The sequence below is a fragment of the Burkholderia sp. B10 genome, assembly GCF_004368385.1.
Taxonomy (GTDB): Bacteria; Pseudomonadota; Gammaproteobacteria; order Burkholderiales; family Burkholderiaceae; genus Burkholderia; species Burkholderia vietnamiensis.
In genome coordinates, this window is record NZ_PQMX01000023.1 from 1 (window position 1) to 56609 (window position 56609).

The 56609-nt window shown below is 66.9% G+C and carries 51 protein-coding genes (1 of these 51 running past the window's edge); 22 read left to right on the top strand and 29 right to left on the bottom strand.

Going from position 1 to position 56609, the window contains the following annotated elements:
* The 7 genes from C3Y15_RS14000 to C3Y15_RS14030 all read right to left on the bottom strand — a co-directional run.
* Window positions 1-885: protein-glutamate O-methyltransferase CheR (locus C3Y15_RS14000; protein ID WP_134206845.1), on the bottom strand; the 885-nt coding region annotated here is incomplete at its 3' end.
* Window positions 882-1394, bottom strand: a complete 513-nt coding sequence (locus C3Y15_RS14005) for a chemotaxis protein CheW (protein WP_059567464.1) — start codon at window positions 1392-1394, stop codon at window positions 882-884. The genes C3Y15_RS14000 and C3Y15_RS14005, both read right to left, overlap by 4 nt.
* Entirely contained in the window at window positions 1391-3067 is a 1677-nt protein-coding gene (locus tag C3Y15_RS14010; protein WP_045578201.1) for a methyl-accepting chemotaxis protein, read from the bottom strand. Before C3Y15_RS14010 ends, C3Y15_RS14005 begins: the two co-directional genes overlap by 4 nt.
* 116 nt (window positions 3068-3183) lie before the next feature.
* Complete coding sequence (locus tag C3Y15_RS14015; protein ID WP_011881504.1) at window positions 3184-4275, bottom strand: hybrid sensor histidine kinase/response regulator; 1092 nt, start codon at window positions 4273-4275, stop codon at window positions 3184-3186.
* Between the two features lie 583 nt (window positions 4276-4858).
* Window positions 4859-6442 (bottom strand): Na+/H+ antiporter, encoded by a 1584-nt coding sequence (locus C3Y15_RS14020; RefSeq protein ID WP_059558917.1) that lies wholly within the window; start codon window positions 6440-6442, stop codon window positions 4859-4861.
* Between the two features lie 308 nt (window positions 6443-6750).
* Window positions 6751-8184: an aldehyde dehydrogenase family protein gene (locus tag C3Y15_RS14025; protein ID WP_011881502.1), complete on the bottom strand. Its 1434-nt coding sequence runs from the start codon at window positions 8182-8184 to the stop codon at window positions 6751-6753.
* Window positions 8185-8212: 28 nt separating this feature from the next.
* Entirely contained in the window at window positions 8213-9853 is a 1641-nt protein-coding gene (locus C3Y15_RS14030) for an acetolactate synthase large subunit (protein WP_059463465.1), read from the bottom strand.
* Between the two features lie 377 nt (window positions 9854-10230).
* On the opposite strand from C3Y15_RS14030, the gene C3Y15_RS14040 reads away from it, so the two are divergent.
* Complete coding sequence (locus tag C3Y15_RS14040; protein WP_330995553.1) at window positions 10231-10548, top strand: type II toxin-antitoxin system RelE/ParE family toxin; 318 nt, start codon at window positions 10231-10233, stop codon at window positions 10546-10548.
* A gap of 3 nt (window positions 10549-10551) precedes the next feature.
* On the top strand, window positions 10552-10851 hold the full coding sequence (locus C3Y15_RS14045; protein WP_011881499.1) for an addiction module antidote protein: 300 nt from the start codon (window positions 10552-10554) through the stop codon (window positions 10849-10851).
* A 91-nt stretch (window positions 10852-10942) separates the two neighbouring features.
* On the opposite strand, the gene C3Y15_RS14050 is transcribed toward C3Y15_RS14045, so the two are convergent.
* The 5 genes from C3Y15_RS14050 to andAc all read right to left on the bottom strand — a co-directional run bounded on the left by C3Y15_RS14050 (window position 10943) and on the right by andAc (window position 15755).
* On the bottom strand, window positions 10943-12229 hold the full coding sequence (locus C3Y15_RS14050) for a DUF445 domain-containing protein (RefSeq protein WP_014724584.1): 1287 nt from the start codon (window positions 12227-12229) through the stop codon (window positions 10943-10945).
* 188 nt (window positions 12230-12417) lie between these two features.
* On the bottom strand, window positions 12418-13638 hold the full coding sequence (andAa, locus tag C3Y15_RS14055) for an anthranilate 1,2-dioxygenase system ferredoxin--NAD(+) reductase (RefSeq protein ID WP_059462396.1): 1221 nt from the start codon (window positions 13636-13638) through the stop codon (window positions 12418-12420).
* On the bottom strand, window positions 13628-13954 hold the full coding sequence (gene andAb / locus C3Y15_RS14060) for an anthranilate 1,2-dioxygenase ferredoxin subunit AndAb (RefSeq protein ID WP_011881496.1): 327 nt from the start codon (window positions 13952-13954) through the stop codon (window positions 13628-13630). Before andAb ends, andAa begins: the two co-directional genes overlap by 11 nt.
* A 26-nt stretch (window positions 13955-13980) precedes the next feature.
* Entirely contained in the window at window positions 13981-14466 is a 486-nt protein-coding gene (andAd, locus tag C3Y15_RS14065; protein ID WP_034194948.1) for an anthranilate 1,2-dioxygenase small subunit AndAd, read from the bottom strand.
* A 17-nt stretch (window positions 14467-14483) separates the two neighbouring features.
* Window positions 14484-15755: an anthranilate 1,2-dioxygenase large subunit AndAc gene (gene andAc / locus C3Y15_RS14070; protein ID WP_014724582.1), complete on the bottom strand. Its 1272-nt coding sequence runs from the start codon at window positions 15753-15755 to the stop codon at window positions 14484-14486.
* A gap of 210 nt (window positions 15756-15965) precedes the next feature.
* On the opposite strand from andAc, the gene andR reads away from it, so the two are divergent.
* The gene (gene andR, locus C3Y15_RS14075) at window positions 15966-16922 is read left to right on the top strand and encodes an anthranilate 1,2-dioxygenase regulatory protein AndR (RefSeq protein WP_034194947.1); all 957 of its coding nucleotides are present in this window, start codon (window positions 15966-15968) and stop codon (window positions 16920-16922) included.
* 254 nt (window positions 16923-17176) lie between these two features.
* On the opposite strand, the gene C3Y15_RS14080 is transcribed toward andR, so the two are convergent.
* A complete protein-coding gene (locus C3Y15_RS14080; protein ID WP_069246551.1) occupies window positions 17177-18067 on the bottom strand; it encodes a LysR family transcriptional regulator in 891 nt (296 codons plus the stop codon).
* Window positions 18068-18158: 91 nt separating this feature from the next.
* Here C3Y15_RS14080 and C3Y15_RS14085 point away from each other — a divergent pair, with 91 nt between their 5' ends.
* The 3 genes from C3Y15_RS14085 to catC are packed head-to-tail and all read left to right on the top strand — an operon-like array spanning window position 18159 to window position 20580.
* On the top strand, window positions 18159-19292 hold the full coding sequence (locus C3Y15_RS14085) for a muconate/chloromuconate family cycloisomerase (RefSeq protein ID WP_059462398.1): 1134 nt from the start codon (window positions 18159-18161) through the stop codon (window positions 19290-19292).
* 51 nt (window positions 19293-19343) lie between these two features.
* The gene (gene catA / locus C3Y15_RS14090; protein WP_034194945.1) at window positions 19344-20246 is read left to right on the top strand and encodes a catechol 1,2-dioxygenase; all 903 of its coding nucleotides are present in this window, start codon (window positions 19344-19346) and stop codon (window positions 20244-20246) included.
* A gap of 43 nt (window positions 20247-20289) precedes the next feature.
* Window positions 20290-20580 (top strand): muconolactone Delta-isomerase, encoded by a 291-nt coding sequence (catC, locus tag C3Y15_RS14095; protein ID WP_011881489.1) that lies wholly within the window; start codon window positions 20290-20292, stop codon window positions 20578-20580.
* 94 nt (window positions 20581-20674) lie between these two features.
* Here catC and C3Y15_RS14100 read toward each other — a convergent pair whose 3' ends face one another.
* Window positions 20675-21529, bottom strand: coding sequence for an NAD(P)H-dependent oxidoreductase (locus C3Y15_RS14100; RefSeq protein WP_069246552.1), 855 nt, complete (start codon window positions 21527-21529; stop codon window positions 20675-20677).
* 86 nt (window positions 21530-21615) lie between these two features.
* Here C3Y15_RS14100 and C3Y15_RS14105 point away from each other — a divergent pair, with 86 nt between their 5' ends.
* Window positions 21616-22509 carry a LysR family transcriptional regulator gene (locus C3Y15_RS14105; RefSeq protein WP_059462399.1) on the top strand — a complete coding sequence of 298 codons (894 nt, stop codon included), beginning with the start codon at window positions 21616-21618 and terminating at the stop codon, window positions 22507-22509.
* 127 nt (window positions 22510-22636) lie between these two features.
* Window positions 22637-23041 (top strand): DUF2471 family protein, encoded by a 405-nt coding sequence (locus C3Y15_RS14110; protein WP_059462400.1) that lies wholly within the window; start codon window positions 22637-22639, stop codon window positions 23039-23041.
* A gap of 309 nt (window positions 23042-23350) precedes the next feature.
* Here the strand turns inward: C3Y15_RS14110 and C3Y15_RS14115 are convergent, their stop codons facing one another.
* A complete protein-coding gene (locus C3Y15_RS14115; protein ID WP_059462401.1) occupies window positions 23351-25384 on the bottom strand; it encodes an NADPH-dependent 2,4-dienoyl-CoA reductase in 2034 nt (677 codons plus the stop codon).
* A 76-nt stretch (window positions 25385-25460) separates the two neighbouring features.
* On the opposite strand from C3Y15_RS14115, the gene C3Y15_RS14120 reads away from it, so the two are divergent.
* Entirely contained in the window at window positions 25461-26546 is a 1086-nt protein-coding gene (locus tag C3Y15_RS14120) for an AraC family transcriptional regulator (protein ID WP_069246553.1), read from the top strand.
* A gap of 356 nt (window positions 26547-26902) precedes the next feature.
* Here the strand turns inward: C3Y15_RS14120 and C3Y15_RS14130 are convergent, their stop codons facing one another.
* A complete protein-coding gene (locus C3Y15_RS14130) occupies window positions 26903-27331 on the bottom strand; it encodes a MarR family winged helix-turn-helix transcriptional regulator (RefSeq protein ID WP_011881483.1) in 429 nt (142 codons plus the stop codon).
* A 110-nt stretch (window positions 27332-27441) separates the two neighbouring features.
* Between C3Y15_RS14130 and C3Y15_RS14135 the strand changes: the two genes are divergently transcribed.
* The 5 genes from C3Y15_RS14135 to C3Y15_RS14155 all read left to right on the top strand — a co-directional run bounded on the left by C3Y15_RS14135 (window position 27442) and on the right by C3Y15_RS14155 (window position 33082).
* On the top strand, window positions 27442-28341 hold the full coding sequence (locus tag C3Y15_RS14135; protein WP_011881482.1) for a LysR family transcriptional regulator: 900 nt from the start codon (window positions 27442-27444) through the stop codon (window positions 28339-28341).
* 114 nt (window positions 28342-28455) lie between these two features.
* Window positions 28456-28887, top strand: a complete 432-nt coding sequence (locus C3Y15_RS14140) for a MarR family transcriptional regulator (RefSeq protein WP_041494082.1) — start codon at window positions 28456-28458, stop codon at window positions 28885-28887.
* 50 nt (window positions 28888-28937) lie between these two features.
* Window positions 28938-30029 carry an HlyD family secretion protein gene (locus C3Y15_RS14145; RefSeq protein ID WP_034194939.1) on the top strand — a complete coding sequence of 364 codons (1092 nt, stop codon included), beginning with the start codon at window positions 28938-28940 and terminating at the stop codon, window positions 30027-30029.
* 13 nt (window positions 30030-30042) lie between these two features.
* Entirely contained in the window at window positions 30043-31617 is a 1575-nt protein-coding gene (locus tag C3Y15_RS14150; protein WP_011881479.1) for a DHA2 family efflux MFS transporter permease subunit, read from the top strand.
* A 16-nt stretch (window positions 31618-31633) separates the two neighbouring features.
* Complete coding sequence (locus C3Y15_RS14155) at window positions 31634-33082, top strand: efflux transporter outer membrane subunit (RefSeq protein ID WP_034195053.1); 1449 nt, start codon at window positions 31634-31636, stop codon at window positions 33080-33082.
* Window positions 33083-33157: 75 nt separating this feature from the next.
* On the opposite strand, the gene C3Y15_RS14160 is transcribed toward C3Y15_RS14155, so the two are convergent.
* Together C3Y15_RS14160 and glmS are read right to left on the bottom strand one after the other, a co-directional pair.
* Window positions 33158-33559: a TIGR02594 family protein gene (locus C3Y15_RS14160; RefSeq protein WP_045578212.1), complete on the bottom strand. Its 402-nt coding sequence runs from the start codon at window positions 33557-33559 to the stop codon at window positions 33158-33160.
* A 239-nt stretch (window positions 33560-33798) separates the two neighbouring features.
* The gene (gene glmS, locus C3Y15_RS14165; protein WP_059462402.1) at window positions 33799-35616 is read right to left on the bottom strand and encodes a glutamine--fructose-6-phosphate transaminase (isomerizing); all 1818 of its coding nucleotides are present in this window, start codon (window positions 35614-35616) and stop codon (window positions 33799-33801) included.
* Window positions 35617-36631: 1015 nt separating this feature from the next.
* Here glmS and wecB point away from each other — a divergent pair.
* Complete coding sequence (wecB, locus tag C3Y15_RS14170; RefSeq protein ID WP_011881474.1) at window positions 36632-37849, top strand: UDP-N-acetylglucosamine 2-epimerase (non-hydrolyzing); 1218 nt, start codon at window positions 36632-36634, stop codon at window positions 37847-37849.
* 186 nt (window positions 37850-38035) lie between these two features.
* On the opposite strand, the gene C3Y15_RS14175 is transcribed toward wecB, so the two are convergent.
* From C3Y15_RS14175 to C3Y15_RS14185, 3 genes are read right to left on the bottom strand one after another with little or no spacing between them, the layout of a single operon-like run.
* The gene (locus tag C3Y15_RS14175) at window positions 38036-38716 is read right to left on the bottom strand and encodes an OmpA family protein (protein ID WP_011881473.1); all 681 of its coding nucleotides are present in this window, start codon (window positions 38714-38716) and stop codon (window positions 38036-38038) included.
* An 18-nt stretch (window positions 38717-38734) separates the two neighbouring features.
* Window positions 38735-39499: a flagellar motor protein gene (locus tag C3Y15_RS14180; RefSeq protein WP_124260094.1), complete on the bottom strand. Its 765-nt coding sequence runs from the start codon at window positions 39497-39499 to the stop codon at window positions 38735-38737.
* 22 nt (window positions 39500-39521) lie between these two features.
* Window positions 39522-40766: a cyclic nucleotide-binding domain-containing protein gene (locus C3Y15_RS14185; RefSeq protein ID WP_014724565.1), complete on the bottom strand. Its 1245-nt coding sequence runs from the start codon at window positions 40764-40766 to the stop codon at window positions 39522-39524.
* Window positions 40767-41323: 557 nt separating this feature from the next.
* Between C3Y15_RS14185 and C3Y15_RS14190 the strand changes: the two genes are divergently transcribed.
* Window positions 41324-42226, top strand: a complete 903-nt coding sequence (locus C3Y15_RS14190) for a hypothetical protein (RefSeq protein ID WP_226097742.1) — start codon at window positions 41324-41326, stop codon at window positions 42224-42226.
* A 39-nt stretch (window positions 42227-42265) separates the two neighbouring features.
* Here the strand turns inward: C3Y15_RS14190 and C3Y15_RS14195 are convergent, their stop codons facing one another.
* Together C3Y15_RS14195 and C3Y15_RS14200 are read right to left on the bottom strand one after the other, a co-directional pair.
* Window positions 42266-43960 carry a bacteriophage N4 adsorption protein A gene (locus C3Y15_RS14195; RefSeq protein WP_069263465.1) on the bottom strand — a complete coding sequence of 565 codons (1695 nt, stop codon included), beginning with the start codon at window positions 43958-43960 and terminating at the stop codon, window positions 42266-42268.
* Window positions 43957-45915 carry a glycosyl transferase family protein gene (locus C3Y15_RS14200; RefSeq protein ID WP_243860219.1) on the bottom strand — a complete coding sequence of 653 codons (1959 nt, stop codon included), beginning with the start codon at window positions 45913-45915 and terminating at the stop codon, window positions 43957-43959. The genes C3Y15_RS14195 and C3Y15_RS14200 overlap by 4 nt, the downstream gene beginning before the upstream one ends.
* A gap of 817 nt (window positions 45916-46732) precedes the next feature.
* Here C3Y15_RS14200 and C3Y15_RS14205 point away from each other — a divergent pair.
* The 3 genes from C3Y15_RS14205 to C3Y15_RS14215 all read left to right on the top strand — a co-directional run bounded on the left by C3Y15_RS14205 (window position 46733) and on the right by C3Y15_RS14215 (window position 49835).
* Complete coding sequence (locus C3Y15_RS14205) at window positions 46733-47116, top strand: hypothetical protein (protein ID WP_224056520.1); 384 nt, start codon at window positions 46733-46735, stop codon at window positions 47114-47116.
* Between the two features lie 12 nt (window positions 47117-47128).
* Window positions 47129-48772 (top strand): DUF2334 domain-containing protein, encoded by a 1644-nt coding sequence (locus tag C3Y15_RS14210; RefSeq protein WP_011881464.1) that lies wholly within the window; start codon window positions 47129-47131, stop codon window positions 48770-48772.
* 103 nt (window positions 48773-48875) lie between these two features.
* Entirely contained in the window at window positions 48876-49835 is a 960-nt protein-coding gene (locus tag C3Y15_RS14215) for a hypothetical protein (RefSeq protein WP_059462406.1), read from the top strand.
* Window positions 49836-50134: 299 nt separating this feature from the next.
* Here the strand turns inward: C3Y15_RS14215 and C3Y15_RS14220 are convergent, their stop codons facing one another.
* On the bottom strand, window positions 50135-50962 hold the full coding sequence (locus tag C3Y15_RS14220; protein ID WP_059463471.1) for a class I SAM-dependent methyltransferase: 828 nt from the start codon (window positions 50960-50962) through the stop codon (window positions 50135-50137).
* A gap of 396 nt (window positions 50963-51358) precedes the next feature.
* Here C3Y15_RS14220 and C3Y15_RS14225 point away from each other — a divergent pair, with 396 nt between their 5' ends.
* Window positions 51359-51592, top strand: a complete 234-nt coding sequence (locus tag C3Y15_RS14225; RefSeq protein ID WP_014724550.1) for a hypothetical protein — start codon at window positions 51359-51361, stop codon at window positions 51590-51592.
* Between the two features lie 31 nt (window positions 51593-51623).
* On the opposite strand, the gene C3Y15_RS14230 is transcribed toward C3Y15_RS14225, so the two are convergent.
* From C3Y15_RS14230 to C3Y15_RS31735, 4 genes are all read right to left on the bottom strand, one after another.
* The gene (locus C3Y15_RS14230) at window positions 51624-52424 is read right to left on the bottom strand and encodes a phosphodiesterase (protein WP_014724549.1); all 801 of its coding nucleotides are present in this window, start codon (window positions 52422-52424) and stop codon (window positions 51624-51626) included.
* Window positions 52425-52730: 306 nt separating this feature from the next.
* Window positions 52731-53069 (bottom strand): multidrug efflux SMR transporter, encoded by a 339-nt coding sequence (locus tag C3Y15_RS14235; RefSeq protein ID WP_059462408.1) that lies wholly within the window; start codon window positions 53067-53069, stop codon window positions 52731-52733.
* 271 nt (window positions 53070-53340) lie between these two features.
* Window positions 53341-53826, bottom strand: coding sequence for a DUF3761 domain-containing protein (locus tag C3Y15_RS14240; protein WP_059889577.1), 486 nt, complete (start codon window positions 53824-53826; stop codon window positions 53341-53343).
* A 61-nt stretch (window positions 53827-53887) separates the two neighbouring features.
* A complete protein-coding gene (locus C3Y15_RS31735; RefSeq protein WP_014724546.1) occupies window positions 53888-54025 on the bottom strand; it encodes an HHHH-motif protein in 138 nt (45 codons plus the stop codon).
* Between the two features lie 546 nt (window positions 54026-54571).
* Between C3Y15_RS31735 and hutC the strand changes: the two genes are divergently transcribed.
* Both hutC and C3Y15_RS14255 read left to right on the top strand, forming a co-directional pair.
* Entirely contained in the window at window positions 54572-55267 is a 696-nt protein-coding gene (gene hutC, locus C3Y15_RS14250; protein ID WP_011881456.1) for a histidine utilization repressor, read from the top strand.
* Between the two features lie 210 nt (window positions 55268-55477).
* Window positions 55478-55831 carry a hypothetical protein gene (locus tag C3Y15_RS14255; protein ID WP_011881455.1) on the top strand — a complete coding sequence of 118 codons (354 nt, stop codon included), beginning with the start codon at window positions 55478-55480 and terminating at the stop codon, window positions 55829-55831.
* Window positions 55832-55877: 46 nt separating this feature from the next.
* Here the strand turns inward: C3Y15_RS14255 and C3Y15_RS14260 are convergent, their stop codons facing one another.
* Window positions 55878-56609, bottom strand: partial view of an alpha/beta fold hydrolase gene (locus C3Y15_RS14260; RefSeq protein ID WP_014724543.1) — the 3' portion only. Its footprint extends 72 nt past the window's final position; only the last 732 of its 804 coding nucleotides appear in the window; its start codon lies beyond the right edge, outside the window; the stop codon is at window positions 55878-55880.

Consider the following 56609-nt stretch of genomic DNA (forward strand, 5'->3'; position numbering starts at 1 on the left):
ATCCCCACCCACATGCCCAGCCACGCACTCATCCGCCGCCGCCCCGTCATCGGCGCGCTGAAACGCGAACGCCAGCGGCACCCGCGCCGAACGCATCCCGCAGCGCATCGCGACGCCCGTCTCGGCCGGCCCGACGAACAGCATCCCGTCGTCCGCGAGCCGGCTCGCGAGCTGACGGATCGCGCGATCCTGCGCGTCGCGATCGAAATAGATCAGCACGTTGCGGCAGAACACGAAGTCGTAGCGCACGCCCGTGTCGGCGCACGCTTCCATCAAATTTGCCTGACGAAACTGCACGCGCGATCGCACCTGCTCGTCGAGCAGCCAGCCGTCGGCCGTCGGCGTGAAGAAACGCGTGCGAAACGCCGTCTGCGTGCCGCGAAACGCGTTCCTTCCATAACAGCCGGCCCGCGCGTGCTCGATCGCTCGCGCGCTGAGGTCGAGCGCGTCGATCGCGAAGCTCGCCGGGTCGAGTCCCGCGTCCAGCAGCGCCATCGCCGCCGAATACGGCTCCTCGCCGGTCGAACATGGCGCGCTCAGCACGCGGATCACGCGCCCGGGCGCGCAGGCTATGCGCTCGGCCGCGCGCCGCGCGAGCGCCGCGAACGCCGCGCCATCGCGGAAGAACCACGTCTCGGGCACGACGAACAGCTCGATCAGCGCGCGCCGCTCGTCAGCGCATGCGTGCAGGCGCGCCCAGTACGCGCGCAGCGCCTCCGTCGTCACGGGCGCCCGCGCGGCCGACGGCAATCGTTCACCGTCACTCTTCAGCGCATGCACGCGCTCGGTCAGCGCACGGCTCAGGAAATCATGGCCGAGCGAATCGGGATCGATGCCGGTCTCGCGGCGCAGCCAGTCGCGAAACAGCACGGCGAACGCATTCATCCGGGCGCCCCTTCGTGGGCCGGCTGGCCGTCGAACAGATACAGGTGCGCGACGTCGTCGACCAGGCCGGCAACCGACACCTGCTGCACGACGCCGTCCCGCGTGTTCGCGACGCGCCCGAGCCAGCGCGTGCGCTCGCTCGACACGCCGCTGATGCGAAATGCCGCGCGGTCGATCCGCAGCGTCCGCGTCGCGCGCTCGACGATCAGCCCGATCACGCGCTCGCGTCCGCTCCGGCCGCCGCGATAGCGCACCATCACGAGCCGCGTCGAACGCAGCGCCTGCGCCGGGCGTCCGAGCACGAGCATCGGCAGGTCGATCACCGGCACCGGCTGGGCGCCGCGCATCAGCAAGCCGGCGATCCACGCGGGCGCGCCGGCCACGGCCGTGGTGGCGGCGAGCGGCAACACCTCGTCGACGTCCGCCGCGTCGAGCGCATAACGCGCGCCGTCGAGCTCGAACATCAGGAACAGCGCGTGCGCGGCGCCGTGCGGCTCGGCGCGCATCATGCGTCGACCTTGAAGCGCGACACGCTGGTGCGCAACTGGTTCGCGACGAGCGTCAGGTCGTCGATCGCCTGCGACGACTGGCGCAACGATTCGGCCGTCTGCTGCGCGGCTTCCGACAGCTGCGACAGCGCCTGCGTGATCTGCTCGGCGCCGCTCGCCTGCGTCTGCATGCCTTCGTTGACCATCTGGAAGCGCGGCGCGAGCGTCTGCACCTCGGCGATGATCTGCGACAGCTGCGCGCCGACCTGCTGCACGTCGAGCATCCCGCGGCGCACTTCCTCGGAGAACTTGTCCATCCCCATCACGCCGGCGGACACGGCCGACTGGATCTCCTTGACCGTCTGCTCGATGTCGTAGGTCGCCACCGCGGTCTGGTCCGCGAGGCGGCGGATCTCGGTCGCGACGACCGCGAAGCCGCGCCCGTACTCGCCGGCCTTCTCGGCCTCGATCGCCGCGTTCAGCGACAGCAGGTTGGTCTGGTCGGCGACCTTGGTGATCGTCGCGACGACCTGGTTGATGTTCAGCGCCTTCTCGTTGAGGATCGCGAGCTTCGCGTTCACCGAGCCGGCCGCGTCCATCACGCTGCGCATCGTGTCGCCCATCCGCGTGAGGCCGCTCTGGCTGACGCCCGCGAGCGTCGCCGACTGCTCGGCCACGCCGGCCACCTCGTTCATCGTGCGCAGCAAATCGCGCGACGTCGCGAAGATCTCGCGCGACGTCGCGCCGATCTCGGTCGTCGTCGCCGCGGTCTCGTTCGCGGTCGCCTGCTGCTCGCGCGACGTCGCCGCGATCTCCGCGACCGACGTCGTCACCTGCATCGACGACTGCTGCGCACGCGACACCAGCTCGGTCAGCTCGTCGGCCATCCGGTTGAAGCCGGTCTCGAGCGTGCCGAACTCGTCGCGGCGGCGCAGGTCGAGCCGATGCGTGAGGTTGCCGGTGCGCATCGCGTCGTGCACGTCGACGAGCCGCGCCATCGGCACCGTGACCGAACGGTAGAGCCCATAGCCGAGCCCGAGCGCCGACAGCAACACGATCGCCAGCGCGATCGCGAGCACGACCTCGGTGTCCTGACCGGATTCGCGGATCAGCTTCGCCGACTGATCGGCGAACTTGCGATTCTCCTGCACCAGGATATTGGCACTGCGCACGACCTCGGCCCACGCCGGCTCGACCTTCGCGTAGGCGGCGACGGCCTCGTCGTGCGACGCGCGGCCCTTCTGCACCGCGTCGTTCAGCAACGGCAGGTAGCGGTCGTATGCGCTGCGGAACACCGCGAAGCGCTGACGGTCCTCGTCGCGGAACGTGGTGTTCTGATAGTCGATCGACAGCGATTCGATTTCCTTGAGCGCGTCGCCGAGCTTCGCGAAATCGCGCTCCACGAGCTCCGGGCTCGTATCGACGAAGGTCGCCTGTTGCAGCGTCGCGAACGATTCGTTGACCGCCCCGCGCAACGACGCCGCAAGATACACGCCGGGCAGCGAATCGCGCTCGATGCTGACGGCTTCGGCATTGATCGCGCGCAGCCGCTCGTACGACACGCCGGCCATCACGAGCATCAGCACGAACAGCACGCCGAAGCTCAGCAGGATGCGATTGCCGAGCGTGAGCCGGGCGGCGCCGAGGGTCGGATGCAAGCTTTCATGGTTCGCACGGGGCGTCAGGGTGGCCATGTTCGTTGTGGGCTTTCAAAACAGCGTTAAAAAACCGCGCCTGCGCGCGCCGGACGGCGTGGCGCGAGCGCATCGGGTGTTACCGGCGGCACGGCGCGGGCAAGCGGCGCGCGCCATCACCGCTCGCGTTGAGCCGGCAACCGCAGCGCGACCATGAAGCCGCGCGCCGTGTCGCGCATCAGGATCTGGCCGCGATGCCGCGCCGCCGTCGCACGCACGAACGCCAGCCCGAGACCGAAACCGCCGCGCATCGCACCATGCACGGATTCGAGCCGCACGAACGATTCGGTCGCGGCCGCGCGCTGTTCGGGCGCGATGCCGGAGCCGGCGTCCTCGACGCCGATCAGCCACGCGCCGCCGTCGTCGTTCAGCGTGCAATGGATGTCGGCGCCGGCCGGCCCGTATTTCAGCGCATTGTCGATCAGGTTCGCGACCGCGCGCGTGAGCATCATGCGATCGCCCATCGTCGCGCACTCGGCGTCGCACACGTGCGCGACGATGCGGCTGCCGAATCCGAGCGCCTTCTCCCACAGCTGGTCGACCGCGTCGAGCACGACCTCGTCGAGGCTCACGAGCTCGTGCGCGCGGCGCTCCGATTGCGCACGGGTCAGATGGATGAAGCCGTCGGCGAGCGCGAGCGCGCGGCGCGCGTGGCCCGCGATGCGCTCCAGCAGCGCGGGCATGTCGCCGTGTTCGTTCCGGTAGACCTCGAGCAGCGCGAGAATCGACGTCTGCGGCGAGCGCATGTCGTGCGACAGGAAATCCAGCGCCTCGTCGCGCTGCCGCGCCATCAGGTACGAACTCGAGTGGTAGCGGATGCGCGCCGTCAGTTCCATCGCGTCCGGCAACTTCACCAGATAGTCGTTCGCGCCGGCGATGAACGCCTCGCGCTTGACGACCGGCTCCTCCTTCGCAGACAGCACGATGATCGGCACGCGCGCCGTGTCCACGTGCGCGCGCCACGCGCGCACGAGGTCCAGGCCGTCGATGTCCGGCATCACGAGGTCCTGCAGGATGACGGTCGGCTTGACGTCGCGCGCGACGGCCAATGCCCGGTGGGGATCGGTGCACACATGCAGGTCGATGTCGGGCTCGCTGCGCAATGCGCGGCGTATCACTTCGCCGACGAACGGCTGATCGTCGACGAGCAGGATCGACAGCCCCGATTCGAGACAATCCGGCGCATTTTGATCGCGCGATTCTTTCATAAATACCGTTTCAAACGAAAATCACCACCCGATTCATTCTCGCAAGTTGATTATTCAACTCACTCGCCATCTCGATAATTCGACCACATTCTTCACGATGATGGCGTTGTCGCTCGTCAGCCTTTACACACGAGGATTGCAGCGCCGATTTTCCCAAGCAACACCGAATTACATTCGCACACATTCTCTCAATAAAGATTACTGAGCGATTCTAATTGAGATTGCAACAGATCATCTATCTCCTTCAGGTTCAGCTTTGCCAAATATGGTGAAATAACCTGATTTGGATAAATCGGATCATTTCCTTGCGCGAAGCATGAAAACGTTTGCGAGGCCGGCGGGAGACGGTTTACGGGTGCGTATGCGGCGGTCCGGGCCGCCGCGCGTTGGGGCCGGACCATGGACACACTGAGGAATTCGATGGGACGACGGCGGGAGCCCAGGCAAGCCACCGATGCTGCGGGATGACGCGCGATGCGACGAGATGGGCGACGGTGACGGCTGCGGCTCTGATGCCGCCGGCAACCCCCGCGCCATCGGCGTCCTAAACAACCGCGCTCACCACCCGCGCGCCTGCCGCCGCTCAACCGCGCGCATGCTGCGCCGACACTTCCTGCAGGTCAAGATCGCGCTCGACCATGTGCAGCATCTCGTCGTGAATGTGGCCGGATCGATGCAGCCGCAGCAGTTCGGCGCGCCCGGCCCGGATCGCGGCCAGCACGACGTCGTAATGCGCGGCGCGAACTTCCGGCGGATATTGCGGCGCATCCTTCGTGCGCTCGGTGAGCGCCGCGCGATACGTGTACTGCTCAAGCAGGCGCGGATGTATCACGTTGCCGCTTGCGTCGTGCACCAGCGGCTGGATCGCGGCGAGCTGCGCGGCCTCGATGTACGCCCACGTCTGCGGCTCGCTCAGGTGATGCGCGGCACGTTCGTCGCGTTGCGGCAGGCGCAGCAGCCGAATCAGCGGCCCGATCGTCGTACCCTGCAGCAGCACGGTCACGAGGATCACCGCGAACGACGCGACCAGGATCACGTCGCGGCCCGGCATCGCCTCCGGCAGCGACAGCGCGATCGCGAGCGTCACGACACCGCGCATGCCGGCCCAGCTCATGACCGTCGCGGCCTTCCAGTCGGGCGCCGCGCCGCGCCGCACGATACCGCGCACCGGCCACTTCAGCGCCTCGACCGCATAGACCCACACGAAGCGCGACACGATCACGGCCGCCAGTACCGCGAGCACCGCCGGCATCATCGTGCCGAGCACCTGCTCGAAGCCGCCGAGCCGGTGAATCGCCCCGCGCAGCGACAACCCGATCAACACGAACACCATCGCCTCGAGCAGGAACACGATGACCTGCCAGAACGCGGTGCCGCGCGTGCGCACGGCCGCGGAGAACACTTCGTGCTGATGCCAGCCGACGATCATGCCGGCCGTCACCGTCGCGATCACGCCGGACACCTCGACCATTTCGCCGGCGATGTAGGCGAGCCAGCCGGCGATCACCGCGACGGTGATCACCAGATAGTCGTCGTCGAGCAGCTTCAGGAACCACACGACGATGCGCCCCACCAGAAAGCCCACCACGACGCCGCCGATTCCCAGCTCCGCGAAACGCACGACCGCGTGCTCGAGGCTGAACGCGCCCGTCAGCGCGGCGGCGACCGCGAAGCGGAACAGCACGAGGCCGGCCGCATCGTTCAGCAGGCTCTCACCTTCAAGCAGCACCATCAGCCGGCGCGGCAGCGCGACGCGCTCGAGCACCGCCTTCGCGGCGACCGCGTCAGGCGGCGACACGATCGCGCCGAGCGCGAAGCACGCGGCCCACGGCAGCGACGGCGCGACCCAGTGCACGGCGTAGCCGACCGCGAACGTCGTGAACGCGACCGCGCCGATCGCGAGCAGCAGGATGCCGCCGACGTTGCGCTTGAATTCCTCCCAGACGGTGAAATATGCCCCGTCCATCAGCAGCGGCGGCAGGAACACCAGCAGCACGAGCTCCGGGTCGAGGTTGACGGGCGGCAGGCCGGGGATGAACGCGATGCCGATGCCGCCCATCAGCAGCGCGGCGGCAGGCGGCAGGCGCAATCGCTTCGCAATGCATTCGAGCGCGACGATCGCGACGAACGACAGCAGAATCAGCTTGAAAGCCGCGACGGGGGACATGAATCGACCTCGTGAAAATTGAACGCGCGGCCGCACGGTGTCGTACGGAGTGCGACCGTTTCGCGCGATTACATCACGATGCGATGCGTTCAGTCGAGCGCATCGAGCGCGCGCGGCGCGGCTGCGCCAGGGTCTCTTCACGCTAATGGCGGGCTTGCGCTGGCCCGCAGAAGAGCCGAGCGCAAGGACTGCGACGAAGCGAATACTCGACGTATTCGCGAAGAGCATGACGCGGCGCACGACCTTCTGGAGGCCAGCGCCACGAACGAACTTTCCAAACAGGTGCTCGTTGTTAGCGCGAACAGCCCCTATCGGCGCCGAACGACCATCAGACGCGGCTCGGTCATGTCCTCGATCGCGTAGCGGATCCCTTCGCGGCCGAGGCCGGAATCCTTCACGCCGCCGTACGGCATGTTGTCGACGCGGAACGACGGCACGTCGTTGATCACGACGCCCCCCACCTCGAGCTCGTCCCACGCGCGCTGCGCGTGCGTGAGCGAATCGGTGAACACGCCGGCCTGCAAGCCGAAGTCGCTGTCGTTCACGCGCGCGAGCGCGTCGTCGAAACGGTCGAACTTCTCGAGGATGGCGACCGGGCCGAACGCCTCCTTGCGGTACAGGTCCTGCTCGCGGCCGACGTCTTCGAGCAGCGTCGCCTCGAACATCGCGCCGTCGACCTTGCCGCCCGCGATGATCTTCGCACCCGCCGCGACGGCCGCATCCATCCAGCCGGACAGGCGGCGCGACTCCGATTCGGAGATCATCGGGCCGACGAACGTCGATGGATCCTTCGGATCGCCCATCTTCAGCGAGCGCGTCTTCGCGACCAGCTTGTCGCGCAACGTGTCGTACAGGCTCGCATGCACGAGGATCCGCTGCACGCCGATGCAGCTCTGGCCCGACTGGTAATACGCGCCGAACGCGAGCCGGTCGACCACGTAGTCGAGCTGCTCGAACTGGTCCGCATCGACGATCGCCGCCGCGTTGCCGCCGAGCTCCAGCACGACCTTCTTCTTGCCGGCCTTCTCCTTCAGCGCCCAGCCGACGGCCGGCGAGCCGGTGAACGACAGCAACCTGAAACGCTCGTCGGTGGTGAATAGGTCGGCGCCGTCGCGATGCGCGGGCAGCACCGAGAACGCGCCCTTCGGCAGATTGGTTTCCGCGAGCACCTCGGCGATGATCAGCGCGCCGACCGGCGTGCGGCTCGCCGGTTTGAGCACGAACGGGCAGCCCGCGGCGAGCGCGGGCGCGACCTTGTGCGCGGCGAGGTTCAGCGGGAAGTTGAACGGCGAGATGAACGAGCACGGGCCGATCGGCACGCGCCGCGTATAGCCGGTGTAGCCCTGCGCGCGCGCCGAGATCTCGAGGTTGAGCACTTCGCCGTCGATGCGCACCGCCTCCTCGGACGCGACGCGGAACGTATCGATCAGCCGCGTCACCTCGCCTCTCGAATCGTTGATCGGCTTGCCGGCCTCGATGCACAGCGCCTCGGCCAGCTCGTCGAAACGCTCGCGAAAGCGTGCGACGCAGTGATCGAGCACGGCCTGCCGCCGGTACGCCGGCAGCTCGCGCATCGGCTTGACGGCGTCGACTGCCGCGCCGATGGCCGCGTCGATCGCCTGCGCGTCGGCCAGCGCGACGCGCGTCGCGACCTTGCCGCTGAACTTGTCCGTCACTTCCAGATCGGTATTCGCATAGACGGCCTCGTTGGCCAGATAGTACGGATAGGTATCCTTCAGCATGGCACGCTCCTTCCGGTGAACTGCGGATTCAGAGTTGCGCCGACAGGCGCTTGATTTCGCGGTTGAGCACGCGCTCGTTGTCCGAATAGTCGATCGGCACGTCGATCACGTGCACACCCGGTGTCGCAAAGCATTCGCGCAGCAGCGGCTCGAGATCGTCGGCCGCCTCGACGCGGTGCCCGTGCGCGCCGTAGCTCTGCGCATACGCGACGAAATCGGGGTTCTTCAGCGTCATCGCGAAGTCGGGAAAATTCATGTTCTCCTGCTTCCAGCGGATCATCCCGAACGCATCGTCGCGCAGGATCATCACGACGAGGTCGAGCTTCAGCCGCACGGCCGTTTCGAGCTCCTGCGAATTCATCATGAAGCCGCCGTCGCCGCACACGGCGATCACCTTGCGCTGCGGATGCACGATCCTGGTCGCGATCGCCGACGGCAAGCCGGCGCCCATCGACGCGAGCGCGTTGTCGAGCAGCAGCGAGTTCGGCTCGTGCGCGCGCCAGTAACGCGCGAACCAGATCTTGTACATCCCGTTGTCGAGGCAGACGATCCCGTCGACCGGCAGCGCGTTGTACAGATCGTTGACGATCCGCACCGGATACATCGGGAAGCGCGGATCGTGCTGGCCCTTCTGCAGATGCGCTTCGAAATGCGCCTTGATCATCGTGAAGCGCTCGAAATCCCAGTGCGGCTGCGGCGCGATCGCTTCCTTCATCTGCCACACGGCGTTCGCGATGTCGCCGACCACCTCGATCTGCGGGAAATACACCGGGTCCACCTGCGCGCCGAGGAAGTTCACGTGGATCACGGTCTTGTCGTCCGCGCGCATGAAGAACGGCGGCTTTTCGATCACGTCGTGGCCGACGTTGATGATGCAGTCCGCGTGCTCGATCGCGCGATGCACGAAATCGCCGTCGGACAGCGTCGCGTTGCCGAGCCACAGCGGATGCGTCTCGTCGATCACGCCCTTGCCCATCTGCGTCGTGAAGAACGGGATGCCCGTCTCGTCGACGAACTCGAGCAGCATCTTGCAGGTCGTCTTGCGGTTGCCGCCCGCGCCGATCATCAGCAGCGGATGCCGCGCGGCCTGGATCGCATCGACCGCGTGCGCGACCGCCTTCTGCTCGGCGATCGGGCGGCGGCTGAAGCTGCGCGGAATCGGCTTGCCGTCGCCTTCCTCGTGCGCGATATCCTCCGGCAGCTCGAGATGCGCGGCGCCCGGACGCTCCTCCTCCGCGCGCCGGAACGCCTCGCGCACCGCCGACGGGATGTTGCCGATCGACACGATCTGCCGCGTGAACTTCGTGAGCGGCTGCATCATGCCGACGACGTCGACGATCTGGAAGTGGCCCTGCTTGCTCGACTTGATCGGCTTCTGGCCGGTGATCATCAGCATCGGCATGCCGCCGAGCTGCGCATACGCGGCGGCCGTCACGAAATTGGTGGCGCCCGGCCCGAGCGTCGCGAGACACACGCCGGTGCGGCCGGTGAGACGGCCGTAGGTTGCGGCCATGAAACCGGCCGCCTGCTCGTGGCGGGTCAACACGAGCTTGATCTTCGAGCGCCGCAGCGATTCGAGCAGATCGAGGTTTTCCTCACCGGGAATGCCGAACACGTATTCGACGCCTTCGGCTTCCAGCGCCTTCACAAACAGATCCGATGCTTTCATGGGGACTCTCCGTCGCTGCCGCGTGCCCGGTTTGCGGACGTGCGGCGTTCAGAACGCGCGCCGGCCTACGGCACGCGCACGCTTACCTACGGGATGCTGACCACGGTGCTGGCCGCCGCGCAACGCACGGCGGCGCCTCCCGATGCAGGAGGACGAACGGATCCGCCAGCGCGCAGGACGAACGCGCACGGGCGGCAGGGACGTTTTCGATTGTAGACGGATTCGCGGGATTCCTGCTTCGGCCGAACGGCCGATCCGGGCCCCGGCGCAGCATCGGCCTGACGGCCAACTTCGCGTCAAACGGCGCGCGCCGCTCTACTGTGACGGCATCGGAACCCCAGTTGAGCTTGTGAACCATGGTTGACATATCGAGTAACGTGCCTTACAGTGCTCCGACGTCCAGCATCAGAACGACCGAAGTCTTCGACACATGGTTCGCCGGTCTGCAGGATCGCGTCGCACGGCGGCGTATCCAGGCCCGCATCGACCGCCTGTCGATGGGCAATCCGGGCGACTGGAAGTCGGCCGGCTCCCCGGTCGTCGAGATGCGTATCGACCACGGCCCCGGCTATCGCGTCTACTACGTCAGGCGCGCGACGATCTGGGTGATCCTGCTCTGCGGCGGCGACAAGTCGACGCAACAGGCAGACATTCGCGCCGCGCACGCAATGCTCGGGCGGCTCGACCTGGAGTAAGCGATGGACAAGATCAGCACCCGGCCGTGGGATTCGGCCGCCCACCTCGAAACCGACGACGACATCGCCGACTATTTCGACGCATGTCTGCAGGAAGGCGGCGACGACCCGGCCTTCATCGCGCATGCGCTCGGCGTGATCGCGCGCGCGCGCGGCATGTCGCAGGTCGCCCGCGACGCCGGCCTGTCGCGCGAAGGGCTGTACAAGGCGCTGTCGCACGACGGCAATCCGAGCTTCGGCACCATCCTCAAAGTGATCAAGGCGCTCGGCCTGCAACTGCACGGCGCGAAAGCGCGCGCGTGACGCGCGGCGCGCGGCGGTGCGCGCCCGATGCGGCGGCGGTTGGCACGTGACTATCGCGTGACTATCGCGTGACTGTCGCGCGGCAACCGCGTCAATGCAGCCACGCGCCGGCCCAGCGCGGCACCAGCGATACGAGATACAGCCCGAGCCCGATCAGCCCGCCGACCAGCGTGCCATTGATGCGGATGTATTGCAGGTCCTTGCCGATGTTCAGCTCGATTTGCCGCGACATCTCGCGCGCATCCCAGTTGCGCACCGTGTCGCGGATGTGCCGCATCAGAAAATCGGCGAAATCCGGCGCCATCTCGTGCACGGCCTTTTCGACATGCTCGTTCAGCGACGCGCGCAACGCCGGGCTTTCCGCGAGCCGCGCACCGAGCCAGCGGCCGAGCGTCGCGGCCTGCCGCTGCAGCGTCGAGTCGGCGCGCGCCAGATCGGCCTTCAGCCACGCGCGCAACTGGTCCCACAGATCGCGCACATAGTCGTTGAACGCATCGCCGTCGCGAATGTAGCGCTTGATCTCGTCGCCCTTCGCGATGAACGCCGGGTCGTGCTTCAGCCGCTCGGTGAGCCGCACGACCGTGCCGTCGAAGCGCTGGCGCAACTCGTGCTCGGGGTCGGCCGCGACGCTCTCGAGCACGCGGCTCACCGCGCTCGCGAGCATGCGCGCGCCGTTCTCGCCGAACCACTGCGTCGGCATGATCTTCTCGACCTTCGGATATTGCGTCTTCAGCCATTCGACGATGAAGCCCGCGATCACCTCGCGGTTCTCCTCCTTGTCGAGGATGCCGACGATCTGCTCGATCGCATCGTCGAGCAGCGCCTGGTGACGGCCGTCCTTCGTCAGCGTGTCGAGGATCGCGCCGGCAGACTGCGACAGGTCGATCCGGTCGATCATCGCGCGCATCGCGTCGTGGACGAACGAGCGGATGCGCGCGTCGTCGGTCATGTCGAGCGCGAAGCTCATCAGCTTCGTCACGTAGGTGCCGAGCGCCTCGGTATTCGCCGGCTCGCCGAGCCATGCGCCGAGCCGCTGCGCGGGATCGTGCTGGCGAATCTGCGCGGCGAGCGCGTCGGGGCCGAGGAATTTCTCGCGCACGAACACCGCGAGATTGTCGGCGATCTTGTCCTTGTTCTTCGGGATGATTTCGGTGTGGCGCGACACGAACGGGATCGGCACGCGGCGAAACAGCGCGACCACCGCGAACCAATCGGCGAGCGCGCCGACCATCGCGGCCTCGGCCACCGCCTTGAAGCCGTCGACCCACGGGCCGCGCGGCAGCAGGATCGTCGTGACGAACACCGCGACGGCGGTCAGCAGCAGCCATAGCGCGCGGCGCTTGCTGCGTTTCAGTTCGAGGGCTTTGTCTGGCGTCATGGGCGATCGGTGAAACGGCAATGCCGCTAATATGCACCGATCGCCCGCCGGCGACAAACCCGCGCGCCACACGCGCGCGGAACCGCTTGCCCTCGGTCGGATGCGAGCCGCCTTGCCGCGTCGCGCGGCGCCGGCCCGGCGCGAGCGCGGTCATACGGAGCGCGTTCGCACCGAGCCCACGCAGCGCGTCACAGAAACGTCTTCAAGCCGACCGTCGGATCGGCGAGCTGCTGCGGGTCGGGCATCGCGCCGGCCGCGATCAGCCGGCGCGCGGCGCCGATGTCGCGCCCGAGATTGACCGCGGCCGCCGCGACGATCCTGCCGTCGTCGCCGAGCCCGAACACCGTGAACGGCCCGCGTGCCGGATCGCCGCGCACGACGGTCGTCTGCCCGGCGCCGAACAGCCCGAGCATCTGCAGGTTGCAGTCGTACTGATCGGACCACAGCCACGGCAGCTCCGCATACGCGTCGTCCGCGCCGAGCAGGTTCGCGGCCGCGACGGCCGGCTGGTTCTCCGCGACCTGCCACGACTCGATGCGCACGTGACGCCCGAGCAGCGGATTGAAGTGCATCGTCACCTCGCCCGCCGCGAAGATCGCGCGGTCGGCCGTGCGGCAGCCCGCATCGACGCGGATGCCGTTGTCGACGTCGAGCCCCGCCGCCTGCGCAAGCTCGACGTTGGGCAGCACACCGATGCCGACCACGACAACGTCGGCATGCACGTCGCCGCGATCGGTCTCGACGATCGCGCCGCCGCCCGCCGCGGCACGTATCGCGCGCGGCAGCGTCGCCATCTGAAAACCGACGCCGCGTTCGTCATGCAACCGGTGCGCGTAGGCGCCGACGACTTCCGGCAACGCGCGTTGCAGCAAGCGCGCGGCCGGATCGATCACCGTCACGTTGCAGCCGAGCTGGCGCGCCGCCGCAGCCACTTCGAGGCCGATGAAGCCGCCGCCGAGCACCGCGACGCGGCGGCCGCGCACGAGCTGCGCGCGCAACGCACGCGCGTCGGCGACGGTGCGCACGTAGTGCGCCACGACGCCCGCGTCGATCGGCCCGCCGAAGGTGCGCACGCGCGAGCCGGTCGCCAGCACGAGCTTGGCGTACGGCAGCGTCGTGCCGTCGTCGAGCCGCACGCGTTGCGCCTCGCGCTCGATCGCGTCGACGCGCGTGCCGAGCCGCAGCGCGATGCGCTGCGCGTCGTACCACGCGGCATCGCGAACGAACGCGCGCTGCTCGCCGCCGTCGTTCAGCAGCGCATCCTTCGACAGCGCGGGCCGGTCGTACGGCAGCTCGCGCTCGGCGCCGATCATCACGATCGGCGCGTCGGCGTCGCGCGCACGCAGCGCCTCGGCCGTGCGCCGCGCCGCGTGGCCGGCTCCGACGATCACGAACGGGTCAGCCGACATTGACTTCCACCTGTCCGTCGACGATCCGGATCGGATAGACGCGCACCGGCTCGGTGATCGGCGCGCATTTCGGCGCACCGGTGCGAATGTCGATCAGCCCCTGATGCAGCGGGCACTCGACGCACCCGTCCTCCACGTAGCCTTCGGACAGCCGCGCGTGGCCATGCGAACACAGGTCGTGCATCGCGAACAGTTCGTCGCCGATCCGGAATACCGCGATCGGCTTCTGGCCGGCGACGCGCGCCGCCGGTTCGTCTTCGGTGAATTCGTCGATGGCGCCCAGCGGATGCCATTCGGCGAGCGTTGCTTCGGTCATGTCGGCTCCTTGCTTCGTCGGGTCGGTCAGATCGGGGTCGCGAGCAGCGTCTGCACGCGCGACGTGTCGTAGATCACGCGCTTGGCCTTGTAGCGCAGGCCGTCGGGCGTGCGCACGACCGTGTCGTAATACTTGCCGGCCTGGTATACGTTCGATTCGCCGTTGCTGCGGGTCTGCACGACCACGTAGTTGCTCTCGGTGTCGATCTCGCCGTCGCGCTGCGCGACGATCGCGAGGCCCGAGGTCATGTGGCGGTACGTGTGCTCTTCATAGATGTTCGCGTGCCGCAGCGACACCACGCGATCGCGCAGCATCCGCTGGTTCGTGCAGTGGACGATGCCGACCGGCAGCCCGAGATCCGCGTTCTCCTTCGGCACGATCTCGTACGTGCAGTCCTCGGTGAACATTTCCGGCCAGCGTTCGAGCCGGTCGTTGTCGAGATGGCCGATGTAGCGGTTCTGCAGCATGTAAATCTCGAACCACGTCTTCATGTCTTCCGTCAGGTTTTCCATCTTTGCGCGCTCCCGCTTCAATAGCCCATCAGCTTCTGGTAGCCGACCCAGAACTTGCGGATCAGGCTTTCGGTGATCACCGTGTCCTGCTGCTCCGGATTGCCGCGCGACATCTCGATGACCGAGGTTGCGTCGGCGTCGCGCACCGTGCCGCGCTGCACGAGCTCGGTCGCCTCGGTGTCCTCCATCGAGATGTAGCCGGCCGGCCCGACCAGGTTCGCCTGCTTGATGCGCAGCGCGCGCAGCTCGGGCGTGTCGTCGGCGTAGCCGAAGAAGTGGAAGATCAGCTCGAAGTTGTCCGGCCCCTTCGGCAGGATCTGCCGCGCGACCAGCGTGTTGTGGATCTGCTGGATCACGAGCTGCGGGAAGATCGGCTGGATATGATTCGTGCAGTCCTCGTCGTATTCCGACACCAGATCGAGAATCGACTCGTCTTCCAGATGGAAGCCTTCGTCGAACGAACGGATGTTCTGCTGCTTGTACGCGGCCGACGTGTCGTCGCCCGTCTTCGTCACCGTGATGATGCTGTGCAGCCCGTGGTTCGCATCGGGGATCGAGCGCGCCTTCATCCCGACGCGGAAGATGTTGAAGGTCGTATGGAACAGATGCAGCATGCTCGCGTGATACGGATCCTTCACGTTCTCCATGTACAGCTTCCAGTTCGACTTCGAATACTGGCGCGTGCAGCCGAGATACTCGATCGGCTTGTGGAAGATCCGGTCGATCCACGGTCGCATCTGCGCGCCGAGATAATCGGGCAGCGGCGCGACGTCGTCGCTGAAGGTCGCGAACACGAGCCCGCGATAGCTGTCGACGCGCAGCTTGCGTAGCCCGTGCTGCTTCGGGTCGAAGTCGGCCGGCATCCCGGTCATCCCTTTCTGGCCGCGCCGGAACGGCACGCCGAGCAGGTTGCCCTCGTTGTCGAAGCTCCACTGGTGATACACGCACGTGTGCGAGCTGGCGTTGCCGCGCGACTTGCGGCACACCTGCGCGCCGCGGTGCGCGCAGCGGTTCACCCACGCGGACAGCGCGCCGTCCTCGGTGCGCGTGACGACGACCGGCGTGTCGCCGACGAAGGTGCTCTTGAAGTCGCCGGCGTTGGGGATTTCCGCTTCCAGCGCGACGAAGTTCCACGTCGGCCCGCGGAAGATGCGCTCCTGCTCGCGATCGTAGACGGCGCGCGAGCTGAACACCTTGTACGGGACGCGCGAGCCGTCGTCGTGGGGAAAGTGCACGTCGGACGCGTCGTCGCGCGCGGCAAATACGACGGGCGATGCTGTCTGCTCCATGTCGGACTCCTTGTGGTTCCGGTTCGTTGATGGCATGGAGCGGATTTTTGAAAAGCTAATATTCGGCGTCTATCCGGAAAGTGCGATTGCGGCGGCGCAATATCCACTTTCGGCGGATTTCTGCGCTAGCATGACGACACACGCGAGCCGCCGCCCGTTCGTGACCCATTCGTCGGAACGAAGCGCGCGTCGATACCAAGGCCGATGCCCATGTCCCCAACGTCGTTCGAGCCGCTCGCGCTGCGCGCGCACCGGCTGTTCGAATCCCGCGATCTCGACGAGACGCGCGAGCGCATCTCGCGCGTGATGCAGCCGCACGCGCTGCTGCCGAGCGGGCGCATGCAGGGCGCCGCGCACATGGACTTCGTGCGGCTCGGCGGGCTCGGGATCGGCACGATCGCGTTCGGCGACGCGATGCGCGTGCAGGTCGACGCGGTCGACGGCTATTACCTGCTGATGTTCTGTCTGTCCGGGCATGCGCAGGTCGCCGCGATGGGGCGCCGGCTCGGCGTCGACGGCCAGACGGGCGTGCTGTGCGCGCCCGGCGAGCGCTTCGATGCGGTGCTGTCGGCCGACTGCGAGCAGTTCGTGCTGCGCATCGACGCGGCGACCGTCGGCTCGCTGACCGGCAATCCGCGCGCGACGCTCGACCCGGTGCTGCACATCAGCGACGCCGCGCTCGCCGCGTGGCACCAGCAGCTGATGCTCGTCGCCCGCTCGCCGGCTTTGCTGGCGCGCGCCAACGCGAATCCGCGCGTCGCGGCGCAGCTCGAGCATCTGCTGATCGATCTGCTGATCGAAGGGCATCCGCCGGCGGCCGCGAGTATGCGTCACGATCCCGCGCCGGGCTTCCTGCTGCGCGCGCAGGAATTCGTGAACGCGCACTACGCGCAGCCGCTGCAGCTCGCCGATATCGTCGTGGCGGCCAACGTGCCGGAGCGGACGCTGCGCGACGCGTTCCTGCAGTTTCGCGGCATGAGCCCGATGCAGTACCTGCGCGCGACGCGGCTCGAGCATGCGCGCGAGTTGCTGCGCAGGTCGCAGCCGGAGCGGCGGATCGCCGATGTCGCGCTCGATTGCGGGTTCACGCATCTCGGGCGCTTCGCGATCGCCTATCGGGAGAAGTTCGGGGAATCGCCGTCGGAAACGGTGGGGGTTAGGCGGTAGGGGTTAGGCATCTGGCGGCAGGCATGCGCGGCCGGCCGCGTTGGCGGGTGGATCGCCGCGTGCGCGGGTGGTGCTGCGTCGGGCTGCATCTTCCGCATCTCTAGCGTCTCCCGCTTGGTCGCCTTGCCCGGTGCGTGCGGTGAGCCCGATGCGCCGCCCGTCGCCCCACGCCCCCTTCTCGACCGAATCGCCCCCGCGTCGCGCCACCCGCCCGAATTGGCCGTTAGTTGCGGCCGCTCCATAAACCGCCCGCGCTAAAGCGTCGGTCCGAACATCGCGCGCGCGATCGCGCAAAACGCGGTCGTCGCCGGGCTTTCGCCGTGCAGCCGGCGGCTCATGATGATCGGCGACGTCGCCGTCGGCTCCGGCAGCCGCCGGTACACGACGCCCTTCACGCGCACGCCTTCGACGCTCTCGGGCACCAGCGACACGCCGACCTGCGCGGCCACCAGCCCGAGCGCCGTCTGCAGTTCGCGCACCTCGTGAACGCCCGTCGGCACGAGCGCGCCGTCGCGCAGTGCCGACAGCTGCTGGTCCGCGAAGCTCGGCCGCGGCGTGCTCGGGTAGACGATCAGCGTCTCGTGCGCGATGTCGGCGAGCGTCAGCGGCCGCTCAGGGTCGGCCAGCGGATGCCCGACCGGCAGCGCCGCGATCAGCTTCTCCTCGATCAGCGCCTCGCGCACCAGCTGGTCGTCGTCGAAGCGCAGGCGGCCGAAGCCGACGTCGATGCGCCCGCCCTTCAGCGCGCCGAGCTGCTCGAGCGTGAACATTTCGATCAGCGACAGCTCGACGCCCGGCTGCGCGTCGCGAAACGCGCGGATCACGTCCGGCAGCGCGCCGTAGAGCGTCGACGGCACGAAGCCGATCACGATCCGCTCCGACAGTTGCGCGAGGCGGCGCGTGAGCGGCCCGAGCTCGTCGGCCTGCTCGAGGACGCGCTTCGCCTGCGCGTAGAACACGCGGCCCGCGTCGGTCAGCTTCAGCGGCCGCGCGCCGCGTTCGAACAACGGCAGCCCGATCTCTTCCTCGATCGTCTGCAGCTGGCGGCTCAGCGGCGGCTGCGTCATGTGCAGCCGCTCCGCCGCCCGCGTGATGTTCATTTCTTCCGCGACGGCGATGAAGTAGCGGAGCTGGCGCAATTCCATTTCATGCCTCAAAGGTATGGAAGTAGTCGGAAAGAGTGTTGGACGACGCGGGCCCGGAATTCCTACCATGTGCATCAACAGGAGGAATCGCATGATAGCAACTGCCGCCACCATCGAGCGCATCGACACGCTGCTCGTCGACGTGCCCACGATTCGGCCCCACAAGCTGTCGGTCGCCACGATGAATTGCCAGACACTCGTGCTCGTCCGAGTTCGATGCACGGACGGTATCGAAGGCGTCGGCGAGGCGACCACGATCGGCGGGCTCGCATACGGCGAAGAGAGCCCCGAGAGCATCAAGGTCAACATCGACACGTATTTCGCGCCGCTGCTGCAAGGGATGGACGCGACGCGCCCCGGCGCCGCGATGGCGCGTGCCCGCAAGCTGTTCCAGGGCAACCGCTTCGCGAAATGCGCGCTCGAGACCGCGCTGTTCGATGCGCAGGCGCGCCGCGTCGGCGTGCCGCTGTCGGAGCTGTTCGGCGGCCGCACGACCGATGCGGTCGAGGTCGCGTGGACGCTCGCGAGCGGCGACACGCAACGCGACATCGCCGAAGCCGAGGCGATGCTCGACGCGCGCCGCCATCGCGCGTTCAAGCTGAAGATCGGCTCGAACGCGGTCGACGACGACGTCGCGCACGTGATCGCGATCAAGCGCGCGCTCGGCGACCGCGGCGACGTACGCGTCGACGTGAACCAGGCGTGGAGCGAAACCGAAGCGATCCGCGCCGGCGCGCGGCTGGCGCATGCCGGCGTGAGCCTCGTCGAGCAGCCGATCGCCGCGACCAACCGGGCCGGGCTGAAGCGCCTCACCCAACTCGCGCACATTCCGATCATGGCCGACGAAGCGCTGCACGGCCCCGTCGATGCGTTCGCGCTCGCGCAGGAGCGCGCGGCCGACGTGTTCGCGGTGAAGATCGCGCAGTCGGGCGGCCTGCTCGGCGCGGCGAGCGTCGCGTCGATCGCATCGGCGGCCGGCATCGATCTGTACGGCGGCACGATGCTCGAGGGCGCGGCCGGCACGATGGCGTCGGCGCAACTGTTCAGCACGTTCGGCTCGCTCAGGTGGGGCACCGAGCTGTTCGGCCCGCTGCTGCTCACCGAGGAAATCCTCGTCGAGCCGCTGCGCTACCAGGATTTCAAGCTGCATCTGCCGGCCACGCCCGGCCTCGGCATCACCTTCGACTGGCCCCGCATCGAGCGGATGCGACGCGGCGCCCGCTGAATCCGCTCGCCCCGACGAACGACGACACGACAAACGAAACCGGAGACACAGATGAACAAGCAAGACATCGACGCACTGCTGAAGACCTTCGACGACGCCGCGGAGAAGCCCGGCAACCCGCGCGTGCGCGCGATCGTCAACCGGATCGTGAAGGATCTCTGCTACACGATCGAGGACTTCGACGTCCAGCCGAGCGAGTTCTGGACCGCGCTGAACTACCTGAACGAAGCCGGCCGCGAATTCGGATTGATCGCCGCGGGCCTCGGGCTCGAGCGCTTCCTCGACGTGCGGATGGACGAGGCCGAGCAGAAGGCCGGCATCACGGGCGGCACGCCGCGCACGATCGAAGGGCCGCTGTACGTCGCGGGCGCGCCGGAATCGGTCGGCCACGCGCGGCTGGACGACGGCACCGATCCCGGCCAGACGCTGATCATGCGCGGCCGCGTGCTCGGCCAGGACGGCGCGCCGCTCGCGAACGCGCTCGTCGAGGTGTGGCATGCGAATCATCTGGGTAACTACTCGTACTTCGACCAGTCGCAGCCGGCGTTCAACCTGCGCCGCTCGATCCGCACCGACGCCGACGGCCGCTACAGCTTCCGCAGCGTGCTGCCGGTCGGCTACAGCGTGCCGCCGGGCAGCAAGACCGAGCAGCTGCTCGACCAGCTGGGCCGCCACGGCCATCGCCCCGCGCACATCCACTTCTTCGTTTCGGCCGACGGCTATCGCAAGCTGACGACGCAGATCAACATCGAAGGCGATCCGCACATCTGGGACGACTTCGCGTTCGCGACGCGCGAAGGGCTGATCCCGAAGGTCAAGCAGGCCGAAGGCGCGGAAGGCAAGCCGTATGGCGTCGACGGTCAGTTCGCGCTGATCGACTTCGATTTCTCGCTCGTCAAGGAACGGCAGCACGTACCGGCGAGCGATGTCGAACGCGCACGCGCGCAGGCCTGAGCGGCCGTAACGTTCGACGAACCGACAATACAAGGAGCGCAGGATGCTGTTTCATGTGGAAATGACCGTCCGCCTGCCGGCGGACATGGACCCGGTCAAGGCGGCGACGCTGAAGGCCGACGAGAAGGCGATGTGCCAGCGGCTGATGAACGACGGCCTGTGGCGGCATCTGTGGCGCATCGCCGGGCAGTACGCGAACGTCAGCATCTTCGACGTGGACAGCGTGCAGCAGCTGCATGACCTGCTGAGCCAGCTGCCGCTGTTTCCGTACATGGAGATGGAAGTGCGCGCGCTGTGCCGGCATCCGTCGTCGGTGCGGGACGACGATCGCTGAGATCCGTGCAGCCCGTGAAGCCCGTGCTGCCCGTGCCGGCGCTTGTCCGGCGGCGCACGGGCCGCAGTCCGTTACGACCCGACGAACGCCTGCCTCACGCGGCGTTCGCCGCTGCGGACGCGGGATCGCGCGCGTTGTTGGGCGGCGCGTCGGGTGCATCGTGCGCCTCCTCGTGCGCGACGTGCACCGCGAACCCCACGCTGCCGGGCGCGATCTCCGCCTTCAACGTCAGCGCCGGAATCTCGTAATCGCCCGCGTTCTGCCGCCGAAACGGAATCGGCTGCGCGGTCCATAGCTCATCGAGACGCTTGCCGAGCGCCGCGCGTGTTTCGTCGAAGCGCACGTCGTTCATCTTTCCGGTACGGTGGATCGCGAACGGCGGCAGCACGTCGAACCCCGGGTAATACAGGACGCCGTGCTGGATCGGAAACAGCAGGTCGTCGAGCGGCCCGTTGATTCCGCGCGCGCTGTAGTGCGACGCCCAGCCGCCCGTCGTGACGATCACCATCGCACGCTTGCCGGCCATCATCCCTTCGCCGTATCGGTCGCCCCAGTGCGTATCGGAATGCTCGCCGACGCCGTACGCGAAGCCGTAGGCATACACGCGCTCGATCCATCCCTTCATGATCGCCGGCATCGAGAACCACCACAGCGGAAACTGCAGGATCAGCGCGTCGGCCCATTTCAGCTTTTGCTGCTCGCGCGCGATGTCGTCGCGCTGCGTGCCCGTCTCGTATGCGTGCTTCGAATCGCGCGAGGGATCGAAACGCGCGCCGGGCGCGCGCTCGGTCATGTCGTCGGCGTCGAGCGTGGGCTTCCAGTTCATCGCATACAGATCGGACACCTGCACCGCATGGCCGGCGGCCTCGAGATGCTGGACCGCGAAGTCGCGCAACGCACCGTTCAGCGAGCGCGGTTCGGGATGGGCATAGACGATCAGCACGTTCATGTTCGTGACTCCGTTGATTGAATGACTGCAGGATGCCGGCGCACTCGGTATATTGGAAATGAATTCCCGATATTCCTGGTATAGCCATGAACAATCTCAGACGCATCGACCTGAACCTGCTGGTCACGCTCGACGTGCTGCTCGCCGAGCACAACGTCACGCGCGCGGCCGCGCGGCTGAACATGTCGCAGCCGTCGGTGAGCGTGCAGTTGCAGAAGCTGCGCGACCTGTTCGGCGATCCGTTGCTGTTGCCGGGGCCGCGCGGCATGCGGCCGACCGCGCGCGCGCAAGCGTTGCGCGAGCCGCTGCGCGATGCGCTCGAAGCCGTCGAGCGCGCGGTGCTCACGGCCACGCCGTTCGATCCCGCGACCGCGACCAACATGTGGCGCGTGGCCGCGACCGACTACGGCGAATCGACGATCGTGCTGCCCGCCTTGAGCGCGCTGCGCGCGGCCGCGCCGGCGACGCGGCTCGCCGTCGTCGAGCTCGCGCCGCCGCGCATCGAGCAGGAAGCCGAACGAAACGGCATCGACCTCGCGCTCCACACGACCGAAGGCTCGCCCGACGGCATGCGGCGCCTGCCGCTGTTCGTCGAGCGATACGTGCTGGTAGGCCGCGCCGGTCATCCGAAGCTCAAGCGCCGCCCGACGCTCGCGCAGTTCGCTGCGCTGGAACACGTGATCGTGTCGCCCGACGGCGGCGGCTTCTTCGGCGTGACCGACGAAGCGCTCGCGAAAGCGGGCGCCGCGCGGCGGGTCGTGCTGTCGGTGCCGCATTTCCTGTTCGTGATCTCGGTCGTCGCCGCCACCGACCTCGTCGCGATGCTGCCCGAGCGACTGGTGCGCAATACGCCGGGGTTGCGCGTCGTCGACGCGCCCGTCGACGTGCCGGGCTACGAGATGTCGATGCTGTGGCACGAACGTGTACATCGCGACCCGGCGCATCGATGGCTGCGCGAGACGATCGCCGCGGCGGTGTGACACGGTCGTACCACTGCCCGCACGAAGGACTTGAAACCGGATCGAACACTGTATATATTCACAGTGTTTTTGCATCATTCGACCCGAATTCCGTCAACCATGGCGGACGGACTTTTGTGAGGCGACCATGTTTCAGTCATCCGCATTCGATCCCGAGCAACCCGGCTTCAATCCCGTCCAGTTCGAGCGTGCCGCGCAGCGGGCGGTCGGCGATCTGCAGCGTGTCGTCGGCGGCCCTGCGCAGCGCGCGCTCGGGCTGCGACGCCGCACCCACCCGGCCGCCGCCCGCACGATGAGCTGGCAGGCGCTGCTGAACGTCGAGGAGCTGGCATTCTCGAATCCCGGTTTCCTGAACCGCAACGATCCGGCCGTCGTCGACGCGTTCATCCGGCTGCGCGACAGCCGGCTGGTCGCCGCGGACGTCGAGGAGCCGGTCGACTGGAGTCGCGACGACGACGATCTCCCGGCCGTCTACCTGATCGTCAAGGCGATGCTCGAAGCGGAACGGGAAGAGCGGGCCGAAGCGGCGTAAGGCGGGTGGCGGGTCGGTCGGGCTGGCGGGAAGCCGGCGGGCAGAACGCGCCGAGAGTGGGTCGGTCGCGCTCGGCATCGCGGGCGTGGGCCGTGTCGGGCCGAGTTAGCCGAGTTGGGGCCGGGGCTGAGTTGGCCGAATTGCGCGTATTGCGTGCGCTGCTCCGTATCGCGCGGCGCCGCGACGGTGCCAATCCGCGCCACCGCCCTGCGCGGAGATCGCCGCTTCATCGAAACAAACGCGCGCCCATCGCCCAGCCAAACCGCCGCACCGCCGCGCGCGCCATCGAAACGTCGAACCGAGCGCCGATTACAGCCGCGCCGCCAACCGCGCCCCCTGATCGATCGCCCGCTTCGCGTCGAGCTCCGCAGCCAGTTCCGCGCCGCCGATCAGATGCACCGAGCGCCCGGCCGCCTGCAGCGGCGCGAGCAGCGCGCGCTGCGGCTCCTGGCCTGCGCACAGCACGATCGTATCGGCTTCGATCAGTTCATGATCGCTACGTTGCTCGCCGTACGACACGTGCAGCCCACGTGCATCGATCCTTTCGTAGTTCACGCCGCCGATCATCTTCACCTGCTTCATCTTCAGCGTCGCCCGGTGAATCCAGCCGGTCGTCTTGCCGAGCCCCTTCCCGAGCGGCGCCGGCTTGCGCTGCAGCAGCGTCACCTCGCGCGCCGGCGCGGCGACCCGTGCGCGCGTCACGCCGCCGCGCGTCACGGCCGGATCGGTCACGCCCCATTCGGCCTTCCATTCGTCCAGATCGAGCGTCGGAGACTGGCCGTCCTGCACCAGGTATTCGGCGACGTCGAAGCCGATTCCGCCCGCGCCGACCACCGCGACACGCCGGCCGACCGGTTGCCGGCCCGCCAGCACGTCGATGTAGCTGAGCACGTTCGGGCCGTCCTGCCCCGGAATCTTCGGATCGCGCGGCGTCACGCCGGTCGCGAGCACGATCTCGTCGTAGCCGCCATCGATCAACTCGCGCGCGTCGACGCGGCGGTTCAGATGCAGCGTCACACCGGTCACCTCGATCTGGCGGCCGAAGTAACGCAGCGCCTCGTCGAATTCTTCCTTGCCCGGAATGCGCCTCGCCATGTTGAACTGGCCGCCGATCTGCGCGGCGGCGTCGAACAGGTCGACGCGATGGCCGCGCTGCGCGAGCACCGTCGAGCACGCCAGCCCGGCCGGCCCGGCGCCGACCACCGCGATGCGCTTCGGCTGCCGCACCGGCGTATAGACGAGTTCCGTCTCGTGGCACGCGCGCGGGTTCAGCAGGCACGACGCGATCTTGTTCTTGAACGCGTGATCGAGGCAAGCCTGGTTGCAGCCGATGCAGGTGTTGATCTCGTCGGCGCGGCCCTGCGCGGCCTTGACGACGAACTCGGCATCGGCGAGCAGCGGGCGCGCCATCGACACCATGTCCGCGCAGCCGTCCGCCAGAATCTGCTCGGCCACCTCGGGCCGGTTGATGCGGTTCGTCGTCACCAGCGGGATGCCGACCTCGCCCTTCATCTTCTGCGTGACCCACGCGAACGCGCCGCGCGGCACCGACGTCGCGATCGTCGGCACGCGCGCCTCGTGCCAGCCGATCCCGGTGTTGATGATCGTCGCGCCCGCACGCTCGACGGCCTTCGCGAGCTGCACGGTCTCACTCCAGTCGCTGCCGTCCGGGATCAAGTCGAGCATCGACAGCCGGTAGATCAGGATGAAATCGCGTCCGACCGCTTCGCGCGTGCGCTCGACGATCTCGATCGGCAGCCGGATCCGGTTCTCGTACGCACCGCCCCACTGGTCGGTGCGCTTGTTCGTATGCATCGAGATGAACTGATTGATCAGATAGCCTTCGGAGCCCATGATCTCGACGCCGTCGTAGCCGGCCTCGCGTGCGAGCTGTGCGCAGCGGACGAACGCGCGGATCTGCCGCTCGACGCCGCGCGCGCTCAGTTCGTGCGGCGCGAACGGCGAGATCGGCGACTTGATCTTCGACGGCGCGACCGCGAACGGGTGATAGCCGTAGCGGCCCGTGTGCAGGATCTGCAGCGCGATCTTGCCGTCGTGCGCATGCACGGCGTCGGTAATCACGCGATGCCGCCGTGCGCCGGCCGACGTCATCAGCGTGCCGCCGAACGGCTTGGTCCAGCCGGCCACGTTCGGCGCGAAGCCGCCCGTCACGATCAGGCCGACGCCGCCGCGCGCGCGTTCGGCGAAATAGTCGGCGAGGCGCGGCAGCGTCTTGCGGCTGTCCTCGAGGCCGGTGTGCATCGAGCCCATCAGCACACGGTTCTTCAACGTGGTGAAGCCGAGATCGAGCGGCGCGAGCAGGTGCGGAAAAGCGGTCGTCATGATGGTTTTGCCGGGATGCGATGAGCGTCATCGTAGGCCGCCCGCCGCGTTGAACGTGAGGGGGTAAACAGCCATAATGCTTGTCATTTCCGGCCAACTTCACATGACGAATCCGCGCCGCAAGGACCTTCTCGGGCTACGCCGGCCGACCATCCCGGTCGCCTATCCGCGCCTGCTGCTGCAGGCGCTGGCCGCGCGCGGCGTCGATCCGGCTGCCGTGCGCGCCGGCACGGGCCTGCGCGACGCGGTGCTGGCCGAGCCCGACGCGCGCGTCGCGCCGTCGCAATGGGGGCGGCTGGTGCTGAACGCGATCGCGATCGGCGGCGATCCGGGCATCGGGCTCGCGTTCGGCCTGTTGCTGAAGCCGACCGTGCACGGCTTTCTCGGCTATGCGACGCTGACCGCGCGGGACATCCGCGACGCGCTGCGCGTCACGCAGCGCTACTTCCGGATGCGCAACCGCCAATACCGGCTCACCTACGCAGAGGACGCGCTCGGCGCGACGCTGGAATTGCACGGCGTGCAGGCCAGCCCGGTGCTGCAGCATCACGTGATGTTCGAGTTCGTGTTGACCGGGCTCGCGCAGAACATCTCGCAATGGTCGGCACGTTCAGCGCCGCCGATCGCGCTGCGCTTCACGTGGCCGGAGCCCGCCTACTTCGCGCTTTACCGCGAGCAGCTGCCGCCGGTCGAATTCGGCTGCGCGGCGAATGCGCTGTGGATTGCGCGCGATGCGCTCGACTGGCCGCTGCCGCTCGCCGACGACGTCGCGCACCGGCAGGCGCTCGTGCAGGTCGAGCGCGAATACGCGCAGGTGCGGCAGGAAGAAGGCGATCTGGTCGAGCGGGTGCGCGCCGAGCTCGCGAGCGCGGCCGGCGACTATCCGGACCCGGATGCGCTCGCCGACGCGCTGCTCGTGTCGACGCGCACGCTGCGGCGCCGGCTGGAGGAAGCGGGAGCCAGCTATCGGCAGTTGCTGGACGAAGCGCGGTTTCGCGACGCGAAGCAGTTGCTCGCCGCGTCGGATCTCGATCTGAAGACGATCGCCGAGCGCTTGCAGTTCACCGATCCGGCGAATTTCACGCGGGCCTTCCGGCGCTGGGCCGGGCAGACGCCGAGCGCGTTTCGGCAAGCGGCTGCGGGCGATACGACGCAGGATTGAGCCGGACTATGCGTGCCGGCACGCGGGCGCGTTCGAGTGGTTCGAGTGGTTCGAGTGGTTCGAGCGGTTCGAGCGGTTCGAGCGGTTCGAGCGGTTCGAGCGGTTCGAGCGGTTCGAGCGGTTCGAGCGGTTCGAGTGGTTCGAGTGGTTCGAGTGGTTCGAGCGACCTCATCGGCTTGACCGACTGGACCCACGTGCCCGACCCGACCAACGCAACAGCGACCGGCGCATCGCGCGCGCAACGTCATCGACCACGCGCGACATCGCATCGGCGCATCTGCGCGCCCGCGCGGTGCAGTCACGACATCGCACCGCGCGTGCGGCCCGGCGCCTTCGCAGCCCGCCGCACCCGCGCCCTATCGCTGCCCGATTACGCCGAACAACTCGCTGCGCAGCGCCTTCGCGCGCGCACGGCCGAACTGCGCCTCGAACTCGTCCTGCGCAGCCTGCCACGCGATTTTCGCGCGCGCGTAGGTACGCCGGCCGGCGGCCGTGAGGCTCAGTGCATGCGCACGCGCATCGTCCTCGGACGCGGCCGCGGCAACCAGCCCGTCGCGCTGCAACGGCTTGAGTGCGCGCAGCAGCGTCGTGCGGTCCATCACCAGCGTGTCCGCCAGCTCGCTCATCCGCTGCTCGGGACGGTGCGACAGATTGGCCATGATCGCGAATTGCGCGGCCGTGACTCCGACCGGCGCGAGATGCCGCTCATAGAGTTGCGTGACGAAGCGCGCGGCCTGCCGCAGCGCGAGACAGTTGCAGGCCTGCACAATCTGGGTGTCGTTCATGCACGGCAATTTATATGTGCATATGCATAAAGTCAATGTACACTGCGCCGTGACATGGCTGGGCCGGCCGCGTACGTCACGTGCCCCGCCATCGCTTCGAGGAAACGGGCATGGACTACATCGACAAGTTGCGGGTCTTCCGGACGGTGGTCGAAACGCGCAGTTTCACGCGAGCGGCCGATATCCATGGCCTGGCGCGGCCGGTGGTGTCGCGGGCCGTCGCCGATCTCGAGGCGCGCTTCGGTAGTCGCCTGCTGCACCGGACCACGCGTCAGGTATCGCTCACCGAAACCGCCGAGCGCATCTACGACCGCTGTGCGGCGGTTCTCGACGAACTCGACTCGCTCGAAGCACAGGCGCTGGCGCACACGCGCGAGCCGGAAGGGCTGCTGCGGCTCGTCGCGCACACGACGGCCGCGCTGAACCGGCTCGTGCCGCTGATCGCCGGTTTCAAGGCCGCGCATCCGAAAATCCGCCTCGATGTCACGCTGACCGAGCGCCCGGTCGATCTCGTCGGCGAAGGTTACGACATCGGCATCGTCGTCCCGTACATGCTGACGAGCGAAACGACGATCGTGCGGCTCGTGGAACGCATCCCGGTGGTGATCGTCGCGACGCCCGCGTATCTGCGCACGCATCCGCGGCCCGAGACTCCCGCCGCACTCGCCGGCCACGCGTTCGTGCCGATGTCGCCGTCGTTGCGCCGGCCCGCGCTGTCGTTCCGCGACGGCAACGACATGGTGACCGTGCCGCTGAGCTTCGACATTTCGTCGAACAGCCCCGTCTTCAACCGCGAAATGGTGATGCGCGACTTCGGCATCGGCGTGGTGCCGAGGACGCTGGTCGAGCCCGAACTCGCGTCCGGTGCGCTCGTGCAATTGCTCGAAGGCGCCGATCTCGTCGACGCGTTCGTCGAGATCAAGCTCGCCTATGCGAACCGCGCGCTGCTGCCCGCGAAGGTCAAGGCGTTCATCGACTACGCAGCCGCCTACGGCGACGGCGCACGCTGATGGGTGCCGGCGCGCACGCGCCGCGCATCGCGCGCCCGATTGGTACGGCCGCGACACCAATCTGATCCCGCGCGGCTGCTCGCTTCGCGGCGCGCCGCGCCCTAGCATGTGCACATGCACAACACCCCACTCAGCGACGACGATTGCTTCGCGGTCCGGCAAGCCGCGCGGCGGATCTCGCAGTTCTACGAGCGCTACCTGTCGCGGGCGAACGTCACGCCATCGCAGTACAGCATTCTCGCGCTGCTGCGCGAACACCCGGGCCTGTCGATGGCGACGCTGTCGGCCGTCCTGGTGATCGAGCGCACCGCACTGTTGCGCGCGCTGAAGCCGCTCGTCGGCGCGGCGCTCGTCAGCGGCCGCGTCGAGCCGCGGTGCCGCCGCCGAACGTTCTCGTTGACCGCAGAGGGCGAAGCGAAGATCGCCGCAGCACAGGTGCACTGGCGCGCCGCCCAGCACGCATTCGAGCAACGCTTCGGCACAGCACGCGCGGCACGCCTCAGAGACGAACTGTTCACGATCACGCACGACCTGGCGACGCGCTGATCGACGACCTCGCCGATCGCCCCGATACGTGCATATACATGGATGCATCGATGGAAACGACCCAAACCGCTGCGTCGCGCGACGCGGCTACAGCCGACCGGCCCGCGAAGCAGCAACGCCGCGTGCCGTGGATGCGGATCGCGGTCGCGGCGGTGGTCGTCGCGGTCGCGGCCGCGACGCTCGACTGGCTGTTCGTGCTGCGCTTCGAGGAAAGCACCGACGACGCCTATGTCGGCGGCGACGTGACGGTGCTCGCGCCGAAGGTCAACGGTTTCGTCGACAAGATCCTCGTGACCGACAACCAGCGCGTGAAAGCCGGCGACGTGCTCGTGCAGCTCGACGCGCGCGACTACGACGCGAAGCTGGCGCAGGCCAGCGCCGAAGTCGACGGCGCGCGCTCCGCGGTCGCCGAACTCGAAGCGAAGCAGCAGCTTCAGTACGCGGTGATCGGCCAGCATGCGGCGGACCGTCACGCGTCGGCGGCCGAGCTCGCGCGCGCCGCGTCGGATCGCGAGCGCTACCGCGAGCTCGTGAAGTCCGACGCGGTGTCGAACCAGATCGTCGAGCGCGCGGATGCCGACTATTCGAAGGCGGACGCCGCCGTCGCCCGCAGCGACGCCGCGCTGCTCGCCGCGCAGCGGCAGCTCGACGTGCTCGGCGCGCAGCTCGCCGACGCGCGGGCGCGCGTGAACACGGCACTGGCCGCCCAGCGGGTCGCGGCGCTGAACGTCGAATACACGACGATCCGCTCGCCGGTCGACGGCTACGTGGGCAACCGCACGGGCCGCGTCGGGATGCTCGCGAACGTCGGCGCGCCGTTGCTGACGATCGTGCCCGCGTCCGGCCTGTGGATCGACGCGAACTTTAAGGAAGACCAGTTGCGCAGGATGCGCGCGGGCGAGCGCGTCGACGTCGCGCTCGACGCGTCGAGCACGCGCCTGCATGGCCGCGTCGACAGCCTCGCGCCCGCGACCGGCGCGACGTTCAGCGTGCTGCCGCCCGAAAACGCGACGGGCAACTTCACGAAGATCGTCCAGCGCGTGCCGGTGCGCGTGCATCTCGACCCGCAGCCGGGGCTCGAACGCGTGCTGCGTCCCGGCCTCTCGGCGGTCGTGACCGTGCATCTCGACCGCGCGAACTGAGCCGGAGCCGACGATGACCACCGCGTTTTCCGGCAACCCCGCGTCGCAACCGACGAAGCAGCGCGTGTTCGCGTTCGCGCTGATGTGCGTCGGCTTCTTCATGGCGACGCTCGACATCCAGATCGTCGCGTCGTCGCTGCGCGACATCGGCGGCGGACTCTCCGCGAGCCAGGACGAGCTGTCGTGGGTGCAGACGGCCTACCTGATCGCCGAGATCATCGTGATCCCGATGTCGGGCTGGCTGTCGAAGGTGATGTCGACGCGCTGGCTGTTCGTCGCGTCGGCGGTCGGCTTCACGATCACGAGCATGCTGTGCGGGCTCGCCTGGGACATCAACTCGATGATCCTGTTCCGCGGGCTGCAGGGCGCGCTCGGCGCCGCGATGATCCCGACCGTGTTCACGACCGCGTTCGTGTTGTTTCCGGGCAAGCAGCGGCTGATCGCATCGACGACGATCGGCGCGCTCGCGTCGCTCGCACCGGCGATCGGGCCGGTGATCGGCGGCTGGATCACCGATCAATGGTCGTGGCACTGGCTGTTCTACCTGAACCTCGTACCGGGCATCGTCGTGGCCGCGCTGGTGCCGCGCTACGTGCACATCGACGAACCCGACCCGAGCCTCGTGAAGCGCGGCGACTATCGCGGCATCGCGCTGATGTCGGGCTTTCTCGGCTGCCTCGAATACGTGCTCGAAGAAGGCCCGCGCAAGAACTGGTTCAGCGACGACGCGATCGTCATCTGCGCGTGGATCTCGGCGATCTGCGGCTTCCTGTTCATCGTGCACGCGTTGACGGCAGACGATCCGATCGTCGACCTGCGTGCGCTCGCCGTACGCAACTTCGGGATCGGCAGCCTGCTGTCGTTCGTCACGGGGATCGGGATCTTCGTGACCGTATTCCTCACGCCGCTGTTTCTCGCGCAGGTGCGTGCGTTCAGTTCGCTGCAGATCGGCATCGCGCTGCTGTCGGTCGGCGCATTCCAGTTGCTCGCGCTGTGCGCGTATGCATTCGCCGCGCGCTACGTCAGCATGCGCGCGCTGCTCGTGTTCGGGCTCGTCTGCTTCGGCCTCGGCTGCTACCTGTACACGCCGATCACGCACGACTGGGGCTGGCGCGAGCTGCTGCTGCCGCAGGCGCTGCGCGGCATCGGCCAGCAGTTCAGCGTGCCGCCGATCGTGACGATGGCGCTCGGCTCGCTGCCGCAGTCGCGGCTGAAATCGGCGAGCGGCCTGTTCAACCTGATGCGCAACCTCGGCGGCGCCATCGGCATCGCGGTGAGCGCGACGATGCTCAACGACCGGCTGAACTTTCACTACCTGCGGCTGAACGAGCACGTGAGCGCCGGCGAGCCGCAAGTCGCATCGCTGCTCGATCGCCAGGCCGCGTACTGGAGCGCGGTCGCCGGCAACACGCTCGATACCGCGCAGGCCGGCCTCGCGACCCTGCACCGGCTGATCTATCGCGAAGCGCTGACGCTGACCTACGCCGATGCGTACTACGCGCTGTCGCTGTGCTTCGTCGTCGCGCTGGTTGCCGTCGCGTTTTCCCGTCCGATCACGCTGAATGCGCCGCCACCCGACGCACACTGAAGCCGAGACCCCGATGATGATAAAACTGCTCGTCGCGCTGGTCGTCAGCGCATTCGCCGCCGGGTGCGCGCTGCAGCCCGCGCAGCATGCCGCGCTTCCCGATGCCGTTGCGTCGGTCGCGCCCGCCGCTTGGGACGCCGACGTGCCGCGCACGGACGTCGACGCCGCCGCATGGTGGGCGCAGTTCGACGACCGCGTGCTCGATCGGCTGGTCGCAACCGTGCTCGACGCCAACCTCGATCTGCAGGCCGCCGCCGAACGCGTGAAGCAGGCGCAGGCGCTGACCGCACGCAAGCGCGCGGCGCTGCTGCCCGAGCTCGATGCGAGCGCGCACGCGGCCGACGCGCGCCAGAACACGCCGCCGCCGCTCGGCTACGTGCGGCAAGCCGGCGTCGGGCTCGCGCTGAGCTGGTCGCCGGACGTGTTCGGCGGCGAGCGGCTCGACCTGCTGGCCGCGCAAGCCGAACTGGTCGGGCAGAAGCATGCGGAAGACGCGATGCGGCTCGCGCTCGCGGCCGACGCGGCGTCCGCCTATGTCGACCTGCGCTGGGCCCAGCAGGAGCTGACCATCCTCGAGGACAACGCGGCGCTGCGCCGGCGCGCGCTCGAACTGACGCGCAAGCGCCAGGCATTCGGGTTATCGACGGAACTCGACGTCACGCGCGCGCAGAACCAGCTCGATGCGCTGGACGCGCGGATTCCGCCGACGCACGCGCAGATCGCTCATCAGCTCAACCTGATTGCCGTGTACGCCGGGAGAACGCCCGAGTCGGTGGACCGGCTCCTGCTCGCGCAGCGCGGCGAGGTGCCGGTGTCGCCGGCCGGCTCGCCCGCGACGCTGCCGTCGCAGGCGCTGCTGCGACGGCCCGACGTGCTCGCCGCCTATGCGCAGGTCGAACGGCGTGCGGCGCAGGTCGGCGTCGCGAAGGCCGAGCGGTATCCGAAGTTCTCGCTGAACCTGACCGACGGAATCCTGGCCGCGTCGTATCTCGGGCTGCCGACGCTCACCGACAACCTGTTCAGCGCGGCATTGAGCGCGACGAGCCCGATCTTCGACGCTGGACGCATCACCGCCGACATCGCGCAGAGCGAAAGCCGGATGCGCGAGTCGGAGCTTCGACTGCGGCAGACGATGCTGCAGGCGCTGCGGGAAGTCGAGGATGCGCGGGCGAATCTGGTCAGCAGCGACGCGGCAACGCAGCGGCTCGCGAGCGCGCTGTCGGCGTCCAATCACGCGCTCGGGCTCGCGAACCAGCTTTACAAGGGCGGCGCCACCGATTTTCTCGACGTGCTGTCGGCACAGGAGGTGTATTTGCGCGACGCCGAGGCGCTCAATCAGGCGCGGCGCGAGCATGCGCTCGCCGCGGTCGCGTTGTATCGGTCGCTCGGTGGCGGCTGGAGCCGCAACGATGCGGCGGGCGGGACGGAGCCGGAAGCCGTCGCGGCCACCGCTGCGGCCCGCTGACCGGTGCGCCGGCGACCTTCGCCGCATCGAAACGCTCCACGCCCGCCCGTCCGTCGACTCGGCGATGCCGCGCATTCAGCCGACGTCAGGCCACCGGTATCCGATCACCTCGCTCACCGGATACGCGAGCTCGCGCACCTCGTCGAGCTGATTGCCGCCGAACAGATGCACGTGCGTGTGGTCGTGACGCAGATAGAACCCGACGTGGCCCTTCCAGCTCGCCGGATCGTCGCGCGTGAGCACGGCGATGCAGCCCTGCTCCAGCGGCCGCCCCCAGTCGAGCCACGAACGCGCGAGCGCCGACCCGGTGCCGCGGATGCCCGCATGCGCGATGCACCAGTTGACGAACGACGAGCACCACGAAATCTTGTCGTCGTAGCCGACCAGATTCGTGTGGCCGTTGTATTCGACGATGCGCGGGTTGCTGCTGCCGGGCGGGAAACGGCGGATGCCGAGCTCGGCCAAAGCGATGTGCATCCACGGCGGGTGGCCGGTGTGTGCGTTGCGTTCGGGATTCGATCGGTTCACGGGGGCCTCGGGTTCGGTTCTCGGAACGGTCGGCCAATCTTCGCATGAATCGGGCGGCCGTCGCAGCGGCGTTTTGCGGCTCGCGGCCCCGGTAACGAAACATGCGAACGACTTCATCGCCTGCGCCCACGGCCGCAACACGCTTACCGCTCCGCTCTGAGGCGCCGCACACGCACCGCCCGTCCCCGTCACTCCACCGTCACCGATTTCGCGAGATTCCTCGGCTTGTCGATATCCGCGCCGCGCAGCCGCGCCGCGTGATAGGCGAGCAGCTGCAGCGGCACGACGTGCAGGATCGGCGACAGCAGTCCGTAGTAGTCGGGCATCCGCAACACCGACACGCCCTCGCCGTCGTCGATGCGCGTATCGGCATCGGCGAACACGTAGAGCTGGCCGCCGCGCGCGCGCACTTCCTGCATGTTCGACTTGAGCTTCTCGAGCAGCGCGTCGTTCGGCGCGATCGTCGCGACCGGCATCGCGTGGGTCACCAGCGCAAGCGGCCCGTGCTTGAGTTCGCCGGCCGGATAGGCCTCCGCATGGATGTACGAAATCTCCTTGAGCTTCAGCGCGCCTTCGAGCGCGATCGGGTAATGCAGGCCACGCCCGAGGAACAGCGCGTTCTCGTGCTGCGCGAATTCCGCGGCCCAGCGCTCGATCTGCGGCTCGAGCGCGAGCACGTCGTCGAGCGCGTTCGGCAAGCGCCGCAGCTGCGTCGCGTAGCGGGCGAGCTGCGCGTCGTCGACGCAGCCGCGCAGCCGGCCGAGCGTCACCGCCAGAATGAACAGCGCGACGAGTTGCGTCGTGAACGCCTTGGTCGACGCGACGCCGATTTCCGGGCCTGCGCGCGTGAGAAAGCGCAGGCTGGTCTGGCGCACCATCGCGCTGGTCGGCACGTTGCAGACGGCCAGCGTGTCGATGTGGCCGAGCGCCTGCGCATATTTGAGCGCGGCGAGCGTGTCGGCGGTCTCGCCCGATTGCGACACGCACGCGACCAGTGTGTTCGGCAGCGCGAGCGCATCGCTGTAGCGGTATTCGCTCGCGATCTCGACCTGCGCGGGCAGCCGCGCGATCGTCTCGAGCCAGCGACGCGCCGTCAGGCCCGCGTAGTAGCTCGTGCCGCACGCGACGATCAGCACGTTGTCGATCTGCTCGAACGCGCGCGTCGCGTCGGGCCCGAAGGCAGCCGGATCGAACAGCCCCGCGTCGGGAATCGTCGCGGCGACGGCCTGCGGTTGCTCGAAGATCTCCTTCTGCATGAAATGCCGGTACGCGCCGAGCTCGACCACGCCGTGGGCCGGCGCGACCGTCTGCACCGGGCGCTCGACGGGCGCGCCGTCGCGCGTCAGGATCCGCACGCCGGCAGGCGTCAGCTCGACGACGTCGCCTTCCTCGAGAAAGATGAAGCGATCGGTGATGCCGGCCAGCGCGAGCGCATCGGACGCGAGAAAGCACTCGCCGTCGTTCAGGCCGACCACCAGCGGCGAGCCGACGCGCGCACCGATCAGCCGCTGCGGCTCGTGCTTGCTGAACACGGCGATCGCATACGCGCCGTGCAGCTGTGACGTCGCATCGCGCACCGCGGCCAGCAGGTCGCCGCGATACTTGCTGTGGATCAGGTGCGCGACGACCTCGGTGTCCGTCTGTCCGTCGAATTCATAGTGCGCGTCCGACAGTTGCCTGCGCAACGTCTCGTGATTCTCGATGATGCCGTTGTGCACGAGCGCGATCTCGTCGCGCGAAAAGATCGGATGCGCGTTGCAGGTGGCCGGCGCGCCATGCGTCGCCCAGCGCGTGTGCGCGATGCCGGTGCTGCCGGCGAGGCCCGCGCTACGCACGTGCGCGTCCAGATCGGCGACGCGCGACACGCTGCGCGCGCGGCGCGCCTGGCCGTCGACGACCGTCGCGACCCCGCATGAATCGTAGCCGCGATATTCGAGGCGACGTAAACCCTCGATCAGAACCGGAACGATGTCCCGTTGCGCGACCGCGCCGACGATGCCACACATGACCCGTCTCCTTGCCCCTGTTCGTCCATCGGCCGTGCGCCGCGGTTTTTCGTCCACCGTGGTCGCACCCGCAGGTCCGTCGCAACTGCGCACATGCGCGTGCATCTCGTGCGTCGCGCCACATCCGAACGTAGGCACACCGAGCGCTGTTTCCGGCTCCGCCGTATCGGTATCGCCGAGCTGCGTCGGCCGCCGCACGCCTGCACCATCGAACAAGCAAGCGTCGAGCCATCGACCGACTTCGCCCACGCGGCAAGGGCCGGCGATGCGCCGACGCGCTCGCCGACGCGCCGCGCCGTCCGTTTTTGATTCATCGCCGCATCATCGCTCTCGACCGTCGGCGAGACGATCCACCGCGTCGCGTCGCGCATCGACGCAAGGCCTGCAAGCCGCGCGGGGTAAGGGCTGCGCAGGCGTCGGTCATCGCATCGCGACTGCGTCGCCGCGCCGTGCCGTCAGCATCCGCGATGTCGCGCCGGCTGCGAATGGACACCGCACATGTTTCAGATGCGCAACATTTCGCGATCTCGCGCGGCCGTCCGGTCGTTTCACGCGCGGGCCGTCATGCAACGCGATGCCGCACGCAACGAACGACGCCACGCGTCGTACGGGGCGACGCCACGGGTGCAACTCAGCGTCCCCGCCGCGCGCCGGCGCGCCGCGCTCGTAGCAATTGTGAAACGTTCGACGCGTTGCCGATGCGGCGCGGGCGTCGGGGCCGGGCCACGCGGCGGGTGGTTTGAATATTGCTGTATTGGCAACGGGGAGCGGTCGCGACGAACGGCACGGCAAAGAACGCTCATGACGTAACCGGAATCGCGACGACACCACGGTCGTCCGGCGATGGCGCGGCGCAGATCACGCGGGCCAACACGCGGCGCTCGCCGTTGCAACGCCGCCGCACCTCGTGCGGTGCGAACCGACGCAATCGCGACGTGCGTCGGCCGGTGGCGTGCGAGCAGGTCGATGTCGGGAGCCGGTTCCTTCCGCTCAGAAAAGCTATACGGGGATATCAATGAAGAAGATCTTGCTTGTATTCGGAACCCGGCCGGAAGCCATCAAGATGGCGCCGCTCGTTCGCGCGCTGAAGGCGCGCGCGGATGTCGACGCGAAGGTGTGCGTCACCGCACAACATCGGCAAATGCTGGATCAGGTGCTGTCGTTGTTCGACATCGAGCCCGACTACGATCTCGATCTGATGCGTCAGGGCCAGACGCTCAGCGACGTGACGACCGGCATCCTGCATGCGATCGGCGCGGTGTTCGACGACCTGCGCCCGGACATCGTCCTCGTGCATGGCGACACGACCACCACGCTGGCCGTGAGCCTCGCGGCGTTCTATCGCTACCTGCCGATCGGGCACGTGGAAGCGGGCCTGCGCAGCGGCGACATCTGGTCGCCGTGGCCGGAGGAGCTGAACCGTCGCGTGACGGATGCGGTGTCGTCATGGCACTTCGCGCCGACCGGCCAGGCGCGCGACAACCTGTTGAGCGAAGGCGTGCCGGTCGGCTCGGTGGTGATGACGGGCAACACGGTGATCGACGCGCTGCACGACGTCAAGCACATGCTCGAACGCGACGACGCGCTCAGCCGCGAGGTCGCCGCGCGCTTTCCGTTCCTCGACCCGACGGCCCGCATGGTGCTGATCACGGGCCATCGCCGCGAGAGCTTCGGTGAGCCGTTCCGGAATTTCTGCGAGGCGCTGCGCACGCTCGCGCACCGCTATCGCGACGCGCAGTTCGTCTACCCGCTGCACCTGAATCCGAACGTGCGGGAGCCGGCGCTCGCGCTGCTCGGCGGCGAGGCCAACATCTACCTGATCGAACCGCAGGAATATCTCGCGTTCGTGTATCTGATGTCGCGTTCGCACTTCATCATCACGGACTCGGGCGGCATCCAGGAGGAAGGGCCGGCGCTCGGCAAGCCCGTGCTCGTCACGCGCGATACGACCGAGCGCCCCGAAGCGATCCGGGCCGGCACCGCGCGGCTCGTCGGCACGGACCCGGAGCTCATCGTGCGGGAAGCGTCGCGGCTGTTCGACAGCGCGAGCGCCTACGACGAGATGGCGCGTGCGAGCAACCCGTACGGCGACGGACATGCGAGCGAGCGGATCGTCCATGCGCTGATGCATACGCCGGCGTCGAGCGCGAATACGACGAGCTTCTCGATGGGCGCGGCCGAACTGCCGCTCAACGCGCTCACGCTCGGATTGCAGGCGTTGCGCTCGCCCTGAGCGGGGCGGCGTCTGGGGGCTCGGTCTGCCGGTTCCGGGCAGCGCGGAAGGTCGCCGCTATTGAGCGTAGCGGCGCGTGCGCGTGCGTTCGACGGATCGGCAGGCACCGGCAGCAACGCGGCGTCGATCTCGGATGTGGAGCATCAGCACACGCAATGCAATCGCAGCCGCAGCCGCAGCCACCGTTCAGTACGCGACGAAGATCGTCACGCGCCGATTACGCGCGCGTGCGGCCGCGTCGTCACCGGTGACGAGCGGCTGCGTATCGGCGCGGCCGATCGCCGCGAGCCGGTGCGGTGCGACGCCGCGCTCCGCGAGATAGCGCACGACGCTGCCGGCCCGCGCGGACGACAGCTCCCAGTTCGATTCGTATTTCGCGTTCGCGATCGGCACGTTGTCGGTATGCCCTTCGACGAGGATGTCGCCGCTCGCATGCTCGCTCAATGCGCGCGCGATCTGGGTCAGCACCGGCGCCGCATCGGGCAACAGACGCGCGTCGCCGACGTTGAACAGCACCTTCGCGTCGATGCCGATCTCGATCCCGTGCGGCGCGCGCACGAGCGCGATGCGGCCGGCCGTCTTCAGTGCATCGAGCGACGCGAGCCACGCGGGCACGCGCTCGGGCAGCGTCACGGCCGCCGTGCCGCGCGCGGCGGCATCGTGCCGCGCGAGCGTCTGATAGCGCGCGTCGAGCGCGTTGTACTTCGCGAGCTGCAGCACGTACAGCGCGAGAAACAGCACCATCAGCGTCGTGATCAGATCCGCGTACGAGATCAGCCAGCGCCCAGTCTGCGCGTCGTCGCCTTCATCGTCGTCGCGACCGGTCGCCGTTGCGCCCGCGCGCGCGGCCTCAGTTCGTGCCGTCATGTCGAAGCTCCACGGGCGTCATGCGAGCGACTCGGCCGCACGGCCGCGCACGTCGCCGGTCAGGCGCGTTTCGATCGTGTGCGGCGATTCCTTGCGCGAAATCGCGAGCAGCCCGTCGAGGTACAGCTTGCGAAACCGCAGCTCGCTGTCGATCTGCGCACGCAGCTTGCCGTACAGCGGCAGAAACACGAGGTTCGCGAACGCGAGACCGTAGAGCGTCGCAATGAACGCGACGGCGATGCCCGGTCCGAGCTGCGCAGGCTCGAGGATGTGGCTCGTCACCTGCACCAGCCCGAGCACCGAGCCGAGAATCCCGAAGGTCGGCGCATAGCCGCCCGCCTGATGCCACACACGCGCCGCCGCGAGCCGGCTGCGCTCGTAGGCGTCGAGCTCGCGCTGCAGCGCATCCTCGAGCACGGCGCTCGACACGCCGTTCGCGAGCAGTTCCAGCCCGCGTCGCGCGAACGGATGAATGCCGGTCACGTCCATCGATTCGAACGCGAGCAATCCGTTGAGCTTCGCGCGGTCGCCCCATTCGAGCAGGTCGCTCAGATGCTTGCGGTCGACTTCCTGCGCGCGCACGAACGCGAGCCGCAACTGCTTGACCGCATCGAAAAAGCGCGCCCAGGTGTTCTGGATCATCACCGCGCCGAGCGTGCCGCCGAGCACGATCACGAGCGCCTCGAACTGGAACAGCATCGAGAAGTGGCCGCCTTCGAGCGCGAAGCCGAACACGATGGCCGTGCCACCGAGCAGCACGCCAGCCAGGGTCAACAGGTCCATGTCGTCTCCGTCGGGCCGCGCGTCACGCGTCGGACGACGCGAGCGGCGCCGGCGCAGCGCCGGCGGCCGGCGCCTTGGCCGCGCGAACGGCCTCCACCACGCGGCGCTCGATCTCGCCGACCTCGAGCGGATCGAGCTTCAGCTCGCGGCGCATCACCCACGACACCTCGTTGCGCCGCGCTTCGGTCATCACCGAGAACAGCTTGTCGGCGATCGCACGATCGTCGAGGCTCGCGATCAGCTTCGCGAGATCGTACGTATCGAAGCCGCTGATCACGTCGAACAGCGTGCGCTGGTCGACCCACACGACGTCCTCCAGCGACTGCACGTCGCCCGCGCGCGGGTGACGCCGCGAGAAATACGCGACGCCCTTCTGCTCGACGTAGCCGAGCACCTTCGACTTGCGGAACGCGAACAGCTCGTCGGCGATCTCGCCGTGCGACAGCTTGTTGAGCAGCAGCTTGCGGTCGACGCCGATCAGCGCCTCCAGATCGGCCAGCTCGATCAGCTCGAGCTCGCTGTTGATCGACAGGTCGAGGTCGTGATCGGCGACCTGCTGCGCGCGATCGACCACGCGGGCGGCGTCGAACGTGACGACCTGGCGCCCGTCCGTGGAAGATCCATAGTCGGCCATGCCGCCGGCATGCTCGGCCGACGCGGCCTCGATCGTGACGAGATTGAGCTTCTCCATGCGGCGCAGCATCGCGAGCACGTGCGGGCGCGAATGGCCGGCGATCGCGCGGCAGCGGCGAATCACGTCGGCGAGCGGCACCGAGGTCTCCGCGGCTTGCGTCTGCATCGGCCGGCGCGACCATGCGTCGTCCGAGCCGCGCGCGTCGGCGCCGGCCATCAGCGACAGCACATGCGCATACGACAGCACGCCCGGCATGAAGTCGGCGTGCGTATAGGTCGCGAGCTGGTCGTCCTTGCGCTTCACGCGACGGATCATCGTGCGCACGATGTGGCGCAGCAGCGCGGACACATGCTCGATTTCCTCGTCGAGCGTCGACGCCGGCACGACCGTGAGCTGGCAGAACGACAGCGCCTTCGCGGTGTGCGCGCGCGGCTCTGCCCCGAGCAGCGCCGCTTCGCCGAAAAAGTCGCCGCGCCCGAGCGTGCCGATGACGATGCGTTTGTCCTCGCACCGCGTCGACAGCTCGACCTTGCCGTCCGCGATCAGAAAGATGACGGGCTCGCCGGCGAAGCCCTCCGAGTAGATGATCTCGCCGGGCGCGGCCGTACGCGTCCAAGATTGCTGACGGTTCAAGTTGGTTCCCCTGCTGCGCTGATTGTTGCGGACTGCGCGTCGCACGTCGGAGGCATGCGATCGACAGTCTTCCCCGTTCCCGTTTAACGTCATCGCCACACGCATCCTTTAGCAATTTCCTGCGGTTTTCCGGCCAGGATCAATGTCAAACGTTTGCGTGCCACCTCGCGCACGGCCCGCTTCGTGCGATGCGTGCGCCGGCGCTCGACGACGCATGCGTGCGCGTCGGGCGAGCCGAACCGGTGGATCGTCGCGCGAGCGCGCACGCAGCGCATCTCGCGACGACACGCTCCACAGCGTGAACGTCGCTCGCGACCGTGCGGAAAACGCGTTTGCGAATTCGCCTGCGGATGCTTCGTTTATCTCGGCGCGCGTGCATCCGCGCATGACGACACAGCCCATTGAACCCCTTTACTTCCAATATCGTCGGATAATTAGCTTTTATTTTCGTCTAAAATCTCGCTTCCTCTAAACATAGGATGGAACGAGTTTTGATTAAGCTGACGAAAACTATCTCGCGTACGGCCATCGCCGCATGCGTGGCTTGTGCCGGTCTGATGCCGCTGTCCCAGTCGGCCCAGGCCCAGGTCGAGCCTTTGAAGAACCCCGTCTATGGGGTCACGCTGGACGACCTGACCAAACTCGATGCGATCGTCGCGTCGCTGCAGAACCTGCCGTACCGCCCGACGGTGCGCGTCGTGTTCGATCCGGGCACGTCGGCGGCCGACTACTACGCGCCGCTGCTGCGCCTGCACTCGGTCGCATACGTGATGGGCGAAATCTACGATTCGTACTATTTCCCGACGACGCTGTCGGCGTACCAGGCGCGCACGCAGGAACTGGTGTCGCAGCTGAAGAACACCGTCGACGTGTGGGAAATCGCGAACGAAATCAACGGCGAATGGCTGCGCAACGACCCGAACGGCACCAACACGGTGGTCAACTCGGAAGAGCAGCAGATCGGCCAGATGGTCGCCGCGGCCAATACGATCGTGAAATCGAACGGCGGCAAGACGGCCATCACGCTGTACTACAACGACGACAGCAAGGGCAACAACTGCTGGGCGAAGCCGCAGGATTACTGGAAGACCTGGCCGACGAATTTCCTGTCGTCCACGGTGCGCCAGCAGGCCGACTACGCGCTGTTCAGCTACTACCCGTATCAGGACTGCCCGGGCCTGAGCCCGTCGTGGAAGAACGACTTCGCGGCGCTGGAAAGCATCTTCCCGAACGCGAAGGTCGGCTTCGGCGAAATCGGCACGTCGGACATCGCCGCGCCGACGTCGGTGCAGCAGAACCTGATCACCACCTACTACCCGATGGTCAACAGCATGACCGATCCGCGCTTCATCGGCGGGTTCTTCTGGTGGAACTACGTCGAAGAGATGCTCCCGTATTCGAGGAGCGCTTACTTCAAGCTGCTGCGTCAAACGATCATCACGCTCAAATCGCCCAGCTGATCGCGTCGTAGCGATCCGTCCAGGCGTCAGCGCAGCCGCTCAGAACCACAATGTCGCGCGCACCACGAGACCACGTGCGCGGGCCGCTGACGTCAACGGAAACCGGTATTGCACCGTCACATCGACGTAGCTCGCCGGCGCCGTATAGCGCCCTTCGCGGAACCAGTACCGGAACTGGATGCCCGGCCCCACGCCGATCGCCGTCTCGTCCTTCTCGCGGTTGTCGTGATCGCCCGCCACCGCGACGTGCGGATAGACGGTCAGACGATTGCCGAGCATCGGCAGACGCCACGTGTGGCCATAGCGCAGCTCCGAATAAACGATGTAGCGCCCCGCGTGAATGAAATAGGCGCCTTCTACATAGGCCTGCCAGCTGCGCCAGCTCGGCTCGGTCACGCGCAGGTCGGTGCCCGCTTCCGACGAATATCCCAAACGCATCAGCCAGTCCGTCATCGACAGGCTGCCGATGTGGAACAGCCGCTCGGCGGTCATCACCACGTTCTGATCCGGTATCGGCTTGTAGCGCACGCCCACCGACCCCTGCACCGTCGGCATGCCGGTCACGTTGCCGTTGCCGTCGTACGCGGTGCCGTAACCGCGCACGAAGAACTGCAGGATGCGCCCGTTCTGGTAGCCGATCTTCGGCGGTTGCCAGTACGCCTCGACGCCCGGCTGCAGCACGCTGATCGTTCCTTGCGGGCCGAACGCGGCCGATTGATACGGCGCGCTCAGCACGAAACCCCACGTGCGCTGCAGTTGCTCGACTTCGCGCCGATAGCCGAACTTGCGCTGCGTGTCGAACGCGTGCTCGCTTTCGTCGGCATCGAGACTGTGCTCGAACATCTGCACCGATTCGTCGTTCAGGCCGATCCGCTTCGCCGCATAGCCGGCATCCGCATAGTTCATCGCGTTGCCGGCGCCGCCGGCGAAGCCCTGCTGGAACGCGTCGAGCGCATCGCGATCGCGGTGCTCGCGCAGCAGGTCGTACGCGTGTTGCAGATGCTGCATCGCCGAGTCGTCCGGCGGCGCCTGTGGCGGCCGATCGACCTGCCGCGCCTGCGCGGCGATCGCGGCGGCCATGTTGCGTTCGGTGTCCGTCGCCGCGTCGCTGGCGGCCAGTTCGGCCATCCGGATCGCCGTGTCGTGATCGCCGGCCTGCAGGCTCAATTGCGCGATGCGCACCTGGATCACCGCGGATTTTTCATCGGCGAGCGGCGCCAGCGCGATGCCCGCTTCATGCGGACGGTTCGCCGCGAGCGCGCTGTCCGACCATGCGAGCCGCAGGTTGCGCTGCTGCTCCGCGCTCCACTTGCCGCCCGCCACGGCGGCCGAGAAGTCGCGGCACGCGACGTCGTAGCGCATCTGGCGCTGCGCGAGATAACCGTGCTGCGCGAGCACGGCCGCGCTGTTCGGAAAGCGTGTGCTCAGCGATTCGAGCAGCGCGTCGGCGTCGTCGACCTTGCCTTCGCGCCGGTACACATCGACGAGCAACAGTCCGAGCTGCTCGCTGCCCGGCTGGATCTGCAGTGCGCGCAACGCATACGCCTCCGCGCGGGGCAGGTCGCCGGCGTCGATTGCCTTGTAGGCGCCGTCGGCCAGCCGGAACGCTTTGGGGACGAGCGGCCGGGCAGCGTGCGCGGGCGGCTGCCACGCGAGCGACATGGCGAGCGCCAGTGCGCTGAGCCGCGCGCAGCGCGCGAGGCCGGCGGTGATCGGACGGGTCGAGCGTTTCATGCCTGTTCTCCCGACGGCCGGATCGCCGCAGATGCCTGCATCGACGCGCCGTCGCCGTCGCGTAGCCGCGAGATCTCGACGAAGCGCGAGTGCCGCGCGAGTTCGGCGGAAATTTCCGCATCGCACGCGATGAAGTACGCGACGTTGGTACGCGCGCCGCGTCGCACGACCTCCTGTTCGTCCTGAGTGAGCGGGCGGCCGACCGCGATGTTCAGCGTGCCGTCGTCGGCAGTGGAAAACGGAATCGCGCGATACGCGTACTGCAACTCGAAGGCCAGCGAGTCCGCGAAATGGCCGACAGCAACGTTGCCCAGGCTCACGCGCGGCAGATCGGCCTGCTCGGCGATCGCGTCGGCGAGCGATTCGGTCGACAGCATGCTCGCGTCGAGCAACAGCTCGCCGAGCCGCTTGCCGCACGTCACTTGCTTGTCGAGGCATGCCTGCAGCTGCTCGAGCGACAGCACGCCCCAGCCGACCAGGATCTCGCCGATCCTGCGCCGCACTTTCCCGAGCGCTTCGTTCGACAGATAGGTGTGGCTGGTCTTGTCCCACGCGATCGGCTTGCCGCTCACCAGGTGGCCGAGATAGATGCGCCACGCGCGGCAAACCGCGTAGAAGTTGATCATGTTGTTGACGAACATCCGCGGGACCGACAGCATCCCCTGCAGCGGGCCGTTCAGCTTGCTGACGAAGTGCACGCGCTGTCCGGCGCGCGCGACCAGCATGAAGGTGTTCACCCACAGCAGCGGCGCGATCCACGGGCCGTTCGTCGCGAAATGAACGCTGGCCGGGAGCGCATGGCCGGTTTTCTCGAGGACGGCAAGCAGCACGAAATTGAGCAGCACGACGTAGGCGATCACCGAGAACAGCGACGTCACGATGCCCTTGCGATCGTGGAAGAACATGTAGCGGGTGAGCAGGTCGCCTTTCCAGCCGAGCTGCTCCCAGCCTTGAAACGCGATGCCGAGCACCCAGCGCGCGCGCTGCCGGTATGCTGTTCTGAACGTCTTCGGAAAATACTCGCGCGTCGCGAGCAGGTTCTCACGTGCCGCGCCTTTGCGCGCGTTGCGCGCCTGCACATCGCGCGCGACGTCCGACAGCGGGAAGCGGGCGAACGTCTCCGTCATCCCGAGGTCCCTCAGCCGGAAGCTGAAGTCGTAGTCCTCGGTCAGCGAACTGGTGTTGAACGCATTGCCGCCGCTCGCCTTCATCGCCGCGTCGATCGCGCGGCGGCTGTAGCACGACGCCACGCCCGCGCCGGGCACGACGCCGGTCAGACGCGCGCGCACCGGCACGTCCTTCTGATGCGTTTCGCTGAAATCGTCGAGGTAACAGCCGGCGACGAACTCGTTCCATTTGCGCGGCAACGACAGCACGGGAAGCTGCACGAGGTCGCTCTGCGTGACCGCGTGGTTCAGGTACTTCAATTCGGCCGGGTGAATCACGTCCTCGCAGTCGTGCATCACGACGCCGGCGAACTGGATGCGGTGGACGTCCTCGTAACGCAGGATCGCATCGAGAATCCAGTTCAGGCAGTCGGCCTTGCAGGTCGGCCCGTCGTTGCGCACCGTCGCGCGCGTGACGCGCCCGGGGTAGCGTCGAACCATCCGTTCGACTTCGGCCGTAGTTTCGGCATCGTTGTGATAGGTGCCGACGAAGATCACATAGCGTTCGTACTCGATGGTCGCGAGCGTGTTCTCGATCATCTTCGCGATCACGTCGTACTCTTTCCAGGCCGGCACCATCAGCGCCAGATAACGCTCGTCGAGCGCGCGCAGCATGCCGATGTCGATGGCTGGCGCCTTCTCGCGACGCAGGACCCGGCGGATTTCGAACGACCAGTAACAGGCATCGAGCGTGAGATCGTCGAGCGTGCTGATCAGGATGACGATCGCGGTCACGATGGCGACGACGTCGAGCGCCGACAGATACGCACTCCATATTGTATGGTTCATCATGTTTTCCGCGATTGTCGCTTGTCAGTGCTGTTTGCGCCCGCCGACGCAAGGCCGATAAGCAGCCCCACCTCGCCCCCGGTACAACTGCCCTTCCGTTCCTGCCCGCTGCGCGTGCGGCTCTGAAGCGGCGCCCGCGCGGCCGAATCGCACGCTCACGCATCAGGCGCCATCGACGCGCTCGCGCAAATTTTCCGACGCTGATTCCAACGAGACGCCGCACACTGCTGCGGTCATGCCCACGCGAAACCGCCGGCGTCGGTCGCGTCGCACGGCCCCCCGTACACCGCCGTCCGCACGCACGACTCGTCAAGCAAGTCGTGCGCCATCGGCACGCAATCCTTGTCGCTCGCGGGGTGCCGGCATGCGCGGCAGGCGGCCGGCACCGCGAAGGCAGGCCAAATGTTTCAGCACTGAAACGTGCGGTCGCGCCGCGCGTGAAAGCTGCCCGACAGGTCGGCCGCGCAGCGACGCCGGCCACGACCGCGCGCGGCTCGGACGAACGGCGCGCACGTCGCGCTCGGCGGCATGATGGGCCGCCATTCGAACGGCCCGCCAGCCGGCCCGCGCGCGGCGGTGCGCAGCGCGCCGCGCGTGCGTCGCGCGACGTTCGCCGCGGCACTCGCGGTCGGGCCCCGCCTTGTGCCCGCGTTACGCGCGTGCAACGTTTATCGCTGCAATTCCGGCTTGCCGCGCGGCGCTGATGTCGGCGTCCCGGCACGGCGCGCGTTTGCGGTGGATGGTATGGATCTGGCTTGAAACACAGCCGACCGGTTTCATTTGCTTATCCGGTATCAGGCGCACAACAAATCACGACATGAAGTCCAGCTACGGATCGGGGGGGCTGGTCGTGCTCGTTTCCCGAACGAGGCGATCGCAATTTGCCTATCAAAGGATGAACACCATGCCTTCGCATCGAAACCACTCTTTCCGAACCGGGGTGAGCGCCGTCGGGCTGCTCGTTGCATTGACGTCCGCGCTCGTCGTGACGGGCCCGCTCCAGGCCGCAAACGCGCAGCAAGCCAGCAGCTCGTCCAGCGGCAAGGTGAAGCCACCGCCGTTGCCGAACGGCTCCGCGCACGTGCGCGTGAAGGCCGGCATGTCCGACGAGGATTGGGAAAAGGCCTACAAGGAGACCGGCCGCCCGCCGTTCAGCCCCAAATCCGTCAAGAAGGCTGGCGGCAACGTGGAACGCGAATAGGGAGAAACGGCCATGAAGAAGATCCTGATCGTCATCGCGCTGCTGGCCGGCTTCGTGCAAATCGCGACGCCCGGCACGGCCCACGCGCAGACCACCACTGCCCGCACGCTCGTGCTCTACGACAACCCGGCCAACGACCCGTATTCGAAGCTCGGACTGATGTACAGCATCATGTTGCGCAATCTGCTCGGCCACTTCAATACGACCGTGGACCTGGTTCCGATCCAGAACTACACGTCGGGCATGGTCGGCAATCACGACGTGACGTTCTACATCGGCGATTACTACAACAACCCGATTCCGACCGCGTTCATGAGCGACGTGATGACCGCCACGAAGACGGTCGTCTGGTTCAAGTACAACCTGTGGCAGCTCGCATGGAACACGGCGTACACGTTCAACCAGACCTTCGGGTTCAGTTTTCAGGGGCTGGCCGGGCTGAACGCGACGCCTTCGTCGAGCAATCCGAACCCCGGCTTCTACGACACGATCACCTACAAGAACCTGCCGATGGTGAAGTACTACGCGTACAACGCGTCGACCGGCGCCGTCAGCGCGGACCCGGACGTCGGCCTGACGCAGGTGGTCGATGCGACCAAGGCGCAGGTGCTCGTCACGATGAAGAACAGCCAGAGCGGCGCAACCGCGCCGTACGTGATGCGCTCGGGCCGCCTCTGGTACTTCGCCGACGTTCCGTTCTCCTACATCGGGCCGACGGATCGCTACCTCGTGATCTGCGACATGCTGCACGACATCCTGCAGACCAACGCGCCGGTGAATCATCGTGCGCTCGTGCGTCTCGAGGACCTCGACGCCTTTACGACGACGAGTTCGATGAAGCAGCTCACCGACTACCTGTACTCGAAGAGGATCAAGTTCACGATGGCGACCATTCCGCTGTATACCGACCCGAACGGTTATTACAACGGCGGCGTGCCACAAACCATCCATCTCGCGCAGGCAACGGGGCTCAAGAATGCGCTGAACTACGCAATCCCGCGCGGCGGCTCGATCGTGATGCATGGCTACACGCACCAGTACGACTCGACGCCGAATCTGCTGACTGCCGTCAGCGGCAGCGACTACGAGTTTTGGTACGCGGTGCAGAACCGGCCGGTCGACGAGGACTCGGTGCAATGGGCGGAGGACAGAATGACGAACGGGCTGCTCGAGTTCACGGCCAACGGCTACAAGATCGTCGGCTGGGCTGCGCCGCAGTATCAGGTGTCGCCCAAGGCGGCGGCGGCGACGGCCGCGACGTTCCCGACCACGTTCCAGCGGGCCGTCTACTACACGGCGACCAATCCACAGCTCGGCACCGGCGCAGCCAACCAGGACTTTTCGGCCGGGCAGTTCTTCCCGTACATCATCAACTCCGATTACTACGGACAGCGGATCATTCCGGAGAACCTGGGCAGCATCCAGTACAACATTTGCAGTATCGACCAGTTCTCGTGCATCACGTACACGTGGCAGCAGCTCGTGACCAATGCACAGTACGGGCTGGCCGTGCGCGACGGCTTCGCGTCGTTCTTCTTCCATCCGTACTGGCTCGAACCCGACCTCCGGCTGCCTGCATTGCAGGATTTCCAGAGTCTCGTGACCGGCATCACGAACCTCGGATATACCTGGGTGGACGGCACGACGGCCAAGTGACGCGGCTGGCCGCAAGCGCGCGATCCGCAATGACGATGCGGATCGCGCGTGTGCTTCGGATGGGCTACGATGATGCGCGGGAGGGCTTATCTGGAGGCAAGCGATGACCATCTATGCCATCCGCGCGTTGCGCAGGTTTCGGCAGCGTATCGGCCGGCTCCGGCAGGCCGCCGGGCCGCGCCGGCGCGTGCACGTGGCGCATGCGACGCCGTTCGCGGCCGTTGCCGCGTCGCTGGCGATGACCGCTTGCAGCTGGACGGCGCACGACGTGCACGCCGACGGCATCGTCTGGCAGCTCGACAACGCGACGATCAATCCGGCCGGCAACTGGCAGCAGCTCGGCGTGCATGAGCTGTTGATCCAGTGGAGTGCCGTCGACGATACCGCGTATCTCGCCGGCACCGGCATGCGCACGGCCGCGCATCTTCCCGACTGGCAACGCATCGGCCGCGAGCCGTGGGCCCGCAACGTGATCCTCGGCCTGGCTGGCTACCAGGACGAACGGCGTGCGCGCACGCAGCTGTCGGCACTTGCCGATCAGGCGGTCGCGGTCGCACGCGCGCCGGTTCCGCTGCATGTCACCGGCTATTACTTCCCCGTCGAAATCGATCCGACCTGGCAGGACGCGCCGAAGCTCGCGGCGATCCTGAACCGGTTGCCGCGACCGCTGTGGGTGAGCGTGTACGACCAGAGCAACATCGGCGGGAAGGCGCTGGCCGACTGGCTCGTCACGTGGCTGCCCGCGGATGTCGGTGTGTTGTTTCAGGACGGTTGCGGCGTGTATGCGCGCGAACCGTATGTCGCGCGTACGTACGTCGATGACTTGGCCGCGCGACTGGGCAAGCGACGCGTGCGGCTGATCGCGGAGGCGTTCCGACCCGCGGAGCGTGGTGGGTTTCGCGCGGCCACTGCGGATGAGCTGGCCGCGCAATTGGCTGTTTATCGCGGGTATTCGGTGTATTTGTTCGACGGCCCGCATTATGTGTCGGATGCGCTTACGCGGGAGCTCGCGGGCCGCAAGGGGCGGCCGCGAGCGGTCGCGGCGGGCGGGGTTGGGCAGTGAGGGGGTGACTAGCGTGCCGGTGAGGCGGTGTCGTGTATCGCGCATTGCGCATTGCAGCGCGTCGCGAAACGGCGAAAAGTAATCTTCGTGGAGTTCCGTGGATGTGGGCTTTCGACACGGTGCGGCCTGTCAGATTTGCCTCTAACGGCCATTCAGCGTCAGGCGTGGCGCCGATAGCATTCGCGTCTGGTCGGATGCAGCCGGCTAGCCCTGCGACGTGCGACCGTCGCAGATCAGCCCAGGTTGAGAGCCTCTACAGGCGACCTCAGTGCTACCTGAGCCGTCCCTCGAACTCGCCGCTAGGCAGCAGTGGCCTGAACAAGACGCAGGCCCCATCCAGTTTGCAACGTACCGTCTTCGCTTTGCATGGGCGCGAACGCCGACAACAGTTCACTTTTGAACTGCGCGCGCGCCGCTTCCGACATCCGGTCGGCATCGTAGGTGTCCAGCACGTCCAACCACAGCTGCTCGGGTGTAGGCGTCCAGTCGATGTCGATGTCTTCAAAAGCCACATCAACAAAATCGCGTTTTAGCAGTTCTTGCCAACCGGCTTCACTGCGCGTGCGCGCGTCGCCGAGTCGCAACTCGGTGAGCCGAGCCTTCGCGATTGACTTGAAGATGTCCAAAAAGACTTCGCCGACCTTGCCGGTCAAAAAGCTCCGCCCCACGATAGCGGAAAAACTGCCGCCGTCACGTAATACTCGGCGAATCTCTCGGACCACTTGTTCGATATCGTCCATCAACATGAGAGCCATGTGCGACAGCACGTAGTCTACTGAACCGCTATCGAGCGACATTTCTTGTGCGCGCTCGTTGAGCAATCGTATTTCGTGCGGCAATATTCCCCGAGCCACGCTCAACTCGCCATCGCTCATGTCTATGCCAATCAGCTTCGTGGCTGCATGCCCCCTGTCGTTCAGAATTTGCAGCAATGGCCCATCGCCACATGCCAGGTCGAGGACAGTCCGCGACATCGCTTCATTCGGCACACGATTCGCCAGTGCGTGATAGGAGGAAGGGTATGCCGCCTGCGCAGATCGGGCAGGTCGATTACCATAGGCTCGACGCGTTGCTCCTGCCCGGCGGCGATGAAAATCTCTCAAATATATTTCTGCGTGCGAGGTCATTCTTGCGCCATCCGATTGTTCGCGAGTTGGGGCACTTGTGACGCTGGAGGCTGAACCCCCAGCGGATTGTCCACGAACCACACCGCGATGTCGAACGTATCAAAATGGCCGAATGCGGTCGGCAGACGCGTTGCAACGTGCGATGGTCTCGGATTGACCCTGAACGGCCCTTCAGATTTATCCAAAGCGGCCAATCGTTGTGACCTGCGGCGGGATTTTGTAGCCACGCTCGATGAGTATCTTGGCTTCGGCGCGACTGCGAAATCATTCCCGATTAAATCGCTTCTCCCGCAGCGTGCCGTTGGAATCTTCAACGGAGTCGTTCTGCCAAGGGCGGCAAGAACGGACACAGCGTGTACGATCCGGTCTTCAAGAAAACCATCCAAGGAGAGAGGAGTGAATCCGGAACAGGCCCGAACCGAAGAAACCCAGGCGATGGAGCGCATGGTGGCCGCCACGCTGCGCGTGCAGAGTACGTTCGCCTCGATGCAGAAGCAATTTCCGCCGCAAGGCAGCGGGGAGCCTTCGCCATTCGCGCTGCAAACCTTTGATGCCGCCCTGCAGGAACTTGAAGACGCACAGGCCGCGTTCGATGCGCTGCTGAACGATCTGATCGACGGTAACCGCTAAAGGCTACGCCCTTATTACTTGACGAGGGCGCTTACGCGAAGGGGAACGGGCCTTCGAAATGCCCCACGTAACACAAGTGGGAGACTGCTGACTGACCGCGACCTGTCCAGCGATGCAGCATGTATGCAGGTGGTTCGAGAAAAGAAGCGGGCTGCGCGTCCGCTTCAACGCGCAGCGCAATCTGGGTGGTCGTGCTCGGGCAGGTGAGTACCGGAACGCTCCCAAGACGCGTCTGCATTGACCGGTGGACGTGCCCGGCAAGAATGCGATCTACATTGCTATGCCGCGCAAGAACCCTGGCAAATGCATCCGCATTTCGCAACCCGTAGATGTCCAGATAAGGAATGCCGGTCATGAACGGTGGATGGTGCATGACGATAACCACGGTTCGACTGCGATGCTCGGTAAGTTCACTGTCGAGCCACGCCAAGGTTTCGGCGTCCAGTTCGCCGTGATGTAGTCCAGGAACGGAGGTGTCCAACGCCACGAGGCGTAGTTCGCCCACGTCTAGCGCGAACGAGAGTGCACCCTCGTTCGGAAGCCACGCGTGATCCGAGAACGCGGCTCGCAAATTGCCACGGTCGTCATGATTACCCGGCAGAACCACGAACGGTCGCCTCAACTCGACAAGCAATTCGCGAAGTTTTTGATACTCGTCTTCGGTGCCCTCGTCCGTAAGGTCGCCTGAGATGACAATCAGGTCTGGCTCAGGTCGAATGCGGTTCAGCGAATCGACGGCTGCCGAAAACATGACATTTGAATCCACAGCGTCTTGATATAGAACACCGTGAGGCCGGACATGAATATCCGAAAGTTGTGCGATGACCGTCATTCAGCGCTCCGTTGAATTTGACCTGCCGGTACATGGATCACGGAGATTTTGGGCTAGACAAAATTCGCCCATCGACGGAGCCTTTCTGTGGCAACGATCTTGCTCCATGCGCTTCCAATTGTGCGTCCGGGTGGCTGATTCGGGATGACAAGCAGGCGCTGGGTGGTGAAGCACGAAAGACCGCTTCTGGCCGTACTGCGCCCCACACCCGAGCGCGGCAACCGGCCCGGACACTGGCGTTCATGCACGACGCATAACCCGTCCCTGCGCAGTCATCCAGCGTTCTCCGAAGCGTCCGTGGGCGGGCTATGCGCCGTTGCTGCTGAAGTTCAGCAAAACGATGCCGGATATCGCAGCGATCAATCCAATCGCCTTAACGACGTTCATCGACTCTCCAAACCAGACGAAACCTATCACTACCGTCAGCACGACGCTGCTTCCAGCCCAGGCTGCGTATGCCAAACTCATTTCGATTCTCTTCGTCGCGACGGCCATCAGAATGACAGCTGCCACGTAGAACGTCACGGTCAGTACTGTCGGAAGCAGGCGAGTAAAGCCAACGGAGAGATTGAGGGCTGCAGTGCCGAGTGATTCAGCGGCGACGCTCGCAGCAAGAATGAGCCATGCGGCTTGGGTGGGGGACATGAACGTACCTCGCCAGCCCAACGTTTATACCGAACGTTAGAGCAAGCGTAAGAGGTAGCGGTACCCCGAGACTGAAAATATCGTCCCAAAACGAGGAACGGTTGTCAACGATGCTCAACGTGTCATCGTCGGACGCTTCATGGCTCCGGACTCAACCCGAGGCTGCCCCCGACGATCCGCAACGAAACAAAAAAGCCCCGCCACAACGGCGGGGCACGACGCCCAACGGCGCGTCGACGGACTCGGCGCGGAACCTACCCGCGCCATCGCCTTACGAGCAGGCTTTGCCGTGCGACGGGTGAAAGCCCTTCGCCTTCGCATCGGCTTCCGACATGTAGCTGCCGTGCTTGGTCTTGCCGTAATACTTGTCGGTCGAGCAGTGATAGACCTTCGTGCTGTCGTTGGCCCATACCTTGCCCGCGCCGCCGCCCGGCGCGGCTGCGGCGGCGGCGGCCGACGCGCTTTTCACCGGCGCGGCGCCGGACGCAGCACCGCCCGACGCAGCCGTCGCGGGCACTGCTGCCGATGCGCTGGCCGATGCGCTGCCCGCAGCAGCAGCCGACGCGCCATACCAGGCCTTCACGCCTTTGTGTCCTGCGCACGCGCCCTTCTTCGACGCGCCCGCATAGAACGAGCCGTCCTTGCACATGCCGGTCGTGCCAGCCGGCGCGCTGGCCGGCGCCTGCACCTGTGCGAACGCAGCGGCCGACAGGCCGAAGCTCGCGGCAAACGCGGCGATCAACATCGTCTTTTTCATCATCCTCTCCTGATTGCCTGTATCGCGAAATCGTCCCGGCCGTAGCCGGGCAAAGCCATGCTCAGCGCACCCAGCGGCACACGCGATGGTGGTGATGATCGAAATGGCACACGCGGTGCGAATGCGCTTCGGCGAGGGCCGGCACGAGCACGGCACATGCGAGTGCGCCGGCCGTCAAAATCTTCACGATGCGGTTCATGGAACGCTCCCGGATAGGTCAGCCGCCGATTCGGCTGATACCGGCTTAACGCCCGCCGACCCTACGCGGTGTACCGGTCAGGATGGAATTGACGATGTTTGACACCCACACATAACGACAACACGAAGCGAACGATCGACGCGACATATGCTTTCGATGGCGCACTCGTCCGCCATTCGACTGTCGCCACCCTGCGGCGACGAAGCGGAGCGTCGACCAATCCTTTGCGTGCGCACCGGCCGCGATGCAGGCAAGGGCGATACCGAGCGCGCGTTTCTTCATGGCGTTCCTGTCAGAGGCGTAACCCTGCATTTGTCTATACTTTTGCAGCCGCAACGCGCGCCGATGCGGTGGTTGCCGCCGGTGCAGCCGGTCGCGAGCACATCGCGTGGACGCCGGACTTACCCGAAGCACCGGCCCGCAAGCGGGCCGGCGCGGCATCGAACCCGGTACACTCCGCCCGGGCACCGGATGAACCCGGGACGAACCGCGGACGACCGCCGGCACGCGACGGCACGCGGCTGCCGTCTCTCGAACAGCAATGCCATGACCACACCGATCTATCAGGAAATCAAGGACTTCATCCTCGCGCGCATTCATTCGGGCGAGTGGGCGGAAGGCGACCAGGTGCCGTCGGAGAACGAGCTTGCGCGCGAATTCAACGTCGCGCGCATGACGGTCAACCGCGCGCTGCGCGAGCTGACGGCCGAGCAGGTGCTCACGCGCACACGCGGCTCCGGCACCTATGTCGCATCGCCGAAATACGAGTCGACGCTGGTCGCGATCCGCAGCATCTCGGACGAAGTCGCCGCGCGCGGCCATGCGTACCACGCGCAGGTGCTCGAAGTCGGCGCCGCCGTCGCCGATGCAGCGCTCGCCGATGAATTGCAGCTCGACACCGGCAGCCCGATTTTCCATTCGCGCGTGCTGCACTTCGAGAACGACACACCCGTGCAACTGGAAGAACGCTGGGTCAATCCGGCCTGCGCGCCCGAATACGCATTGCAGGACTTCACGGCGACGACGCCGAACCAGTACCTGACGCGCGTCGCGCCGCTGCAGCGGGTCGAATACCGGATCGAGGCCGCGCTGCCCGATGCGCAGACACGCCGCCATCTGACGATGGACGAACGCGAACCGTGCCTGCTGCTGCATCGGCGCACGTGGTCGCAGGGGATGGTCGCGTCGGTCGCGAATCTGTGGCATCCCGGCAGCCGCTATCGGTTCACCGGGCATTTCTGAGCACGCACGCGACCTCGCCGCGCGCTACCCCGTTTGCGCACTGCACAACAGGTTTGTTACGACGAACGCCGTCAGCGCATGCCAAATTTCCCGTGCAGCAGTATGCTGACGTCGTACGGCCGCGCACGCAGCATCGGGACATCCGTTTGGCCCGCACCTCGCCGCGCCGCCGTCGCGACCGCAATCATGCATTGCAAGGAGGGCTTCGTGATGGCTACCACGCATCAGCACTTCCACCTCGAGCTGCGGCACGCCACAGCGCCGACTTACTTCATCAGCTATCTGTTTCCCGCGTTGCTGTTCGCCTACGAGCTGTTGCGCGTCGGCCAGTGGATCCGCGATCACGGGATGCAATTCGGCGCGTTCAAGCAGATGGGTTACGAGTATCTGCTGATGCTGTTGTTCGTCGGGCTGCAGATCGTCGTCGAGGCGATCTTCCTGCTCGGCGCCGCGATGCGCCGCGACCATCGCGATTTCGAGCATCGGGTGCCGAACGTGGTGCTCGGGATCGGCTGCTCGATCGCGCTGCTCGCGATCGATCTCGCGATCCAGCTGGCGTTCTGAGCGTCGGCGGGCGCGGCTCGCCGCGTGCGTCGCAGCGGGCGCGCGCTTACGCGTGCGCGTCGTGCAGCAGCGTCGCGACGGCCGCGAGCACGTCGGCGGGACGCTCGCGGTGCGGGATGTGCCCGCATCGGTCGAGTAACAGCCACGACGACGGCCCCGCCACACGCGCGGCGATCCGCTTCGGATGCGCATCCGAGCCGTACTCGTCCTGCGCGCCGTGAATCGCAAGCGTCGCGCAGCGCACGTGCGGCAGTTCGTCGTCGAGCGTCCAGTCGCGGAACGCGGGCGACAGCCACGTGTCGACCCAGGCACGCAGCACCCACTCGGCCTTGTCGCCGTGATACCGGGCGAGGCGGTCGAGCTGCCCCGGTGCGTCGAATTGCCGGGCGGCGTCGCGAATGCCGTCCAGCGTGCGACCTTCCACGAATGCCTGCGCGGCGACCGTGATCAGCGCCCGGCAGCGTCGCGCATGCGCGGCCGCGCACGCAACCGCCATCCCGCCGCCCACGCTGTGCCCGAGCGCGACGAACGGGTCGACGCCGAACCCTTCCAGTACCGCGGCGAAGTCGTGCTCGGCCTCATCGCGCACGAACGTCGCGGCGAGTTGTCCTGGGTGACGGTCCGAACGGCCGAAGCCGAGCCGGTCGTATGCAATCACGTCGCGCGCAGCGGCACGCGCGAGCTGCGCGGGGAAGTCGCGCCAAAGCTCGACACAGCCGAGCGAATCGTGCAGCAGCACGATCGGTGCGGCGCACGCCTGCCCGGCTGGCTGCGCGCC

Bases quoted from the DNA above. Each gene is read 5' to 3' on its own strand.
- C3Y15_RS14110 (WP_059462400.1), top strand. From the start codon at position 22,637: ATGTTTCAGTCATCCGCATTCGATCCCGAGCAACCCGGCTTCAATCCC.
- C3Y15_RS14205 (WP_224056520.1), top strand. From the start codon at position 46,733: ATGAAGTCCAGCTACGGATCGGGGGGGCTGGTCGTGCTCGTTTCCCGA.
- catC (WP_011881489.1), top strand. From the start codon at position 20,290: ATGCTGTTTCATGTGGAAATGACCGTCCGCCTGCCGGCGGACATGGAC.
- C3Y15_RS14145 (WP_034194939.1), top strand. From the start codon at position 28,938: ATGGAAACGACCCAAACCGCTGCGTCGCGCGACGCGGCTACAGCCGAC.
- C3Y15_RS14195 (WP_069263465.1), bottom strand. From the start codon at position 43,960: ATGAAACGCTCGACCCGTCCGATCACCGCCGGCCTCGCGCGCTGCGCG.
- wecB (WP_011881474.1), top strand. From the start codon at position 36,632: ATGAAGAAGATCTTGCTTGTATTCGGAACCCGGCCGGAAGCCATCAAG.
- andAd (WP_034194948.1), bottom strand. From the start codon at position 14,466: ATGGAAAACCTGACGGAAGACATGAAGACGTGGTTCGAGATTTACATG.
- C3Y15_RS14020 (WP_059558917.1), bottom strand. From the start codon at position 6,442: ATGTCCCCCGTCGCGGCTTTCAAGCTGATTCTGCTGTCGTTCGTCGCG.
- hutC (WP_011881456.1), top strand. From the start codon at position 54,572: ATGACCACACCGATCTATCAGGAAATCAAGGACTTCATCCTCGCGCGC.
- C3Y15_RS14010 (WP_045578201.1), bottom strand. From the start codon at position 3,067: ATGGCCACCCTGACGCCCCGTGCGAACCATGAAAGCTTGCATCCGACC.
- C3Y15_RS14080 (WP_069246551.1), bottom strand. From the start codon at position 18,067: ATGGAATTGCGCCAGCTCCGCTACTTCATCGCCGTCGCGGAAGAAATG.
- C3Y15_RS14140 (WP_041494082.1), top strand. From the start codon at position 28,456: ATGCACAACACCCCACTCAGCGACGACGATTGCTTCGCGGTCCGGCAA.
- C3Y15_RS14215 (WP_059462406.1), top strand. From the start codon at position 48,876: ATGACCATCTATGCCATCCGCGCGTTGCGCAGGTTTCGGCAGCGTATC.
- C3Y15_RS14240 (WP_059889577.1), bottom strand. From the start codon at position 53,826: ATGAAAAAGACGATGTTGATCGCCGCGTTTGCCGCGAGCTTCGGCCTG.
- C3Y15_RS14255 (WP_011881455.1), top strand. From the start codon at position 55,478: ATGGCTACCACGCATCAGCACTTCCACCTCGAGCTGCGGCACGCCACA.
- C3Y15_RS14190 (WP_226097742.1), top strand. From the start codon at position 41,324: ATGCCGCTGTCCCAGTCGGCCCAGGCCCAGGTCGAGCCTTTGAAGAAC.
- C3Y15_RS14230 (WP_014724549.1), bottom strand. From the start codon at position 52,424: ATGACGGTCATCGCACAACTTTCGGATATTCATGTCCGGCCTCACGGT.
- C3Y15_RS14105 (WP_059462399.1), top strand. From the start codon at position 21,616: ATGAACAATCTCAGACGCATCGACCTGAACCTGCTGGTCACGCTCGAC.
- catA (WP_034194945.1), top strand. From the start codon at position 19,344: ATGAACAAGCAAGACATCGACGCACTGCTGAAGACCTTCGACGACGCC.
- C3Y15_RS14220 (WP_059463471.1), bottom strand. From the start codon at position 50,962: ATGACCTCGCACGCAGAAATATATTTGAGAGATTTTCATCGCCGCCGG.
- C3Y15_RS14045 (WP_011881499.1), top strand. From the start codon at position 10,552: ATGGACAAGATCAGCACCCGGCCGTGGGATTCGGCCGCCCACCTCGAA.
- C3Y15_RS14030 (WP_059463465.1), bottom strand. From the start codon at position 9,853: ATGAAAGCATCGGATCTGTTTGTGAAGGCGCTGGAAGCCGAAGGCGTC.
- C3Y15_RS14050 (WP_014724584.1), bottom strand. From the start codon at position 12,229: ATGACGCCAGACAAAGCCCTCGAACTGAAACGCAGCAAGCGCCGCGCG.
- C3Y15_RS14200 (WP_243860219.1), bottom strand. From the start codon at position 45,915: ATGAACCATACAATATGGAGTGCGTATCTGTCGGCGCTCGACGTCGTC.
- C3Y15_RS31735 (WP_014724546.1), bottom strand. From the start codon at position 54,025: ATGAACCGCATCGTGAAGATTTTGACGGCCGGCGCACTCGCATGTGCC.
- glmS (WP_059462402.1), bottom strand. From the start codon at position 35,616: ATGTGTGGCATCGTCGGCGCGGTCGCGCAACGGGACATCGTTCCGGTT.
- andR (WP_034194947.1), top strand. From the start codon at position 15,966: ATGTCCCCAACGTCGTTCGAGCCGCTCGCGCTGCGCGCGCACCGGCTG.
- C3Y15_RS14085 (WP_059462398.1), top strand. From the start codon at position 18,159: ATGATAGCAACTGCCGCCACCATCGAGCGCATCGACACGCTGCTCGTC.
- C3Y15_RS14015 (WP_011881504.1), bottom strand. From the start codon at position 4,275: ATGAAAGAATCGCGCGATCAAAATGCGCCGGATTGTCTCGAATCGGGG.
- C3Y15_RS14210 (WP_011881464.1), top strand. From the start codon at position 47,129: ATGAAGAAGATCCTGATCGTCATCGCGCTGCTGGCCGGCTTCGTGCAA.
- C3Y15_RS14155 (WP_034195053.1), top strand. From the start codon at position 31,634: ATGATAAAACTGCTCGTCGCGCTGGTCGTCAGCGCATTCGCCGCCGGG.
- andAa (WP_059462396.1), bottom strand. From the start codon at position 13,638: ATGTCGGCTGACCCGTTCGTGATCGTCGGAGCCGGCCACGCGGCGCGG.
- C3Y15_RS14180 (WP_124260094.1), bottom strand. From the start codon at position 39,499: ATGGACCTGTTGACCCTGGCTGGCGTGCTGCTCGGTGGCACGGCCATC.
- C3Y15_RS14235 (WP_059462408.1), bottom strand. From the start codon at position 53,069: ATGTCCCCCACCCAAGCCGCATGGCTCATTCTTGCTGCGAGCGTCGCC.
- andAc (WP_014724582.1), bottom strand. From the start codon at position 15,755: ATGGAGCAGACAGCATCGCCCGTCGTATTTGCCGCGCGCGACGACGCG.
- C3Y15_RS14135 (WP_011881482.1), top strand. From the start codon at position 27,442: ATGGACTACATCGACAAGTTGCGGGTCTTCCGGACGGTGGTCGAAACG.
- C3Y15_RS14025 (WP_011881502.1), bottom strand. From the start codon at position 8,184: ATGCTGAAGGATACCTATCCGTACTATCTGGCCAACGAGGCCGTCTAT.
- C3Y15_RS14175 (WP_011881473.1), bottom strand. From the start codon at position 38,716: ATGACGGCACGAACTGAGGCCGCGCGCGCGGGCGCAACGGCGACCGGT.
- andAb (WP_011881496.1), bottom strand. From the start codon at position 13,954: ATGACCGAAGCAACGCTCGCCGAATGGCATCCGCTGGGCGCCATCGAC.
- C3Y15_RS14005 (WP_059567464.1), bottom strand. From the start codon at position 1,394: ATGATGCGCGCCGAGCCGCACGGCGCCGCGCACGCGCTGTTCCTGATG.
- C3Y15_RS14120 (WP_069246553.1), top strand. From the start codon at position 25,461: ATGCTTGTCATTTCCGGCCAACTTCACATGACGAATCCGCGCCGCAAG.
- C3Y15_RS14130 (WP_011881483.1), bottom strand. From the start codon at position 27,331: ATGAACGACACCCAGATTGTGCAGGCCTGCAACTGTCTCGCGCTGCGG.
- C3Y15_RS14115 (WP_059462401.1), bottom strand. From the start codon at position 25,384: ATGACGACCGCTTTTCCGCACCTGCTCGCGCCGCTCGATCTCGGCTTC.
- C3Y15_RS14150 (WP_011881479.1), top strand. From the start codon at position 30,043: ATGACCACCGCGTTTTCCGGCAACCCCGCGTCGCAACCGACGAAGCAG.
- C3Y15_RS14160 (WP_045578212.1), bottom strand. From the start codon at position 33,559: ATGCACATCGCTTTGGCCGAGCTCGGCATCCGCCGTTTCCCGCCCGGC.
- C3Y15_RS14100 (WP_069246552.1), bottom strand. From the start codon at position 21,529: ATGAACGTGCTGATCGTCTATGCCCATCCCGAACCGCGCTCGCTGAAC.